Below are 56486 nucleotides of genomic sequence, written 5' to 3'. Positions count from 1 at the left end.
GGCGAGGCGGGGGGCGGGGGTTCGGGTGTCCAGGGGAGGCATGCACAGGAGACGCGCGAGGTCCCTGTTCGTGACGCGGAGGCGCGGAATGCGTTCGGGTGGCGCAGTGATCGGTGTCAGACCGGCTCGACCGGCAGGGGCTGTGCCATCGTCGGGAGGGGGCGGAGTCCCCGACGATCCGGAACGACACCCAGGAGGGGACCGCATGGCGCACGCCGCGCTGATCATCCACAGCGCACGGAAGGTCGACGCGGCCGGGACGGTGGAGGACCACTGGCTCCGCGCGCGGGACGGCGCGATCACGGCGACCGGCACCGGCACCGGCTGGCAGGCGCAGGCGGAGGGGGCGGAGCTGCACGACGCGCGGGGCCTCACCGCTGTCCCGGGCTTCCTCGACCTCCACGTGCACGGAGGGGGCGGTCACGCCTTCGACGGAGGAGCGGAGGCGATCCGCGCGGGCCTCGCGCTGCACCGCTCCCGCGGCACCACGCGCTCGCTGGTCAGCCTGGTGTCGGCACCGCTGGAGCAGCTGGAGGCCTCTCTGGACGCGGTCTCGGCTCTCGCGGCCGCCGACCCGCTCGTGCTCGGCGCGCACCTGGAGGGCCCGTTCCTCGCGCCCTCGCGCAGGGGAGCGCACGACCCCGCGGCTCTCGTGCACCCCTCCTCCGGCGCGGTCAGCCGGCTGCTGGACGCCGCCCGCGGACGCCTCGCGCAGATCACGCTCGCGCCCGAACTGCCGGGAGCCCTCGCCGCGGTGGAGCGGCTCGCCGGCGCCGGCACGGTGGTCGCGGTGGGCCACACCGAGGCGGACGCCGACCAGGCGCGGGCCGCGTTCGACCGCGGAGCCCGGCTGGTCACGCACGCGTTCAACGCCATGCGCGGGATCGGCCACCGCTCCCCGGGCCCGATCCCGGTGGCCCTGGGGGACGAGCGGGTCGCGCTCGAGCTGATCCTCGACGGCCGGCACGTGGACGTCGAGGTGGTGCGGCTCGCGTTCGCGGCGGCTCCCGGGCGGATCGCGCTCGTCACCGACGCGATGGCGGCGGCCGGGGCGGGTGACGGAGTGCACCGCCTCGGCCCGCTCGACGTCGAGGTGCTCGGCGGAGTCGCCCGGCTCGCGGGCACCGCTGTGCTCGCCGGATCCACGCTCACGCAGGAGGAGGCCCTGCGGCGGGCCGTCGGGCCCGGCCGGCTCGGGCTGCAGGCGTCCGTCGCCGCCCTCACCGCCGTTCCCGCCCGCGTGCTCGGCCGTGGCGACCTCGGCCTGCTGGCGCCCGGGTATCGCGCCGACGTCGTCCTGCTCGACGCGTCGCTCCGCGTGCAGCGGGTCTGGGCCGAGGGGCGCCCGTTCCCCGACTCCGCGGACGGCGCGTCGCGACCCCGGGTCAGGGCGTCGGCGTCACGGTCCAGGTCCCCTCGGTCTGGACGGCCATGACGCCGGGCAGGTCGGCCTCGAACACCTCGGAGAAGGCGACGGAGTCGCCGAACAGCTGCGGCTGATCGGAGGTCGTGAACACGCGGCCGGAGAACGAGTCGTCCGGACCCGCGGGCGTGTAGTCGACCGTCACGCGCGGGACGTCGTCGGAGAAGAACAGGACGGCCGGGCCGGTGCCGGACTGCGCACCGCTCACCGTCGCGAGGTCGTTCCAGCTCTGCAGGCCGAGCGTCCACGGCCCGTCGGCTCGGACGATCACCTGCTGCTCGACGGGCTCGTCGCGGAAGATCCCGGTCAGGAACGACCCCGTCATCGGGGCGGCGGCCTCGCCGAAGGGCGTCATCCGGCCCGCGGCGGTGACGATCGCCGTGCCGGTGCAGGCCGAGCAGTCCAGGCTCAGGACGACCGCGAACTCGCCCTGCCGCTGGAACGACACGTCGGCCGGGCCGGTGCCCGAGACGGTGGCGGGGACTCCCTCGCCGACCGGCCCGGCGTCGACGACGGTTCCGACCGGCTCGGCGGTCGCCGGAGCGGAGGGGGTCGGGCTCGGAGTGATCAGGTCGGTGATGGCGGGTCTCGGCGTCCGCGAGGCGGGCGCGGACGCCGTGGCGCCCGCCTCGGCCCCGCCGCCGGCGGTGCACCCGCCCAGCAGCAGGAGCCCCGCCGCTGCCGTCGTCGCCACTGCCGCTGTCGTCCCCCGAGCCCTCATGCGTCCAGACTGCCAGGGCTGGTCCGGATCGTCGTCCCCGGAGGGAGTCAGAGGAGCAGGGCGCCGAGGCCCGCGGCGGCGAGGACGACGATCCACGGGGGCACGGTCCAGCGCGTCAGCGCCACGAAGGCGCCGATCGCGAGCGTCAGAGCGCCGGTCGAGCCGATGCCCTCGGTCAGCACCGGGTCGTAGAGGGCGGCGCCGAGCAGTCCCACCACGCCGGCGTTCACGCCGGCCAGCGCCCGCTGCGCGACCGGCAGGTGCCGCAGCCGCTGCCAGAACGGGAGCACGCCGACCACGAGCAGAGCGCCCGGCAGGAAGATCGCGACCAGCGCGATCGCCGCCCCCGCGACACCGTCCGGCGTCCCCGCGCCCACCGCGCCGAGGAACGCGGAGAAGGTGAAGAGCGGGCCGGGCACCGCCTGCGCCGCCCCGTATCCGGCCAGGAACTCGCTCTGCCCGACCGTGCCGGCGCCGACCGTCTGCGCCTCCAGCAGAGGCAGCACGACGTGGCCGCCCCCGAACACCAGAGCGCCCGACCGGTAGAAGACGGAGGCGAGACCCGCCGCTCCCTCGCCGGTGAGCGCGGCGAGCAGGGGGAGGCCGACCAGGAGGAGCCCCCAGAGGGCGAGGGCCGAGACCGCGAGCGCCGTCGGGATCCGGACCGCGAACCCCGGGCCGTCGTCCGGAGCCCCCTCCTCGCGGCGGAGCCAGAGAACGCCGGCCAGGCCCGCAGCCGCGATCACCGCCACCTGCAGCGCGGGCTCCGGGGCGAGGAGGACGGCGACAGCCGCTGCGCCGGCGATCGTCGCGCGGCGGCGGTCCGGTGCGAGCGAGCGCGCCATCCCGAGCACGGCCTGTGCGACGACCGCGGCCGCCGCCGCCTGGAGGCCCAGGAGCCAGCCGGCGGAGGCGACGTCGCCCGCACCGGCGACGAGCCCGGCGACGATGACCAGGGCGATCGCCGAGGGGAGCGTGAATCCGCACCACGCGGCGACCAGTCCGGCGAGTCCCGCGCGCTGCAGGCCGACCGCCATCCCGACCTGGCTGGACGCGGGTCCCGGGAGGAACTGGCACAGCGCGACGAGGTCGGCGTACGCGCGATCGGTCAGCCAGCCGCGGCGGACCACGAACTCCTCGCGGAAGTAGCCGAGGTGCGCGATCGGCCCGCCGAACGAGGTCAGCCCGAGGCGGAGGAACACGAGGAGCACGGGGAGGGCGCCGCCCCGCTGCAGCCGACCCGTCTCCGACACGGGGGCATCCTGCCAGACGGCGGTGTCCAGTACGCGTCGTGTCACCGGAAAAGGGACGATAAGCGGCCGGATAAGCGATTCCTTCTTCTCCGGTTGATGAAACGGTGGGTAGAAATACTGAACCCCTTCTCATCCCCTCTGTTAGCCTGATCCGGCTTCCCTTTCCTTCTTGAGGAGAAGGCGATCCGCATCAGTAGCGCGAGCGCTGCCGCTCGTTCACTGAACGCCTTCCCCTCCTCTTTCGATCGGTGTACCCGGAACGGTGACGATCGGAAAGGCTCTCTCTTCCGTGACTCCTCAGGACACTGCCGTCGGCGACTCCGCCGACTCCTCCCGCACCGGCTCCCGATCGGGCGTCAAGGCCCTCTCCGCTCTCTCCCGCCGCACGATCCTCGCCGGATCCGTCGCCGGCGCGGGCGCGATCGCCTTCGCGACGCCGGCCCTCGCGGCCGGCGACCTCACCGCGGTGCCCCGACTGCCCGGCGAGGTCTCGCGCCTGTCCACCGCCACGTCGAAGACGGGCGGGAAGCGCTACGAGATCATCGACGTCGTCGTCGCGGGGGACCGGGCGCGCCTGTTCGTGCCGCACGCGACGCCTCCGTCGCAGACCAGGGGCGCATCGATGCTCTGGTACTACCACGCCCGCAACGGCACCCACACGGCGCTCTCGAGCGCCTTCGCGTACTCGGCCGACCTCGCCGTGGACCGCGGCATCGTCAGCATCTGCCCGACCTACGGCGGCAGCATCTGGTCGAGCCCGCGGGCGATCGAGATCCAGGCCGCTGTCGTCGCCTGGGCCTCGTCGGTATGGCGGATCGACGCGAGCCTCCTGCGCTCCGACTCCGGGGGCGGGCCGCTTCTGACCTGGGCCTACGGGAAGCGGATGGTGCCGAACATCCGGGGCGCGTACCTCTGCAACAGCTCCTACGACATGGAGGAGCGGGCGGCGAGCGAACCGGACCGGATCGGCCCGGAGTACGCCGACGCCGCGGCCATCGCCGCCACCAACCCGGCGCGGCTGCCCGCGTCGGTGTGGCGCGGTGCGCGGCTGAGGATCACCGGATCGCCCGACGACAAGGTCGTGCCGTTCGCCCTGCACGGCGCCGCCCTCCACGCCGCGGCCCTGCCCCTGGCGAAGGAGGCGACGGTCCGCACCCACCCGGGGGAGGGCACCGACGGGCACAAGGTCCCGAGCTTCACCAACAAGGAGATGCTCGACACCTTCCAGCGCTGGATCGCCGAGGGCCCCGTGCCGCAGACGGAGCCCGAGCCCGAGACGCCGCCCGTGTCCACGCTGCCCGGCGCGGGCACCTACGAGAACGGCGCCGCGCAGATCTTCACCACCGGCACCTGGACGACGCTGAAGGCCACCGCGGACAGCGGCGGGAGCATCGCCTACTCGACCAGCTCCGGCGCCTCCGCGACGCTCGCCTTCACCGGCACGAGCATCGCCTGGATCAGCCGACTCACGTCGTCCTCCGGGATCAACGACGTCGAGCTCGACGGTGTGAAGGTCGCCTCCGTCGACCGCTACAGCGCGTCCACCCGCTCGAAGCAGACGGTGTGGAGCAGCGGACAGCTCGCTGCCGGGCCGCACACGCTGACGATCCGCCGGGGGAGCGGCCGCAATCCGGCCTCGACCGGGACCAACCTGCTGCTCGACTCCTTCGTGGTCGGCGACGCGACGCCTCCGCCGGCGACGACGCTGCCCGGAGCGGGCACCTACGAGAACGGCGCCGCCCCGATCGTCACGACCGGCACCTGGTCGACGCTGAAGGCGAGCACGGACAGCGGCGGCAGCATCGCCTACTCGACCACCGCGGGCGCCTCCGCCACCCTCGCCTTCACCGGTACCAGTGTGAGCTGGATCAGCCGCCTCACCGGCTCGTCCGGCATCAACGACGTCGAGCTCGACGGAGTCAAGGTCGCGTCCGTCGACCGATACAGCGCCGCGACGCGGTCGAAGCAGACGGTCTGGAGCAGCGGACAGCTCGCGGCCGGGCCGCACACGGTGACCATCCGCCGCGGAAGCGGCCGCAATCCCTCCTCGAGCGGCACCAACCTGATCCTCGACGCGTTCGTGGTCGGCGACGCCGCTCCGGTCCCCACGGTCACCGTGCCCACGCCGATCGCGGAGTGGTCCTTCGCCGAGAGCGCCGCCCCCTTCGCCTCGGCCGTCGCGGGCGCTCCGGCGCTCCGGCAGGGTGCGGGCTCCTCCGCCCGCGCCGTAGCCACGCCGTTCGGCACCGGAGTCGCCCTCAACGGGACGACGGACCACCTGGTCGTCCCCAAGGGCGAGGTCGGCCCGCTCAACCTGGGCGCCTCGACCGGCCAGGTGACGATCGCGGTGTGGGTGCTCAACTCCGACGCGGACGGCGCCTGCATCGCGGGCGTCTGGGAGGAGTCGACGGTCGGGCCGCTGCGCTCCTACGCGCTGTTCAACAACCTCCCCGAGTACGGCGGCTGGGAGCGCGTGTGCATGCACGTCTCGAAGCTCGGCGGGCCGACCCCCGGCTACCCGTACTCGCGCGACTACTCGGTGGAGCCCCGCCGGATCACGCGCGGCGTGTGGCAGCTGCACGTCGGGACGTATGACGGCGCAGTCGCGGTCTCGTACCTCGACGGCGCCGCCACCGCGTACCCGGAGTACACCGACAAGCTCGGCGCGACCTACGCCAAGAACCCCTACGTCTACCCCGACGGCCTCAACGCGGCTCCGGGCGACTTCGTGGTCGGAGCGGTCGGCCGGGACGGCACGATGATCAACCGCTTCGCCGGCTCCCTCGCCCGACTGCGGGTGTGGGACCGGGCGCTGACCGCGGAGCAGGTGAAGCAGCTCTACTCGGCCGAGAAGGGCGCTCTCGGGTGACGACCCGAGGGCGGTGACACGAGTCCGAGAAGCGGATGATCCGCTTCTCGGACAAGGCCGTTCGGGCGATAGCGAGCGTCCCTCTTTCGAGGGTGGTGTTATCGGCTGAATACAGATCGGCGGGCGGCCGCTTCACGGCTGCTCCGCCGTTCTCCGCCGCCTGTATCCGCTGCGCGGAATTCCGTACTCAGGCGGACGTGCGCTCCCGGAGGGCCGTACGGCGGGGGATCATCGCCCGGCGGCCGCGCAGCCCTGTCCCGGATCTCGGAGTGCGGCCCCGCGCCAGATGCGCACCGGCGCGACCACCTCCCAGCCGAGGGTGAGGTAGAGGGCGCGGCCGTCCGTGCTGGCGACGAGGAGACCGCTCCGTGCACCCTCGGACCGGGCCCAGGCGGTGAGGGCGTCGACGACCCGCCGTCCCAGCCCGCGTCGGCGGAACCGCGCATCGGTCTCGATCCGGTCCAGGACCGCGACCGTCCCGTGCACGGCGGCGGTGCCCTGAGCGGCGACGACTCCGTCGACCAGCAGCCGGACGCTCGCCACTCCGTCGGCGGCCTCGAGCACGGCTCCCTCGAGCAGGGCACCCTCGGCGGTGCGGCCCGGGCCGAGGAGCGCCGCCATCAGGCTCTCGTCGCCCGCGACGAGCTCCAGTCCGGCGGCGGGCGCGAGGCAGGCGTCGTCGCCCCGGCCGATGACCGTCAGCCACTCCTGGGGCCCGGCCATCCGCTCGGCGCCCGCCTGCAGCGCGGAGGGCGACGGATCGACCAGGATCCGCTCCCGCGTGCGCGACTCCGCTCCGACCTCGACCAGCCAGGCCCCGTCCTCGCGGACGCGCTGCACGCCGCGTGCACGGCACCAGCCCTCGATCCAGTCGTCCACCCGCTCCGTCGTCGTGATCACGCCCCGAGAGCAGCCGCGACCGGACGGGCGCGATCGTGGGAAGCGGGCTCTCCCGGCGGTGGCCGTCGATCCCCAGCAGGACCGCCCTCGCCCGGATCGCACCCCGCACACCGCGATCCGCCGGGTCCTCCCGTTGTCAACCTCAGTGCCACGGGGCCGTCCCCGGCCCTACCGTCGGCGCGAGACATCCGCTGCACCGCCGGGACCCTGACGGCCGTGCCGAGAGTGAGGGGCCGATCCGATGCCCAGGCAGGACGGCGACCCGCGGAGCACCACCCGAGTGCTGCGCGAGCTGGTCTCCGCGTTCGAGGATCCGGGGGCCGTGCACCCGGCGCTCGCCCGGCAGGTGCGGAGCGCCGCCCGCGAGCTGCTCGGCGCGTCGGAGCGGGAACCGCTGCGCCTGCGCGTGCGGATGCCGACCCTGATGGTCCCGCGCTCGGTCGTGGACGAGGTGCCCGATCCGCCCCCGGTGCCGCCCGCCGCGCTCTGACCCGACGGCGCTCGTACACTCGGACGATGCGACACGGCATCGTCATCCTCCCGCAGGACCCGTGGGCCGAGGCCCGCCGGAAGTGGCAGTCGGCCGAGGGCCTGGGCTTCGACCACGCGTGGACCTACGACCACCTCTCCTGGCGCTCCCTCGCCGACCAGCCGTGGCACGCGACCGTCCCCACCCTCACCGCTGCCGCGATGGTGACCGAGACGCTCCGCCTGGGCACGTTCGTGGCCTCCCCGAACTTCCGCCACCCGGTGCCGTTCGCGAAGGAGATCGCGACGCTGGACGAGATCTCGGGCGGTCGGACGATCCTCGGGGTCGGCTCGGGCGGCACGGGCTTCGACGCGCGCGTGCTCGGGCAGCCCGACTACTCACCCCGGCAGCGGCACGAGCGCTTCACCGAGTTCGTCACGGCCCTCGACGCGCTGCTGCGCTTCGAGGAGCCCGGCTCGAGCGGCGTGGACCTCGAGGGGGAGTGGTTCACCGCCCGCTCGGCGCGGATGGTGGGCGAGCCGGTGCAGCGCCCCCGCGTCCCGTTCGTCCTCGCCGCGAACGGGCCGAAGGGCCTCGCGCTCGTCGCCGAGCGCGGGCAGGGCTGGGTCACCACCGGCCCGGAGGGAGTGTCGAGCGAGGAGTGGTGGCGGGCGGTCGCGTCCCTCTCCCGGCGGCTCGACGCGGCGCTCGACGCGGCCGGGCGCGACCCGCGCACCGTCGAGCGCCACCTCTCGCTCGACTCCGGGGGCGACTACTCCCTCGAGAGCGTCGCCCGATTCGAGGACATGGCCGGCCGGGCGGAGGAGCTCGGCTTCACGGACGTGATCGCGCACTGGCCGCGGCGCGACGGCGTCTACGCGGGCGACGACGAGGTCCTCTACGAGGTCGCCTCGCGATTCTGACCGGGCCTCGGGGGCTCCGGAGCGGTCCTCAGACCGCGCGGGCGCTCCCGCGGTCGACGAGACGCGCGGGCAGGAGGCGGATCGACGGCTCCTCGCCGCGGGACGGCTGCTCGATCCGCTCGACGAGCGTGTCGACCAGGTGCGCGCCGAGCTCGGCGGCACCCGTCTCGACGTAGCTGTAGGGGAGCGAGAAGTCGCGGGCGAACTCGGCCGAGTACAGGCTCACGACGGACAGCTGCCCGGGCACGGCGACAACGCGTCGGCCCAGGATCGCGGGAAGCATCGCGATGGTCCGGTCGCTGTGGACGACCAGCGCGGTGACACCGGGGTTGTCGTCGAGGAACGCCGTGACCATCGGCTCGACGGCGTCGGCGGCGGTGGCGGCCGGGCGCAGCACCAGCTCGATCCCGAGCCGACCGGCGGTCTCGAGAGCCGACTCGCGGAACCGGAGCCCGTAGGTCCCTCCGCGGTCGAAGACGCGCTCAGGAGGGGTGACGAGACCGATGCTCCGATGCCCGAGGGCGCCCAGGTGCTCGATCAGCAGGCGGGCCGCGTCGCCGAAGTCGAGGTCGAAGACGTCCACCCCGGAGGCGTCCGCGGGCACGCCGAGGGCGGCACCGGGCCGCCGCGAGGCGCGCAGGACGGGCAGCCGGTCGTCGTCGTCCGCGACGCTCAGGAGGATCAGTCCGTCGACCTGGCCGGAGCGCGTGAGCCGGCGGACGGCAGCCGCCCCGTCGGCCTCGGTGGCCAGCAGCACGTCGTAGCCGAGCTCGCGGGCGCGGGCCGTGATGGGGAGGACGTACTCGACCATCGCGGGCGCGAACTCGTCCGGGTCGAAGTGGACGAGCAGGCCCAGCGCCATGGTGCGGCGCGTCGCGAGCGCCCGTGCTCCGGCGTTGACCGTGAAGTCGAGCTCGGCGATCGCGTCCTCGATGCGCTTGCGCGTCTCGGGGGAGATGCTGCGCTTGCCGGAGAGGACGTACGACACCGTGCTGCGAGAGACCCCTGCCGCTTTCGCGACGTCTCCGATCGTGGCCATCTCCACCCCCGCTCGAACCGTGTCGAGAGTGGCAGTGCGGCGCGGCGCACGCAACTCGGGCGCCGCGTCCCCGGAGCGAGGACCGGACGCTGCGGCTCCGGCGCTCTGCTCGTCCACGGCGCGCTCGTCCCCGTCGGGGAACCTCCGGTCCCGACGACACGCCGACGCGGCCGGGCGCACGAGGTGCCCGGCCGCGTCAGGGCGTTCTGGACGGATCAGCCGCAGCGGGCCGCACCGTAGGCCGGTGCCGTGGATCCGCTCGCCGCAGCGCCGTCGACCGTCCCCGCGATCCGCACGTCGAGAGCGCCGGCTCCGACACTCGCAGCGCGGGTGCTGAAGGCGGCTGAGACCGTCTTGCCGGGAGCGACCCCGGTGAAGGTCTTCGTGCCCCAGGCCGAGCCGATCGTGATGTCAGCGGCGACCGCGCTTGTGTTGGTCGCCGTCCCCGTGATCGTGACCTTCCCCGCGGTGCAGCGCGAGGCCGCCGTGCCGCTCACCGTCAGGCCCGTGGTCCGCCCGACGAAGGGCGTGACCGAGATCCTGTCGATGTTGGGCGCGTACTGCGAGGTGAGCAGGACGCCGGGGAAGGTGTCGGAGAGGTAGGTCGTCCCGTCGAAGCCCGGGAGCTCCTTCGAGGTGATCGCGATGGTGTTCGAGCCCTTCCTGAGCGTGACCGGCACGCTCAGGTCCCACAGCTGGTTCTGGTGGAACGTGTGCGGGAAGAGCACGCGCTGCGTCACTCCGTTGACCGTGATGTCCGCGTGGCGGGCGAGCGGGTCGGGGTTGTAGTGCGTCGCGGGGGACTGCTCCTCGTTGGAGTAGCGCAGCGTGAGCGCGTACGTCCCGTCCTGCTCAGCCTTCACGTCGCCGAAGGTGAGGGTCGAGTCGCCGTCGCGTCCGCCCCCGATGTTCCCGACGGCCTTGCCGCCCGACGCGAAGGACAGGTCGCGGACCGTGGCGGGGCCGGTGATCGTGGCCGCCTCCGCCTCGTAGCTCGTCGTCGCGGGCGGGTTCGCGCTCGCTCCGATGACGATCCGATCGACGAGGAGCGTGCCGCTCGTGCCGACGACCTCGATCTTGTTCACGCCGCCCGAGAGGAAGACCTGACGGGTCGAGCTCGCGCCCACCGGCCCGACCTTCACATCGTTCACGTAGAGGTCGCCGGTGCCGCCGCCCAGGGTGTCCACGGTCACGGAGGACGGCGCGTCCTTCGCGGAGTAGCCCCAGACGGTGGTGGAGGCGCCGCTGGTGAGCGTCGCCGTGCCCGAGCCGGAGACGCCGGCGCGGGAGTAGTCGGCCGTCGCTCCGTTGTCGAGCGTGCCGGTCTCGGCCTCGTGGATCGAGGTCGCGGCGGCCGCGCTGGGGAGGGAGAGCTCGATCTTGTCGACGATCGCGTCGCCCACGGTCGACTTCGTGCCGGCGAGGTTCTTCGCGGCGAGCGAGATCGTGTGGGTGCCGGCGGTCAGCTTCACCTTGGTGTCCGCGTGGTCCCAGACCACGAACTTGTAGGCCAGCGGAAGGAGGATCTCCTGCTCCGCAGCGCCGTCGACGCTCAGGAACGCGTTGATCGGACCCTGCTGGGCGTTGGCGGCGTAGGTGTTGAGGGAGTTGGCGAAGACGCTGAGGTCGTACTCGCCGTCCTTCGGGACGGTGACCGCGAAGTCGAGCTTCAGGTCGCCGCCGGTGCGGATCCCGCCGACGTTGCGTCCGCCCGAGGTGTAGAAGCCACCGACGTTGGTCGGCGAGCCCTCGGGTCCGTTGAGGTTCCGCGATCCGGTGTAGCGGGCGTCCTCGGCCTCGTACTTCTGGCGGAAGTCGACGGGCGAGGCGGACGGCGACGACGCGTTGGCGCCCGGGGTCAGGACGACCTCGTAGGCGGAGTCGACGTCGAGCGCGGGGAGGGATCCGCCGAAGTCGAGCGAGAGGGCGCCGTCCACGACGGACGCGTCGAACTCCTTCACCGTCTGCGGGGCTCCCGAGTCGCCGACCTGGCCGGTCCAGCGGATCTCGCTGACCTCCACGTGGACCTTCGAGCCGAAGGTGGCGGCCGGGATGCGCTCGAACGCGACCTTCTGCGAGCCGCCGACGCCACCGAAGAGGGCTCTCGCCTGCTTGGCCGCGGTGTCGAGGGTCGCGACGCCCTGGAGGGTGTAGCTCTGGCCGGGCTTGGGCGGCGTGACCGCGACGGTGTCGCCGGTCATCGAGGCGTAGGCGTTGAGGAGCCACCACTGGCCGTTGGCGCGGTTGGCCTGCACCGCGGAGTCGGAGAGGTTGCCGTCGATGTTCCAGTAGGCGATGTCGCCGTCGACCTTCTTGTCCTCGAGCGCGCTGATCCACTGGACCATCTGGCCGGGCACGGAGGTGTGGTAGTTGAAGGCGTACTCGTTGAGGTTCACCGGCAGGTGCTTCCCGGCGTAGGACGTGCCCGCGTACAGCTCGTCCTCCCAGGCCCGGAAGCGGTCGACGTTGGTGCGGATCTCACCCGGGGCGCTCAGCTCGTGCCAGGTCATCACGTCGGGGACGGTGTCCTGCTCGAGCGTGTGGGTCATGAACCCGCGGACCTGGTCGTAGAGGACGCTGGTGTTCGGTCCGGCGATGCGGGCGTCGGGCATCCTGTCGCGGATCAGCGCGTAGGTGCTGTCCCAGGCCGCGAAGAACGCGGTCGGGTCCTCCAGCCAGCTCTTCCCGTCGTAGCTCCACTTCCCGTTGCCGAACATGTTGCCCTCGGGCTCGTTGAACGGCACGAACACGATGTTGTCCTGGTACTCCTCGGGGAGCGCGAGCACCTGGTCGACCTGCGTGGCGATCTTCGCCTGGTAGTCGGCCAGCTTCTCCTGGGGAGTACTGCCCGGCCACTCGTAGGGGAAGCCGCGGTAGATGTCCGTCATGTAGATGTAGGTGTCGCCGTCCGAGGTGTCGGCGACGGCCTTCGCGACGCTCAACGCGTCCGCGCCCGGATGCTGCGGCCCGTCCTGCGCCTTGGTCGAGACCGTGCGCAGGTCGATCCCCTCGAGGAGGTTGTCGGAGGGGAGGCCCTCGCCGTAGACCCCGTAGAGGGTGCCGGACGCGCCGCCCATGAACTCCCCGGTGCTCGTGCCGAGGTCGATGGTCATCTCGTCGAGTGCGCGCACCGTGACGGTCGCCGTGACCGCGGTGCCGAGGCCGGTGACGGTGCCCTTCACGGTGAAGGTGCCGCGCTTCCCGTACGCGGAGGCGGGGACGCTCTCCCAGGTGACCGGGGCGTCACGGTTCACGCCGTCGGAGTAGGTGGCGGGGACCCCCGGCAGGGCCGGCGCGACGCCGATGCCGGTGGTGACCGCGACGCTCGTCGAGAGAACGCCGGTGACGGCCGGCGCGGCGTCGCCCGCCAGACCCCGGACCTGAGCGGCGGTCAGAGCCCGGTTGTAGACGCGGAAGTCGTCGATCGCTCCGTCGAAGTAGGGGTGCACGTTCCAGAGCGCCCGGCCGATGTTGCCGCTCTTGGAGGCGGAGGCGGAGTAGAGCTGCTTCGCGAGGTCGACGGAGGCGGGAGCCGTCGCGACCTGCAGACCGTTGAGGTACAGGGTCACGGTCGTGCCGTCCATCGTCGCGGTGACGTTGACCCACTGGTCCTTCTGCAGCGGCGAGGAGCTGGAGACTCCGGTCTCGCCGCCGTCCTTCAGCTGCTTGATGATCGCGCGGGCGCTGCCGCCGTCGAACGACGGAGCGAAGGCCGACGCGGCGTCGGGGCTGATGCCCAGGCACCACAGCCACTGGAAGCCTCCGGTGCCGGACCACTTCGTCCAGGCGGAGACGGTGGTCTGCGTCACGCCCTGGAAGAGCCCGTTCGGCACGGTCAGGTACGGCGCGGAGGTCGAGTCCGCCGCGCCCCCGGGAAGGTCGATCGCGGTCGTACCGGCCTTCCGACCCGCGACGTACGTCGCTCTCGCGCTGTTGACGACGGTGCCGTCGAGCTTCTTCGACGAGAGGTCGGCGACCGTGGATCCGGACACCTGCCCCTGCTCGAAGTCGTACTGGAGGATGAGCGCGTCGGCGGGGACGGAGGTGTCGGCCGCGGAGGCGGACTCGGCGCTCGGGAGAGCGACGGCGAGGGCGGCGAGTGTCGCGGCACTCAGCGCGAGGGCGAGGGAGCGGGTGCCGCGCCTCGGGGAGGACATCGTTGTCACGCTGGTCACTTTCTGTGGGGACAGCCGGCCGGACGACGGCGGGCGTCGGTCCGGGGTCGGAGCAACAGTGCTTCGAACCGGTTCGACAAAACTAGGTTCCGCGCCTGCGACACGCAAGAGGACCTGAGAAGTTCCTCGTCCGGCTCGCAGGTGACGGCAGTCGCTCCGGGCTCTCGCCGGGACCCGTCAGCCCGCCGGAGCGGCCATCGCCGCGACGCTCGACGGTGAGCGGACGGGTCCGAGGGGGCGCGCGTCGCCGGGGGAGAGCTGCTGATCGGGACGCTCGCCGGATGCACGGCGGGTCACTCCGCTCCCGTCGACGACCAGATCCTCGTCGCCGCCGAGAACAGCGACCCTCACGCAGGAGGACGTCCTGGACGCGGTCGAGGGGAGCCGCCCGGACTGGCTGAGCCCGGACGGCGTCCTTCCGCGGTGACCCGCGGGACCGCGGCGGCCTGTGCCGCGTGCGGGAGGATGAGGGCATGACGCTCCCTCGGCCGACGCTCCTCTCCCCGCCGCTCCAGGACCGGCTGGCCCGGTGGTTCGACGAGGAGGCGCCGCCGGCCCCCTCGCTGAGCTGGGCCCTGTTCGACCGCAGCGGGCTGCTCGTCCACCACGGCCGCGGCGAGCACCGCCTCGACGGCGCCGCTCCCGGGCCCGGGACCGTGCACCGCATCGCCTCCATGTCGAAGAGCTTCGAGGCGGCGGCGGTGCTGATCCTGCGCGACCGCGGGCTGCTCCGCCTCGACGACCGCGTCGCCGACCACGTGCCGGAGTTCACCGACCCGCTCGACTCCGCGGGCCGGCCGCTGCCCGTGACGGTCAGGATGCTCCTCAGCAACTGCTCGGGGCTCCCGGAGGACAACGGCTGGGCCGACGACGTCATGGCTCTGACGCGGGAGGAGTTCCTCGAGGTCGTCCGCCGCGGGCTGACCTTCACGGAGCGGCCGGGTGAGGTCTACCAGTACTCCAACATCGGCTTCTGGCTGCTCGGCGTGCTCGTCGAGAACGTGACCGGGGAGGACTTCCCGTCCTTCGCGACGCGGACGATCCTCGAGCCGCTCGGCCTCCACGACACCCGCTACGACAGCGGCGACTACCCTGACGGCACCGACCTCGCGGCCGGCTTCAGCACCTTCGACGACGGAGCGACCTGGGTGCCCCGCCCAGTCACCGACACCGGAGCGGGCGCCTGCGCCGCGAGCATGTTCAGCACGGTCGGCGACATCGCCCGCTGGAGCGGCTGGCTCTCCTCCGCGTTCGAGGGCGAGGACGGCGCGGACGACGACCCGGTGCTGAGCCGCGCGTCCCGCCGCGAGATGCAGCGCGGCTGGACGCCGGTCCCCGCGCTGAGCCCTCGCGCCGTCGAGAGCACGCTCGACGGCTCCGCCTACGGGTTCGGCCTCGTCGTCGAGCACGACGTCCGCTTCGGCGGGATCGCCCACCACTCCGGCGGCCTGCCGGGCTGGTCGTCGAACATGCGGTGGCATCTGGAGTCGGGCCTGGGGGCCGTGGTCTTCGCGACCGCGAACGGGGCGAAGCTCGCCGCCGCCGCGACGGGACTCCTCCGCGCCGCCCTCGAGGACACCGCTCCTCCGGCGCGGACCATCACCCTCCTCCCGTCGACGCTCGCCGCGGCCGCCGCCGTCGAGGCCGCGATCGTCGCGGGAGACCTCACCCGGGCGGAGGAGCCGGGCAGCGGCGCCCTGTTCAGCCCCAACCTGCTGAGCGATGTGCCGGCCGACGTGCGCGCCCGCCGCCTCGCCGCGGCGATCGCGGAGATCGGCGGGCTCGCCGAGGACCCGACCGCGAGGCCGCTGGTGGAGCGGCTGCTCTGGAGCGCCTCCGCGGCGCAGGCGGCCTTCCTCCTGCCGGGCCGCGACGGAGAGCTCGAGTGCCGGCTCGAGACCACGCCGACCGTCCCGGCCCTGATCCAGCGCCTCGAGATCGTCGTGCGCGAGGCTCCGACGGCTGCCCTCCCGGTCGTGCGCTTCTACCGCCCTCGGGCCGGCTAGCGGTCGAAGACGAGGCGCGGACGCGGCGGACCTCGACGCTCCCGCACCGAGAACGGCGGGCGGCCCGCGAGGGACCGCCCGCCGTCACGCTCCCGCGGTCAGCGGATCGTCGTGCTCGCCGTGTCCGCGTTGCTGCGGATGGACGGGTCGGGCGTCTTCGTCGAGAACGCCGCCGCCAGCGCGGTCGCCGTGCCCGAGACGGCCGCCCTCACCGTGATCTTCTCCGACACGGTCCGCCCGTCCGCCAGGCCGGCCCGCTGGAACACCACGACGTTCCCGACCCTGGTGTACGAGCCGGTCGCAGAGACGAACTGCACACCCGCGGGCAGGACGACCTGCGAGACGACCGACCCAGACGCAGCCGGACCGGCGTTCGTCGTGATGAGGGTGTAGGAGAGCGTCCTCCCCTTCACCGCAGAGGCCGGCCCGGAGAGGTCGACGCGCAGATCGGCCTTCGTCGCGACCTGCTTCGGCGAGACCGTCAGCGTGCTCGTCGCCCGAGCCGTGCCCGCCGAGTTCGCGGCCTGGATGCTGAAGGTGGTGGTCCCGGCCGTGGTCGGCGTCCCGGAGAGGCGCCCGGTCGCGTCGAGGGTGAGCCCGGCGGGCAGTGCGCCGGAGACCAGGGAGACCGACGGAGCGGGCGTACCGCTCACCGCGTAGCGGAAGTCGTAGGCCGAGCCGACGACGCCGGCCGCGACCGTCCCGGAGAGGGTCGGCGCGACCGTCGGCGACGAGACGGTGACGGTGCTGGTGGTCTCCGCGGAGGCGGTGCCGGCGCGGGCCGCCAGCGTGAACGTGAAGGTGCCCGGCGCGGACGGAGTCCCGGTCAGGCGCCCGGCCGGAGTCAGGGTGAGGCCGGACGGGAGCGCACCGGAGGAGATGGCCACCGACGGCGCGGGGAAGCCCGAGACGGTGTAGCCGAAGTCGTAGGCGGTGCCGACGACGCCCGGCCCGGGGGTGCCGGAGATCGCCGGTGCAGCGGCGGCGGGGGAGACGACGACGGTGCTGGTGGTCTCCGCGCTCCCCGCAGCGTTCGAGGCCCGCAGGGTGAAGGTGGAGCGTCCGTCGGCGGTCGGCGTCCCGGTCAGGCCGCCACGATCATCGAGGCTCAGGCCGGCGGGGAGCGTTCCGGAGACGAGCGAGACCGTCGGCGCCGGTGTGCCCGTCACGCTGTAGTCGAAGTCGTACGGGGTGCCCACCGTCGCGGCGGGCGGGTCGCCGGCCAGGGTCGGCGCGACCGTCGTCTCCGCCACGGCGAACGTGTGCGGGGCCCCGACGGTGGCGCCGAAGGGGTTCCGCGCGGAGACGGCGAAGGTGGACGTGCCCGCGGTCGTCGGCGTGCCGGAGAGGAGCCCGGACGCGCTGAGGGTCAGGCCGTCGGGGAGTGAGCCGGAGGCGATCGCGAACGAGGCGGGGCGGTCGGCCGCGAAGGTGTACGAGGCCGCCGCTCCGAGCGGCCCGGACGCGGGAGGAGCATCCGCCGTCAGGACCGGACGCGGGCCCCGGGCGAGCACGTGATCGGGTCCGGCTGCGAGAGCCGTCGTGCCGGCGAGGCCGGCGGGGGACTGCAGCTGCCCGGCCGAGCTCCGGCCCCAGCCGACGATCGTGCCGTCGCCCTTCAGCGCGAGGCTGTAGTCGGACGCGGCGGCGATCGCCACGACCCCGGACAGGCCTTCCGGCACCGTGGTCTGGCCGTAGTCGACGACGACCGAGTCGGAGCTCGCGCCCCAGGCGACGACGGTGCCGTCCTCCTTCAGCGCGAGGCTGTGGGTCTCTCCCGCCGCGACGGCCACCACGCCCTCGAGCCCCGCGGGGACGTCGGTCTGCCCGTAGAGGTCCCAGCCCCAGGCGACCACCCTCCCGCCGGACACGGCGAGGCTGTGGCGCTGGCCCGCGGCGATGGCCGTGACGCCTCCGAGGCCGGCCGGGACCAGGCCCTCGCCCAGCCCGTTGCTGCCCCACGACGTGACGGTGCCGTCGTTGCCGAGCGCGAGGCTGTTGTCGCGGGAGGACGAGATCGCGACGATCCCGGTCAGCGCGGCACTCCTCGACACCTGCCCGTCGCCGTCGTAGCCCCAGGAGACGACGGTCCCGTCGCTCTTCAGCGCATGGCTGCTGTAGTCGCCGGCGGAGACCGCGACGACCCCCGTGAGACCGTCGGGGACGCTGGTCTGCCCGTACGACCCGCGGCCCCAGGCGACGACCCCGCCGTCGCCGTTCGCGGCGAGGCTGTGGGTCCGGCCCGCGGCGAGGGAGAGGACGCCCTCGACCCCGGCCGGGACCGTGGTCTTCCCGTCGGTGCCGCTTCCCCAGGCCGCCACCCCGAGGACAGGGGCGGACGGAGCGGCGACCGCCGCGAGAGGAACGGCGGTGCCGACGAGGAGCGCGACGGCCGCGGTCAACCCGAGCAGACCCCGCCGGAGCCGCCGCGCCGCTCCTGGATCCCGCGGCTGCGACGTGCCGTCCTGGACGGCGGGCGGACGAGGGACGGTGCTGGAGCGCATGTGCTGCCTTCGATCGGGACGGCCCTCATCGGCCGTCCTCGAACCGTGGCACGGCCGTCCCGCCGCTGACAATGTCCTCTAGCGGCCCTGTCCGGAAGAGGGCGCCGCGGAGCTCCGCGGAGGGGACGTAGGCCCGGTCTCACTGCGGCCGAGCGCTCCCGCCGCGGGCCCGTGACGGTCAGCGCATCCCGAGGGACGCCGTCGCGTCCGGACCGCTCAGCGGGGTCGGAACGGGGACCCCGGCTCTCCCGCGTACGGGGCGTCCGCCTGGTCGAAGTCCCAGCGGCCCGCGGTGGACGGGCGGACGACGGGGGTCTTCGTCGGGGTCGGCGTCGCCGACGGCGCCGGCGCGGCGGCCAGCCCGGCGTGCCAGCGGAAGATCGCGTCGATGCCGTCCTGGTTCACCCACGACGGTGCGTTGTGGCCGAGCGCGTGCGTCCGGACGGTCGCCTCCCTGGCCGTGGCCGTCGCCTTCTTCACGAGGGCGAGCCCGTGCAGTGCCGGCGGCACGCTCGGGTCCGGGTGGGCCGTGTCGGACACCACCGCGCGGATGTTCGCGCCGGCCCAGGCGGAGGCGGGCAGCCGCTTCGGGTTGTGGGAGTCGATCTGAGCGGTGCTGCCGCCGAAGGCACCGCCGATCGAGATGCGGCCCCGCGTCGTGCGGTCGTGGGTGTCGCGGAGGTCGTAGACGCCGTTGACCAGGTAGACGCCGTTGATGCCGGGGAAGACCCGCGCGCCGTAGTCCTCGCAGGCGAGCGCGCCGCCGGCCGACATCGCCCAGAGGTAGCTGGCGGCGATCGGGAACTGGCCGGAGAGGTAGGCGTAGCCGTTCCGCTGGTGCTTCTGCGCGGTGTCGTTGGTCCAGATCGTTCCGCCGAGTGTCTGGCAGATCGCGATGGCGCCCCGCTCGACGGCGAGCTCGGCCGGGTACGCGAAGACGCTGGACAGCGAGGTGTGGTCGGCCTGCGCGGAGTGGATGAACCAGATCACCGGTACCGCCGCGGCCTGCCGCGGCTTCACCGTCTGCGGCACGAAGATCCGCGCGAGGTCGCCCGCGATCGAGACCGTGAGGACGTCGTAGAGCACGCCGCGGTTCCTCGTCCTCACGTTGATCGTGCGGGTCCTCTCCCCGGGCAGGCCGGGCACGGGGGAGGCGGAGGCGGAGGCGGCCGGGAGCGTCGCCGCGCCCAGAGCGAGAGCACCCGTGAGGGCGCCGCCGATGACGGCGCGCCGCCGGAGGCCGGGAGTTCGAGAGGGGGGTACTGCTGAATCGTCGGGGGACACGGGGGCTCCTCGTGCAGGGACCGCGAACCGACGAGGTCGGCGGAGCGGTCCGGGTCGGCGGGGGGGGTGTGCCTGCAACGCTAGCCGGAGGACCGGCCGGACGACCCGTCGATGCGCGCCAGTCGCGAGACGGCGGAGGGACGACGCCGCAGGGGCGGAACGATCCACGGCTCGGCGACCGCATCGGCGGCGGATCGAGGCGCTCAGGAAGCGAAGGAGAGGCCCGTTCCTGATCGCCCGCCCCACCGGTTCCGACCCTTTCGCTCCGTTCGGGAGCACTTCCCCGCACCGGTCTGGCCCCCCGGTGTGAAGGCTCCCAGGTTCCTCGCGCTCGTCGGCGGACCGGTGCCAGCGTGAAGGGACCGAGAAGCAGAAGGAGAAACGACCATGACTCTTCGACGAACTCTTGCCACCCTCGCCCTCACGGGCGCCATCGCCTCCGTCGGCGTCGTCGCTGTCGCGACGCCCGCCTCCGCGGCCGAGGTCGCGAACGGACAGTACGTGAGCGCCGGGAACTACGCGTGCGGAGCCCAGGAGGTGGCCACCGGCGCCACCCTCGGACCCGAGGGCGTCCTGCGCCAGCGCGCTCTCGTCTTCCGCAACTGCGGGTCGAGCACGGTCGAGCGCAAGGCCGACATCATCGCCGACTTCGACGGCAGCTGCTACTCCGTGGCGCCGGGCAAGGCCCGAGTCCTCGACGCGCTGTTCGTGGCGGCGGGACGCAACACCTACCGCGCGTCTAAGGCCTGCTGAGGTCGCGTGCTCCGCCGGAGGGGCGGGTCGGAGACATCCCCGGCCCGCCCCTCCGGCTGTCCGGAACGACCACGCCTTCCGAGCCGTCCTCCCGCCGACCCGCCCGCGGATCACTCCAGCACCGGCCCCAGCTCCGCCAGGACCTCCGCGACCCGGGCCCGCGCCCGTGCACCGAGCCCGCGGACCGGACGCGGGAGGCAGCGCGCCTCGGCGAGACCGAGCTGCTCCGCCATCGCCGCGACCACGCGGTAGCTGCCGCCGTGCTCCGCGAAGAGGTCCCAGACGGGCTGCAGGCGTGCCGATCCCGCGATCGCGGCCGCCTCATCGCCCGACTGCGCCGCCCGGGCGATCGACAGCGCCGTCCGCGGGAAGATGCCGCCGATCACCGAGTACCAGGCGTCGCAGCCGCCGAGCAGCCCGCGCGCACCCGCGGCGTCCCCCGAGACCCCGACGGTGACCCCCTCCGGCACCCGCGCCCGGATCTCGCTGACGCGCGCCGCCGCGGCGCCCGGTCCCTCCGGCACGCCGGGGATCTTGAGGGAGGCGACCTGCGGCAGCCGGGCGACGGCCCCGTAGAGGTCGTCGGAGAAGGAGAAGCGCGTCGTCCCGGGGTTGTCGTACACGACGAGCGGCACCGAGAGCTGAGCCGTCACGTCTTCGTAGAGCCCCAGCACGTCCTCGTCCGTCAGCGGCTGGTAGCCGAGCGGCGCCAGGAGCACCGCGCTCGCTCCGGCGCTCTGCGCGTCCTCGGCGAGCGCCAGCACCTGCGAGGTGCGCAGCGCCCCGATCCCGACCACGACCGGCACCGGGCCGGCGCTGCGGACGGCGATCTCGGCGGCGCGCCGGCGCTCGCCGCGGTCCAGGTACGGAGCCGAGCCGGTCGAGCCCAGGGCGCCGATCGAGTCGACTCCCGCCCGCGCGAGCCGCTCGACGAGAGCGGCGAACGACCGCTCGTCGATGCTGTCGTCGCGGAGCGGAGTGAGGGGGAAGGCGCTGAGTCCGGTGAGCACGTCGGTCCGTTCGCTGGGGGCGGGAGGGGCCCGGCCAGTCTCCCCGGCGGCAGGGGCACGGTCGAGGCCAGAACCGCCGGGGGCCGGGGGACCAGCCGTCACTCCGCGTCGAGCACCACTCGGGAGTGGAGTCCGAGCCGGTCGAGGAACGCCTCGTCGTGGCTGACGACGACTAGGCCGCCCCGCCAGGCGGCGAGAACGTCGACGAGGTGGTCGGTCGTGGCGAGATCGAGATCGTTCGTCGGCTCGTCGAGCACGAGCAGCTGCGGAGCGGGCTGCGCCAGCACGAGCCCGGCGAGCGCGACGCGGAACCGCTCGCCGCCCGAGAGCGACGCGATCCTCCGATCGACCACGTTGCCGCGCACCAGGAGCCGCGCGAGGGCGTTCCGCAGCTCGACCGCCGGACGATCCGGCGCGGCCCGGGAGACGTGCTCCCGCACGGTGGCCTCCTCGTCGAGGAGTCCCTCGCGGCGCTGGGGGAGCCAGCCGACCCGCTCCGTCAGCGCTCGGGCCGTGGTGCCGGCGAGCGGATGCTCCCGCGCACCCGGCGCCCCGACGAGGTGCTCGAGCAGGGTGGTCTTCCCCGTCCCGTTCGCGCCGACCACGGCGATCCGCTCCGGCCCCTGGAGCACCGTCGTCCGGCCGCGCACCGTCACCTCCGCCAGACGGCGCCCGGCCGCGACCCCGGGGTCCGGCAGGTCGAGGCGGACCCGGTCGTCGTCCCGGACTGCTCGCGACGCGGCGTCGACCTGCTCGCGCGCCCGCGCCTCCGCGGCCCCGTGCCCGGAGCGCAGCCGTCCCGCGGTCGCCTCGGCTCGTCCTCTCCGCGCGTTCGCGAGGATCGCGGGCATCGACTCCGCCGATCGCGCCCCCGCCCGCGCCCGGCGGGCGATGGTCGTCTCGGCCTCGATGCGCTGCCGCCGCTCGGCGCGGAGAAGCCGGTCGGCGTCGCGCAGATCGCGCTCCGCGGCCGCCTGCTCGAGGGCGAGCCGCTCCTCGAACGCCGAGAACGTCCCGCCGGAGGTGCGGACCGCCCCGTCGCGCAGCTCCGCGACCTCGTCGACGTGCTCGAGCAGCTCCCGGTCGTGGCTGACGAGCACGAGCGTCCCGCGCCACCGGTCGACCAGGTCGAGCAGAAGCCCTCGGGAGCGCCGGTCGAGGTCGTTCGTCGGCTCGTCGAGCACGGCGATCGGCCGACCGCGCAGCCGGACGCCGGTCACGGCCGTGAGGACGGCCTGCCCTCCGGAGAGGGTCGCGACCGGCCGCAGCAGGTCCGCCTCCCCCAGGTCGAGACCGGCGTCGCCGAGTGCGGCGAGCGCTCGGGCCTCGAGGTCCCAGTCGTCCGCGAGCACCTCGAAGTGCCGCGGATCCGCGTCGCCGCGGAGGATCGCGTGCAGAGCGTCCAGGCGATGCCGGATCCCGAGGAGATCGGCGACGGTGTCGTCGGGCCCTCGCCGGAGGCGCTGGGGCAGCAGGTCGACGGGTCCCGTCGTCGAGACGCTCCCGGCGGTGGGGGAGAGGCCGCCGGTGACGAGGCGGACGAGGGTCGACTTGCCGGCGCCGTTCGCGCCGACGAGACCGGTGCGCCCGCGTCCGAACGCAGCGGTGACGCGGTCGAGGACGACGGAGCCGTCGGGCCAGGCGAACGTGCAGTCGTGGAGGACGACGGCGGGCGGGGTGGTGCGGGAAGTGGAGGGCACGGTGCTCCAGGGGTCGGTGTCGGCGCACGACGACCACCGGACTCCGAAGGAGCAACGGCTCGCCCCTGAGGGGCGGGCACGGGGGACGTCAGTGCGAGAGCAGCTGCTGCGTCGTGGACGCAGTACCGGTGCTGGAGCGCAAGAGTCCGTCTTCCGTGCGGGGAGCCCCCGTGACCGCGAGCCGCTGGATCGGCCGGTATAGCGGCCGCACCGACGTCGCGGCTCGCGACGAGGTACGGGTCGACCGTACGTGCCCGTCGGACCCGCGCGCAACCGTGACCGACTGCTCGTCCGCGGCCTGCGTCCGTCGGCGCCGTCGCGCGGCTCGCGGCGGACGGCTCTCCACCCACGGCGGGACGGCCGGACCGCCCTTGTATGCACGCTGCTGCCCACCGGTCGAGGGGGTCGCCGGCGGGCCCTCCCGTCGCCGCGCCCTCACTACGCTGAGCCCATGGTGACCATTCGCGACGTCGCGGCCGATGCGGGGGTGGCCCGCAGCACGGTGTCCTACGTGCTCTCCGGCAACAAGAAGCTCCCGGAGGCGACCCGCCTGCGCGTGCTCGCGAGCGTGGAGCGGCTCGGCTACCGGCCCGACCCGATGGCGCGGGCCCTGGCGCTGCGGCGCACGAACATCCTCGGCTTCTTCGCCTCCGTCGATCCGGAGTCGCGGCAGACCGATGTCGACGTCTTCATGCGCTTCGTGCGGGCGGCGATGTACGCGGCCCGCGCCCGCGGCTTCGACCTGCTGATGATGGGCACGGGCGAGGGGGAGCTCGCGCGCGACGTCCTCGCCGATGCGCTCGTCGTGATGGACATCCGCCGGGACGACCCCCGGCTGCCGGTCCTCGCGAGCATCGGCCTGCCGACCGCGCTGGTCGGCTACCCGGGCGAGGGCAGCCCGTTCAGCGCGATCGACCTCGACTTCGACGGCGCGGCGCGGGTCGCCGTCGACCACCTCGCCGACCTCGGGCACGTCGAGATCGCGGTCCTCGGGATGGGCCCCGACGCCTACGAGAGCGGCTACGCCTTCGCCCTGCGGTTCCGCGAGGGCTTCCTCGACCAGTGCCGCCTGCGCGGCGTGCGGGGCGCCGTCATCCCCAGCACCGACGACGTCGACGACTGGTTCGAGCAGGCGCAGGAGCAGCTCCCCGGCCTGAGCGCCGTGGTCACTCACGGGCCGGGCGTGCTCGAGCCGTTCCTGCAGCGCCTCAGTGGCCTGGGCCTGCGCGTCCCGGAGGACTGCTCGATCATGACCATCGCCCCGGAGGCGGTGATGCGGCACGCCGACCAGCCGGTCACCGTGGTGGACCTGCCCGGCGACGAGATGGTCTCGCGGGCGGTCGACCTGGTGCTCGACGAGCTCGCCGGCACCGCGACTCCGGGAGTGACGGAGCTGCTGCCCGCGGTGGTCGTGGACCTCGGCACCACCGCGCCCTTCTCGCCGGGCACCAGCCGGGGCGTCGTCCCCTCGTGGCGGCGGGCGCGCGGCTGACGTCGACCGGGTCGCCGGGGGCGTTCCCCGGGCGGTCGGTGAACCGGTTCTCCGAAATCTATTGAACCGGTTCTCCGACTCGGTTAGGCTCGCCACGACTTCCGAACGGACCGCCCCAGCGGGCGCCCCCGGAGGGTCTTCCCGGCGCGAGCGCTCCGCTCGTTCCGACCGTATTCAGAGAGGAATACCGTGAAGAACAGCATCCGACGAGCCGCAGGCGCCGCCTCCCTCGTCCTCATCGCCGGAGTCGCCCTCAGCGCGTGCAGCGCACAGGGAGCGGGCGACGACTCGTCGAAGTCGCTCACCCTCTGGGACAGCTTCACCCAGTACGACGCGTCCTCCCCCTACGGCCAGCTCCTGGCCGGCTGCGAGGCCTCGACCGGGATCACCCTCGAGCGCACCTCCGACCCCGACCTCACCACCAAGCTCCTGCAGTCGGCCGCGTCGAAGACCACGCCGAACCTGGTCGTCCTCGACAACCCCAACGTCGCGAAGTTCGCCGACACCGGCCTGCTCGTCGACAACGCCGCCTCCGGGCTCGACACCAGCGACGTCCTCCCGAACGTGCTCGCCGCCGGCCAGCTGGACGGGAAGACCTACGGCTCGTCGATCGGCTCGAACACCCTCGCGCTCTTCTACAACAAGGCGCTCTTCGAGGCAGCCGGCGTCACTCCGCCGACGACCTGGGACGAGCTGACCACCGCCGCGAAGGCCCTCACCGCGGGCGACGTCACCGGGCTCGGCTTCTCCGCGGTCGGCACCGAGGAGGGCACCTTCCAGTTCCTGCCCTTCTTCTGGGGCTCCGGTGCGACCCTCGAGGACATCTCCTCCGACGACGCCGTCTCGGCGCTCGCGCTCTGGACCGACCTGGTGAAGAGCGGCTCGGCCTCGCAGGCGAACGTCAACGCCAACCAGCAGGACGTCCGCGACCAGTTCCTCGCGGGCAAGCTCGGGATGATGGTCAACGGCACCTGGCAGCTCTCCGCCCTCGACGAGGCGGGCATCGACTACGGCGTCGTGCCGATCCCGGCGAAGGACGGGGGAGCGGCACCGAGCCCGCTCGGCGGCGAGTTCGTCGAGGTGGTCGCCTCCGACGCCGCGAAGCAGACCCTCGCCACGGAGTTCGCGCAGTGCGTCATCCAGCCCGACAGCCTGAAGGCCTGGGCGGCCGGCCAGTCGTACATCATGCCGTACGCCGACGCGGCCGCCGAACAGGCGACCGAGGACCCCGCGCTCCAGCCGTGGGTGGAGGCCATCTCGGTCGCGCAGGGACGCACCAGCGACCTCGGCGTCGCCTACCCCGACACCTCGAAGGCGCTCTGGACCGCGATCCAGGAGTCGCTGACCGGCTCGAAGACGCCGCAGGCGGCCCTCGACGACGCCGCGGCGAGCCTGAAGTAGCGGCCGCATGACCGACCCCGCCGTGCTCACGGCGCCGGTCGCGGGCGGGGCGGCCACCAGGCCGCCCGCCCGCCGCCGACCCCGCTCCCACCTCCGCCTCGCCGCCGCCGCCTTCATGGCGCCCGTGGTGATCTTCCTCGCCGTCTTCTTCGTCTACCCGATCATCCGCGGCGTCGTCCTCAGCCTCCAGGACTTCGGACCGTCGTCCTTCGTGACCGGGATCGCCCCCTTCGTCGGCTTCGACAACTACGTCACGGTCGTCACCGATCCGATCTTCGCGAGCATCGCCTGGCACACCGTGGTCTTCACCGTGGTCTCGCTGGTGGGCCAGTTCACGATCGGCATGGCCCTGGCGCTGTTCTTCAGCCGCCGGTTCCCGCTCTCGGCGACGTTCCGCTCCCTCATCCTGCTGCCGTGGCTCCTGCCGCTGATCGTCTCGGCGACGGCCTGGCGCTGGATCTTCGACCAGCAGTTCGGCATCCTGAACGCCGCGATCGGCACGCCGGTCGGCTGGCTGACCGATCCGTCCGTCTCGCTGTGGGCGGTCATTATCGCCAACATCTGGCTGGGCATCCCGTTCAACATGGTGCTGCTGCACGGAGGCCTGCAGGGCATCCCCGAGAGCCTCTACGAGGCCGCGGCACTGGACGGCGCCTCGCGCTGGCGGTCCTTCTGGAGCATCACCTGGCCGCTGCTGCGACCGGTGACCTCCGTCACGCTCCTCCTCGGCCTCGTCTACACGATCAAGGTGTTCGACGTCATCTGGATCCTCACCAAGGGAGGCCCGGCCAACAGCTCGCACACCCTCGCGACCTGGGCCTACGAGCAGTCCTTCACCGACCTGCAGTTCGGAGTCGGAGCGGCGGCCGGCCAGATCCTCGTGATCGTCGCCCTCGTCTTCGGCGTGATCTACATCCGCGCCCAGCGCAAGGAGGACCTCGGATGAACCGGCACACCACAGGGCTGCGCCGCGGGATCGACGTGGTCATCGCGATCGTGCTCTGCGGCTTCCTCCTCTTCCCGCTCTACTGGATGGTCAACGTCTCGCTGACCAAGCCGCAGAACCTGATCCAGACCCCGCCGAGCCTGTTCCCCGGCGACCCGACCCTCGACGGGTACGTGCAGGCGTTCTCGACGCAGCTGCCGAACCTGATCACGAGCCTCGTGATCTCGATCGGCTGCGTGATCCTGACCCTGGCGATCGCTCTGCCCGCCGCTTTCGCGATGGCGAAGTTCCGGGTGCGGGGGACCGGCGTCGTGATGTTCGTGTTCCTCCTCGCCCAGATGATCCCCGGGATCGTCCTGGTCACCGCGCTCTTCGCGATCTACAACGCGCTGGGGCTGCTCAACACCTATCCGGGCCTCATCCTCGCCGACGCGACCGCCTCCGTGCCGTTCGCGGTGATCATCCTCCGGGCCTTCATGCTCGGCATCCCCGACGAGCTGATCGAGGCCGCGCGGATCGACGGTGCGAGCAACTGGCGCTCCTTCGTCTCGATCGTCATCCCGCTGAGCCGGAACTCGATCGTGACCGCGGGCCTGTTCTCGTTCCTGTTCGCCTGGGCCGACTTCCTCAACGCGAACTCGCTCACCTCGGGCAACAGCATCGTGCCGTTCACCCTCGGCCTCTACCGCTACATCGGATCGACCACCACCAACTGGAACGGGATCATGGCGACCGCCGTGATCGCCTCCATCCCGGCCGCCGTGCTGCTGATCGTGGCCCAGCGCTACGTCGCCGCCGGGGTCACCGCCGGCGCGGTCAAGGACTGAGCGCCGTGCCCGACTCGAGGAAGCAGGAGCACATGGACACCGACGCGTTCGCGCTCGAGGGGGACCGCCTCGTCTGGCGCGGCGACGGCGAGACCGTCGTCGTCGAGCCGTGGGGGAGGGACAGTGTCCGGGTCCGCGCCCGCCGGTCCGGGGAGGTCCTCGACACCGACTGGGCGCTGATCGCCCCCGAGCGCCGCGCGCCGGAGGTCTCGATCGAGGGACCGCGGGCGACGCTGCGCGCCGGCGGCATCACCGTCGTCCTCGAGCAGCAGGAGGGCTACGGGTACCAGACCGGCTACCACGAGCTCTCCTGCTCCCTCTCCTTCTACGACCGTCGGGGGGAGCTGCTCTTCCGAGAGCTCGGGAGCGGGGGAGCGCTCAAGCTGCGCGCCCGCGAGCAGCGTCCGCACCTGGGCGGCGACTTCCGGCTGACCGCGCTGTTCGAGACGTCCCCCGACGAGAAGCTGTACGGGATGGGGCAGTACCAGCAGGACATCCTCGATCTGAAGGGCTGCACGCTCGAGCTCGCGCACCGCAACTCCCAGTCGAGCGTCCCGTTCGTGCTGTCGAGCCGCGGCTACGGGTTCCTCTGGCACAACCCCGCGATCGGCCGCGCGACTTTCGCAGCCAACCGCACGGAGTGGTCCGCCGAGTCCTCCCAGCAGCTCGACTACTGGGTGACCGCGGGGGAGACCCCGGCCGACATCACCCGGGCCTACGCCGACGCGACCGGGCACGTCCCGATGATGCCCGAGCACGGCCTCGGCTTCTGGCAGTGCAAGCTGCGCTACTGGAACCAGGAGCAGCTGCTCGAGGTCGCCCGCGAGCACCGGCGCCGCGGCCTGCCGATGGACGTGATCGTGGCCGACTTCTTCCACTGGCCGCACATGGGCGACTTCCGCTTCGAGGAGGAGTTCTGGCCGGATCCGTCCGCCATGGTCGCCGAGCTGCGCGAGCTCGGGATCGAGCTGATGGTCTCGGTCTGGCCGCAGGTGTCGGTCGAGTCCGAGAACTACATCGCGATGAAGAAGGGGAACCTCCTCGTCAAGGCTGAGCGGGGCCTGGACCTGCACATGCAGTTCGAGGGTCCGAGCGCGTTCTACGACGCGACGAGCCCCGCCGCCCGGAGGTTCGTCTGGGAGGCGTGCCGGCGCAACTACGGCGAGCACGGGATCCGGCTCTTCTGGCTCGACGAGGCCGAGCCCGAGTACGGCGTCTACGACTTCGACAACTACCGCTACGCCGCCGGCCCCGCCGTCCAGGTCGGCAACCTCTACCCGCAGGCGTTCTCCCGCGGCTTCTTCGAGGGGCAGAGCGAGGGCGGGGAGACCGCGATCGTCAACCTCGTCCGCACCGCGTGGGCGGGCAGCCAGCGCTACGGCGCGCTCGTGTGGTCGGGCGACATCCACTCGACCTTCGCGGACCTGCGCCACCAGATCACGGCCGGCATCCACATGGGCGTCGCGGGGATTCCGTGGTTCACGACCGACATCGGAGGATTCGCCGGGGGAGACCCGTCCGATCCGGCCTTCCGAGAGCTCGTCGTGCGCTGGTTCCAGTTCGGCGCGTTCAGCCCGGTGATGCGCCTCCACGGCGACCGCGCGCCGTCGGCCCCGGTCACGGCCGCCGACGGGAGCCGCCGCGCCGCGACCGGAGCCGCGAACGAGGTGTGGAGCTTCGGCGAGGAGGCCACGCCGATCCTCACCCGCCTGCTGCATCTGCGCGAGACCCTGCGCCCGTACACGCGGGAGGCGATGCGGGAGGCGCACGAGCTGGGCCAGCCGGTGCTGCGCGCGGTGTTCCACGAGTTCCCGGGGGACCCGGAGGCCTGGGATCTGGCCGACCAGTACCTCTTCGGCTCGGACCTGCTGGTGGCTCCGGTCACGCACGCCGGAGCCGTCTCCCGACGGGTCTACCTGCCCGCCGGGGCGCGCTGGACGGAGCTCTCGACGGGCGCCGAGCGCGAGGGCGGGCAGTGGATCGTCGCCGACGCGCCGCTGGCCGTCATCCCGGTCTTCGCGCGCGACGGCCGGCAGGCGCACCTCGTCGGGCAGCTCTGAGCGGAGGCTCCCCGCTGACCGGAGGGTTCCGCCGCGAGGAGCGCCCCCGCGTCAGCCCGTCCCCGCGAGCCAGAAGTCGACCGCGTCGGGGGACGGGCGCCCGGCGACCCGGACGACGTCGCCGAACTCGAGCACGCTGTCCGGATCCTCCTGGACGGCCGGCCACCGCTCGCGGCCGGCGGCGTCCGGATCGCCGTGGGAGACGAACGCGAGCCAGCGCGCGGTCATCTCCTGCTCGAGCCGGCGGTCGACGTCCGTGTAGTCGGCGTCGCCGTCCGCCCCGAGGTTCCCGTACGCGTACATCACCTCGGCGCCGTGGTACGCGCCGAACCGCTCGAGTCCGCTCTCCGGGGGAGTGCGCGTGAAGATGTAGGCGTGGACGCCCGCCCGCCCGGTCCGGGCGGCCGTCAGCGCCCAGAGCCGCATCGGGGCGGTCATCGTCCGGTCGCTGCCGGCGCGCAGCCGGGAGTCGACGACCTGGTCCTCGACGGCACCCGGGTACAGCGCGAGGAATCGGTCTGCGTCGTCTCCGTGCTCCCGGCGCACCTCCTGCTCGTAGGCGTTCGGATCCGGGTCGACGCCTCCCAGCAGATCGAGCGAGGTCTCGTCGGAGTTGCTGCCGAGCAGGAGGGGGACGTCGTTCTGCCGACCGGCCTCGTAGACGGCGAGCGGCGTGTCGGGGAGGACGACGCCGTCGATCGAGGGCCACCAGTGCTGCGAGAGGCCAGCGGCGGCCGTGACGATGCGCTCGGCCGGCAGGGCCCTCATCTCGGCGAGGCTCGCCCCGCCGAGCGCCTCGCTCAGGCGCGCAGCCGCCTCCCGTGCGGTGGCGGCGTCGTCGTAGAGGTCGCCGGCCTCGCGGTCTCCCGCCGACCCCAGGCATCCTCCGCTCTCCCCGATGATCCCGTGGAGGAGGCCGGCCGCCAGGGGCGAGGCCCCGAGGATGCAGGCGCTGCCGGAGCCGGCGGACTGGCCGGCGACCGTCACCCGCCCCGGGTCCCCGCCGAAAGCGGCGATGTTGTCCTGCACCCATTGCAGAGCGGCGACCTGGTCGAGCAGTCCCTGGTTCCCCGGGGTGCCGCCGCCGAGCACATCACCGGCGAGGAATCCGAGGACGCCCAGACGGTAGGCGACGGTGACGACCACCGCGCCCCGGGAGGCGAGTGCCGCGCCGTCGTAGGCGGGGAGGGCGCCGGACCCCGAGACGAACGCGCCGCCGTGGAGGTAGACGAGGACCGGGCGGGAGTCGCCCGCTCCGCCGGCCAGCGTCCAGATGTTCAGGCGGAGGCTGTCCTCGTCCGTCGCGTACCCGCCGAGGAGCGTCTCCTCCAGCGGCAGGTCGAGCACGCGGGTCGCCGCTCGGGAGAGGAACGTCGGCTCCGGCTGAACGGCGGAGGGGCCGAAGTCGTCGGCCACGAGGGTCGCCGACCGCTGCGGGGCCGGGCGGGGCGCCTCCCAGCGCAGCGGGCCGACCGGGGGAGCGGCGTAGGGGATCCCCGCGAAGGCGTCGACCCCGGCCGCGGCGTCGTGCACACCGACGACGTCGCCCTGCCGGGTCATGACCGGGGCGCTGTGCGGACCGGCGAGCGTCCGCGTCGCCGGGAGAGGACCCGCGGCGAGGGCGACGGCTCCGACGAGCCCTGCGGACGCGACCCAGGCCGCCGTACGCAGCATCCAGTGCCGGTGCCGCCATCTCCGCGAGACGGCCGCGATCAGGACCGCGGCCGCCGCGACGACGAGCCACCCCCACCACTCCACCCGGTTCAGCCAGGCGAGGACCGCCCCGATGAGCACGACGGTCGCGGTCGGCAGCCACCGGGACCGTCGCCGTCGAGGTTCGGGCGTTCCAGTTCTCGATACGGTATGCATTGGAAACGAAACGTACTGAAAAGGCCCATCCAGCGCAAGGATCCGAATAGGCTGGGGGCGTGGTCACAGGCGAGCAGGCTCCGGTCCGGCGGAGGAGCGAGACGCGACGACGTCTCCTCGCCGCGGCCGCCGAGCTCTTCGAGAGCACGGGCACCATCGGCCAGCGCGTCGAGGACATCTGCGCGCAGGCGGGCTTCACCCGCGGCGCGTTCTACTCGAACTTCGCCGGTGTCGACCAGCTCTTCCTCGCACTCCACGAGGAGCAGGCCGCGAGAGTGTGGGGGAGCCTGCAGGAGGCCCTCGACGTCCAGCTGCAGGAGGAGCACCGCGCGGCGACCCTCGACGGCGCCGTACGCTCCCTCCTCGACGCGCTCCCGTCCAGCCGCGAGTGGTTCTCCCTGCGGTCGGTGCTCCTGGCACGCGCTGCCGCGGACCCGGAGTTCGCCGAGCGGATGATGATCGACGACGACCGCGTCTCGCGCGAGCTGGGCGAGCGCTTCGCCGCCCTCGCCGCCGTGCACGGCCGCGTCCCCGCCGTCGAGTCCGCCGTCCTGGCGAAGGCCGTCGTCGCGGCGCACGTCGGGTCGGTGAGCCAGTGGCCCGTGGACACCAGCGCCGAACTCACGCAGCGCCTGGTCGTCGCCGCGGTGATCCGAGGCCTCACCGTCGAAGCGCCCGGTCTGCCATCGGAGCGCGGCGGCGATCGATGACGTCCTGTCGCAGGAGCGTTGAGGGGAGCCGATCGCCATCCTGCCGACCGGGGCTTCGGTCGAACTGACATAATGTGCATTATCGGATAACGGCGGAGGGGCCGGACGGACCGGGACTGAGGCCGCCCGACGGTCCGGAACGTCATCAGCGGATCGGCGAATGCTCCACCCACGCCTCGACGTCCTCGTACCAGCACGTCTCGGTCGGAGTGTCGAAGCGCGTGACCAGCCGCAACCGCGGATCGACGGTCATCGTGCCGCGGACACCGTCGTCGGCCTGGTTCCGAAGACGGATCACGGTGAGCGCGCCGTCGATCGACGCGCCGGTCATCCGATACCCGTCGCTCGGCCGTCCCCAGACCGGCAGGTTCAGCGGGAAGGCCAGGCGGGCCGCCAGCGGCTCCGGCAGTAGGTCTCGGTCCTCTCGGGCGTCCGCCGGAAGGCGCGGCACCGGAAGGGCGAGCGCCTCCTCCAGTTCGCCATCACCGCGACGGCGTCGAGGAGGATGCTCGTCTCGCCGTCCCTGTCGAAGTCGCCACGCCGCCCGGAGGCTGCCGATGTGCGGAACCCGTCGGCGCGGACGGACTCCCCCGATGCCGGTCCGCTGCCGTCCATCGGAGTCATCCGTCGAGGATCGCAGACCCGCGCGCCGGGGTCATTCCGCGAAGGCGATCAGGCGAAGTCGGAGATGTCGCCGACGAGGCGGGTGTTGTCCGCGGGGATCGGCTCGACGGCCGCCAGAGCGACCTCGGCCGCGAACTCCTGCACGTTGTAGAGCTTGCCGGCCGACTCGCGACGCGAGCTGATCGCGCCCGGGTTCGCGCGCTCCAGCAGGGTCGCGGTGATGGTGCCCTCGATCATGTCGCCCGAGACGACGACGAACTCGATCCCGCGCTCGGCGAGCTCACCGATCCGCTCGCGCAGGGCGTCCTCGCCGGCGCGCTTGGAGAGCGCGACGGGCTCGTACTCGGGCATCGTGGGCGTGGTCCGGATGAAGTGCGCCTGGTGGCTCGTGACGAACACGACACGAGATCCCTCGGAGAGCAGCGGCAGCGCCGCGTCGAGCACGGCGACCTGCGAGTCGCGGTTGAGGACCATCGCGTAGTCCTCCCCCATGTTGCTCTCCATGCCGCCGGAGGCGTTCAGGACGAGCACGTCCAGTCCTCCGTACTCCTTCTCGATGCGGGAGAAGAGCTCGGCGCGCGAGTCGGCGTCGGTGAGATCGGCGCCGACGGCGATGGCGGTGCCGCCGGCCTCGACGATCTGCGCGACGAGCTTGTCGGCGCGCGGCGCCTTCGAGCGGTAGTTGACGACGACGCGGGCTCCGGCCTCGGCCAGGTAGCGGACCGTGTCGGCGCCGATGCCGCGGGACGACCCGGTGACGAGAGCGCGCTTGCCGTCGAAGGAGCCGGGGGCGAGGGGATTGGACACGGGTATTCCTCCAGAACGCCGGCTCGGAGACCGGATCGGGCACGATGACGGGCCACGGCCCGACGGAGGAGTCTACCAAGGGCCTCGAGACCGTCGGCGCACCCCCTCTCCCAGCCCTCGTCCGGGGGGCGTTGATAGCCTGGGAATGCTCGTCGAGGGGAAGGAGCACACAGCATGGACGCTGTCACCCAGTACGCGTGGATCCTCTGGCTCGCGCTGATCCTCATCTTCGTGATCGTCGAGATGATCACTCTCGAGTTCACGTTCCTGATGCTCGCCGTCGGCAGCATCGGCGGACTGCTGACCGGGCTGGTCGGGGCTCCCTTCTGGGTCCAGGTCCCCGTCGCGGCCGTCCTCGCCGCCCTCCTGCTGTTCACCGTCCGGCCGCCGCTGCTGCGGCTGCTGAAACGGGGCGGCGATCCCACCCCCAGCGGAGCGGACGCTCTCCTCGGGCTCTCCGGCAGCGTCGTCCTCGCCGGCCCCGGAGCCGGCCAGGTCAAGCTCGCCAACGGCGAGACCTGGACCGTCCGCCTGTCCCCGCTCGTCGAGGACCGCACACTCGGAGTCGGCGAGAGAGTCGTCGTCACCGCCATCGAGGGCGCGACCGCGGTCGTCGTCCCCGCCGAAAGGAGCACACCGTGACACCGTCCTCCGTCGTGACGATCGTCGTCGTCGCCGCCGTCGTCCTCTTCGCCCTGGTCGTCCTCTTCCGAGCGGTCCGCATCATCCCCCAGGCCACCGCCGGGGTCGTGGAGCGCCTCGGCAAGTACCACAAGACCCTGCTGCCGGGCCTCAATCTCGTCGTGCCGTTCATCGACCGGGTCCGCCCGCTGATCGATCTGCGCGAGCAGGTCGTCTCGTTCCCGCCCCAGCCCGTGATCACTGAGGACAACCTCGTCGTCTCGATCGACACGGTCGTCTACTTCCAGGTGACGGACGCCCGGGCGGCGACCTACGAGATCGCCAACTACCTCGGCGCGGTCGAGCAGCTGACCACCACCACGCTCCGCAACGTCGTCGGCGGCCTGAACCTCGAGGAGGCGCTGACCTCCCGCGACAACATCAACGGGCAGCTGCGCATCGTCCTCGACGAGGCCACCGGCAAGTGGGGCATCCGCGTCGGACGCGTGGAGCTCAAGGCCATCGACCCGCCCCTCTCCATCCAGGACTCGATGGAGAAGCAGATGCGCGCCGAGCGCGACCGTCGAGCCGTGATCCTCACCGCCGAGGGCACCAAGCAGTCCCAGATCCTGAACGCCGAGGGTCAGCGCCAGGCCGCGATCCTCGCTGCGGAGGGCCAGGCGAAGGCGGCGGTCCTGCGGGCCGAGGGTGAGGCCAAGGCGATCACCACCGTCTTCCACGCCATCCACGAGGGCCGCCCCGACAGCGAGCTCCTCGCGTACCAGTACCTCCAGACACTCCCCAAGATCGCCGAGGGCAGCGCGAACAAGCTCTGGGTCATCCCGAGCGAGCTCACCGAGGCGCTGAAGGGCATCGGAGGCGCGCTCGGCCAGCGCGGCCAGTCCGCCCCGGCGGTCCGCCCGCAGGACGCGGCACCCCCGTCGGCGCCTGCGGCGTCCGCGCCTGCCGCATCCGGGTCCGTCGGCTCCACTCCTGTCGAGCCCGGATCCGACACGTCCGCCCCCGTGGCGCCCGCGACGACCGACGGAGCCCCCGGCTCGGCGCCCACTCCCCCGCCGCCGGCCGTCTAGCCACGGACCCGGTCCGCGATGCGCACCCCTGAGCGACCCCTCGCCCTGAGCGGGCCGACCCCCCGGGTGATCGCGCATCGCGGGTTCGGCCCGCAGGCCGAGGGCAACACGCTCGCCGCCTTAAAACGCGCCTTCGCCGCGGGTGCGGACCTCCTCGAGACGGACGCGCGCGCCTCCCTCGACGGGGTCGCCGTGCTCGTCCACGACGCCGAGGTGATCGACCGCTCCGGCCGCCGCCACGTCGTCGCCGCCACCCGGTGGGAGGAGCTCGCCGACCTCCGACTGGCGGGCGGCGCCCGGCTCGCCTCTCTCGAGCAGGCCCTCGCCGCACTCCCCCGCGCGCGCTTCAACATCGACGTGAAGTCGCGGGACGCGATCGACCCGGTCGTCGCGGCGGTGTCCGGCGCCGCCGCCGCGGAGCGCGTCCTGATCACCTCGTTCTCCGAGATCCGTCGAGCAGCGGCCCTCCGCCGTCTTCCCGGCGCCGCGACCTCGGCGTCGGCGGTCCGCTTCGTCGTCGCCCTGGTCGCCGCCCACCTCGGCGCCGCCCAACCCGTGCGTCTCGCTCTCCGCGGCATCGACGCGCTCCAGGTGCCCGAGCGCGCGCTCGGCCTCCGCGTCGCCGAGCCGCGGATCCTCGCCCGGCTGCGGGTGACCGGCTGCGAGATCCACCTCTGGACCATCGACGATCCGGAGCGGATGGAGCAGCTCCTCGCGCTCGGGATCGACGGGCTCGTGACCGACCGCACCGACCTCGCCCGAGCGGCCGTCCACGCCTTCCTCAGCGCCCGTCGGCCACGCCCTCAGGAACCGCGGAATACGCCTCCGACCTGAGGATTCTCTGGCAATGGCAGGGACGGGAAGACCACCTCCAGGTACGACGTTGACACTGGGGAAGCACAGCGAGAGGAGACCACACAATGGCAGATCGAAGCTTGCGAGGAATGCGGCTCGGATCCCAGAGCCTGCAGAGCGAAGAAGGCGTCGTCTTCTCCCCGCGATCGACGTACGAGTACCACTGCGCGAACTGCGGCCACGACACCGACATGGTGTTCTCGGCCGATGCGGAAGCGCCGGAGACCTGGGAGTGCCGCTCCTGCGGTCACGAGGCCACTCTGATGGTGGACTCGAAGCCGGTCGTCGTGGACAAGGGCGAGCAGAAGGCTCCGCGCACCCACTGGGACATGTTGCTCGAGCGCCGGACCCGCGCGGAGCTGGAGGAGCTGCTCGAGGAGCGGCTCGCCTATCTGCGCGCCAGGCGCGGCGAGCACAAGATCGGCGCGTAGCGCCGGTCAGCGGGAACGGCGTCGCGGCTTGCGCGTCCTGAGGACGAACGAGACCATGCCGATGAGACCGGCGGCCAGGAAGTACCAGCCGAGGTCTCGCGCCCACACCAGAGCCGGGGTCGTGGTGGAGCTGAGGGGGACCTCGTCCACCATGGCACCCGGCTCGAACCATGTCAGGGAGTCGATCGTCGCGCCGTCCGGCCCGATGATCGCACTCGTCCCGACGGTCGAGATGTTGACCACGCTGCGCCCGGTCTCGATGGCCCGCAGGCGAGCGATGGCGAGCTGCTGGACGCTCTCGTCCGTCCGGCCGAAGTCGGCGTTGTTGGTCTGCCCGAGGATGACCTGGGCTCCCCCGTCGACCATCGCGTTCGTCAGCGCGTCGTCCGAGATGTCGAAGCAGATCGCGATGCCTGCGAGGACGCCGTTCACGTCGAAGACGTTGGGACGGGTGCCGATCGAGTAGTCCCGGCTCACCAGGTCGACCAGGTCCGGAGCGAACATCCGCCAGAACGCGCGGTCCGGCATGTACTCGGCGAACGGGACGGGATGCACCTTGTCGTAGACCTGCGTCGCCCCCTCCCCCGCCTTCCAGAGCAGCGAGCTGTTGTAGAAGACGTCGTCCGAGGGGTTCGTGATCGTGCCCACGACGAACGGCGCGTCCATCGTCCGGCTGAGGTAGTCGAGGACGGCGGCCGACTGGGCGTTCCGGGTCGGATCGATGTCGACGCCGTTCTCGGGCCACACCACCATGTCGACGTCCTGATCGAGGATCGGCAGCGTCGCCGAGGTGTGGTCCTCGAGGATCTGCCCACGGTAGCTCTGCGAGAACAGGCCCGCATCGGAGTCGCCCTGGACGGCGGCGATCCGGGTCGTGCCCTCCGTGGGTGCCGGCCAGGCGGGGAACATCAGCGCCACAATCGCGAAGCCGGCGAGAGCGCTGACGCGAGAGGAGGCCGGGACGGACATCTCGCGGACGGCCTGCGCGAGCACGGCCGCGAGGAACGCCACCACGAAGCCGAGGCCGGCGAAGCCGATCCACGCCGCGAGACCGGCGAGCGGGCCGAGGGACTGCGAGATCGCGAGGCGGCCCCAGGCGAAACCGCCGTAGGGCCAGACGCTGGTGATCGACTCGCGCCCGATCCAGAGCGCCGCCAGGAGGGCGGGGAGGCCGACCATCCGGCCGAGCGGTCCCGTCCAGACGCGGTGGCCGCGCGTGGAGACGACCGCCATCAGCCCCGCGGAGACCGCGAAGAAGATCGCCTGCAGGCCGGCGAGGGCCGCCCACGGGACCGGGCCGAGGTAGAGGGTCAGCCACTCGATGTGGACACCCCAGAAGACCGCTCCACCGACGAGGCCGACGAGGGCCCCGCTCCAGAAGCCGCGCCCCGCCAGCGCGAACAGGATCGCCGCGGCGCCCACGATCGCCAGCGGCCAGACATCGGAGTCGGGGAAGCCGCGGTCGAGCACGGCGCCGCCGAGGGCGGCGAGGGGCAGCGCCACCCACAGCGGAACGGTCCGCCCGTCGGGCGGAGGAGCGATCGGCGTCATGCGACCGTCGAGTACGCGACGATGCCGCGGCGGACCAGGTCGAGGGCGGTCCGGGCCGCGCGGCCGACCTTGCCCTCGGCGACGACGGAGAGCTGGTCGAGGAGGTCGATGGTCTGCTTCGCCCAACGCACGAAGTCGCCGGCGGCCATGTCGGACTCGCGGAGCACCATGTCGAGCGGCATGCCCTTGGCCCACATGTTCATCGACAGCGCCAGGCTCGTCGAGATCGGGTTGCTGCCCGGCAGGCGGTGCTCCCGCTCGACGTCGTCGAGCCGGGCCCACAGAAGCTGGGTCCTCTCCAGCGCCTCGGGGAACGCGCCGCGGGGCAGGAACTGCTCGCCGAGCGTCCCCTCCTCGCGTCGCGGCTCGAAGACCAGGCAGCACGCCATCGCCGCGAGGCCGGCCGGATCGAGCTCCGTCCACGCCTGCTTCCGGAGGCACTCGGCGACGAGCAGGTCCCGCTCCCCGTAGATCCGGCGGAGCGTGCGACCGTTGGGCGTCAGCGAGAGCTCGCCGACCTCGTCCCGGCGGAAGTAGCCGAGCTCGAGCAGCACGTCCGTGATGTGGTCGAAGATGCGGGCGACGGCGCCGGTGCGCGAGCGGATCTGGCGCTCGATCTCGTCGGTCTCGCGGCGCAGCTTCCACCAGCGCTCGGCCCAGCGCGCGTGCTGCTCGCGGTCGGAGCAGGCGTGGCACGGGTGCGCCTTCATCCGACGCCGCAGGCTCGTGAGCTGTCCCTGGCGCTTCTCGCGCTCGGCGTGGGAGGCCGACTCGCCGCGCACCGCGCCCCGGCGCTCGAGGTCGCCGATCTCACGGCGGATCGCCGCGTACTGCTCGAAGTCGCCCAGGTGGCACTGCATCGCCGTGACGTAGCCCGCCATCGACTCCTCCTGCTGGCGGACCCGGCGGGCGAGATCGACGACGGACCGGTCGGCCTGGAACTGCGCGAACGACGACTCGAGGATCTCGCGCGTGCGCACCCGCCCGAACTGCTCGATCAGGTTCGCGGCCATGTTGTAGCTGGGGCGGAAGCTGGAGTTGAGCGGGTAGGTCCGCCGGGAGGCGAGGGACGCGACCGCCTGGGGGTCCATCCCGCCGCGCCACTGGATCACCGAGTGGCCCTCGACGTCGATGCCGCGTCGGCCCGCCCGGCCGGTGAGCTGGGTGTACTCCCCCGGTGTGATCGGGACGCGCGCCTCGCCGTTGAACTTCTCGAGCTTCTCGAGGACGACCGTGCGGGCCGGCATGTTGATGCCGAGCGCGAGCGTCTCGGTCGCGAAGACCACGCGCACGAGCCGGCGCAGGAACAGCTCCTCGACGACCTCCTTGAAGGCGGGGAGCATCCCGGCGTGGTGCGCGGCGACGCCCCGCTGGAGTCCGTCGAGCCACTCCCAGTAGCCGAGCACCGCGAGGTCCTCGTCGCGGATCGTCCGGCACCGCTCCTCGACGATCGCGCGGATCTCGTCGCGCTCGTGGCGCTCGGTGAGGCGCACGCCCGACCGCAGCACCTGGCGCACGGCCTGGTCGCAGCCCGCACGGCTGAAGACGAAGAAGATCGCGGGGAGGAGGTTCTTGCCGCGGAGGATCTCGACGACCTCCGAGCGCAGCACGAGCTCCTCGGTGCGCTGCTCCGGGTAGCGGCCGCGACCGCCTCGGCCGTTGCGGCCGCCCCTGCCGCCGCGCTCGACCCGGGAGCCGCCCTGGGCCATGCGGGCGAGCTCGGGGTTCACCCGGTTCGTCGCCGCCCGACCGGAGGAGTCGAAGAGGTCGACCAGCTTGCCGCCCACCAGGACGTGCTGGTCGAGCGGGACGGGGCGCTCCTCGGAGACGATGACCTCGGTCTCGCCCCGGACGGTCTGGAGCCAGTCGCCGAACTCCTCGGCGTTCGACACGGTCGCGCTGAGCGAGACCAGCCGCACGCGCTGCGGGAGGTGGATGATGACCTCCTCCCAGACGGCGCCGCGGAAGCGGTCGGCGAGGTAGTGCACCTCGTCCATCACGACGTAGGCGAGGTCGCGCAGGAGGTCCGAGTCGGCGTACAGCATGTTGCGCAGCACCTCGGTCGTCATCACGACGATGCGGGCGCGCGCGTTGACGTTGGAGTCGCCGGTCAGCAGACCGACCTCGGAGGCTCCGTAGTCCTCGACGAACTCCTGGAACTTCTGGTTGCTCAGCGCCTTCATCGGCGTCGTGTAGAAGACCTTGGCCGTCGGGTCCTGCATGGCCAGGTGGATCGCGAACTCGGCCACCGCCGTCTTGCCGGCGCCGGTGGGCGCGGCGACGAGGACGCTGTGGCCGTCGTCGAGAGCGCTGCAGGCCTCGTACTGGAAGGGGTCGAGGTCGAACGCGAGGGTCGAGCGGAACGCCTCGACCCTCGCGTGGCCCTGGCGCGTCCGGAACGCGGCGAACCGCTCGGCGGGAGACGGTCCGGTCACGCGGGCAGGTCGGAGGGGCTGCCGTCGAACACCAGCTGGCGCTTGGCGGCGCGCCGGTCGTGCAGGATCGCGATCCCGCAGGCGAGGAAGAACAGGAAGATGATCGGGATGGCCAGGAGGAACATCGAGATCGGGTCGGCCGCGGGGGTCGCGATCGCCGTGAAGAGCACGATCGCCATGATCGCGATGCGCCACGACTTGAGGATCAGCATTCCGGGGAGGATGCCGAGGAAGTTGAGGAGCACCAGGAAGACGGGCAGCACGAAGGCGATGCCGACGACCAGCACGAGCTTGAGAACGAACTCGTAGTAGATCTTGGCGTCGAGGAAGCTCGCCGCGTTGCTGCCGGTGAAGCTCGTCAGGAGCTCCACGATGTGCGGGAACACGAACCAGCCGGCCGCACAGCCCGCGAAGAACAGCGGGATGGCGGTGAGGATGAAGCCGAGGCCGTACCGCATCTCCTTGCGGGTCAGGCCCGGGACGAGGAACGCCCAGATCTGGTAGAGCCAGACCGGGCTCGCCAGGACGATGCCCACCGTGATGGCGATCTGCAGCCGCAGGTCGAAGGCACCGGCGATCGTCGGGAAGTTGAGGATCGCCTCCTTGCCCTGGGTGGAGGCCACCTCGGAGATCGGAGCCTTGAGGGCCTCGAAGACCCACTCCGAGACGAACCACCCCGCGACGCACGCGATGACGATCGCGATCGCCGACTTGAAGAGCCTGTTGCGAAGCTCGACGAGGTGCGCCCCGAGCGACATGCGCCCGTCGGGGTTCTTCGTCCGCTTCGTCCGTGGCTTCTTCGGTGCCACGGACGTCATTACTTGAGCGGGGACTCGGGCGGCGTGGTGGTGCCGGTGCCGGTGGTCGTGCCGGTGGATCCGGCGACGGTGCCGGTGGTCCCCTCGGTCGACTCACGGCGCTCGGTGCCGTCCTCGTCCTTCATGGTCTTGACCTCGCTCTTGAAGATCCGCATCGACTGCCCGACACTGCGGGCCAGCTGCGGGAGCTTGGGCGCACCGAACAGGAGGAGGATCACGGCGAGGATGATGAGGAGGTGCCACCCCTGGAGGCCAGCGAACATTGCAGACTCACTTCACTTGTCGGTTGCGGTGTACGAGGAGCTTACCCCGTTCGACCCGTTCTGACCGGCGGAGATCGATCCTGTCGCGACGTGCGTCACGCCGGCCCTCGTGCGCACGCCTCACGTCGTCGCGATCGGCGAACAGCGACGAGGACGGCCGGGGCGGCAGGTCGTCCGTCACTCCAGGTCTCAGTGTCTCGAGTTTCGCGGTGACCTCGGACAGCTGTCCGAGGAGCACCTTCCCCTTGCGCCAGTAGGAGAGGGCGAAGAGGACCAGCATCGCCAGAGCGCCCAGCGCGAGGCCGAGCCAGATCAGGATCCACGACCACCAGGTCACGACGGCTCCCCCTCGTTCGCGGCGAGCGCGGAGGCCGCCCAGTGCGCGACCGCGCTGCGCGCCTCGGGGGGTGCCACCACGGTGACGAGACCCGCCAACGACGCCACCAGGCGCGTCAATCCCTCCAGATGGGCGACGCGGAGACGGACGAGGACACCGTGGTCCTCCTCCCCCGGCACGGGATCGGGGAACTCGGCGTCGGCCGCGTAGTCGCCCAGCAGCACGACGGCGCTGGGGGCGACGCGCAGGTCCACGACGAGATCGGAGGCGGAGGCCTCGAAGAGCCGTTCCGAGAGGGTCACCTCGTTGCGGCGCCGGACGATCGGCGTCCCCGTGTCGCGGAGGGAGCGCATCCTGTCGACCCGGAACGTCCTGACGCCCTCGCGGAGGTGGTCCCATCCGCGCAGGTACCAGTCCCGGTCGACCGATTCGAGCACGAAGGGGTCGACGAGCCGGGACTCGGTCTCGCCGCGGGCGCTGCGGTAGTCGAAAGCGACCTGCGTCGCCGAGCCCATCGCTGTCCGCAGGAGCGCCACAGCGCTGTCCGCGCCCGTGCCGCGCGAGACCGCGACCGCGCTCGGGGCCGAGGAGGCGCCGCGTGCGAGCTTCCCCATCAGCGAGGCGATCCGGTCGTTGCCCTGGTTCTCGGGCAGCGCTGCGAGGTACTGCATGCCGGCGATGAGGGCGGCGGCCTCCCGCGCCGAGAACCTCGGCGAGTCGTCGATCGCGACCTGGTGGGTGAGGACGACGTGGTCGTTCTCCTCGAAGTCGTCCCAGCCGATGTCGAAGAGGTCGTTCGCCTGGTACTGCGCGGTCTCGCCGGGGATGCCCGAGACGGCGATGAGGCGCACCGCGCGGCGCACCTCCTCCTCCGGGATCTCGAAGTGCGCGGCGACCTCGGCGACGGAGACGCGGCCCCGGTCGAGCAGGTAGGGAACGAGGGAGAGGAGGACGGCCAGGCGGTCGCGCGCCTGCAGGGAGCGGGGTCTAGCCACGGGGATCCCCTCCATGGTCGTCCAGGGTGCGGCGGAGGCGGTCGAGGACGCGGCGGCGGAGCTCCTCCGGCTCGAGCACCCGCACCTCGGGACCGTGACCGGCGAGCTCGTCCGCGAGCACGTCCGGGTCGGTGTAGTGCAGGCGCAGCAGGCCCTGGCCCTCGCCCTCGGCCTCGGCACGCCCGCCGAGACGGAGGGCGGCGTCGGAGTCGGGGGCGACGCGCAGGAGCGCGCTGTTGCGCTGCAGGATCTCGTCGAGCTGGGCGAGAGCGGTCGCCGCGTGGTCCCCCTCCACGAGAGGCGCGGTGCGGCCGGTGGACGCGACCGGCCCGACGATCCGCGACAGGAGGAAGGTCCGCGTGCCTTCGGCGCCCTCGTCCCAGCCGTGGAGGTGCCAGCGCCCCTGGTGGTTCACCAGGGCGCGGGGCTGCACGGTGCGCACGCGCGGCTCCTCGCCGCCGGGCTTCAGATAGGGGAAGCGGACGACCTGGCCGCGGTCGAGCGCAGCGTTGAGCGGCTCGAACGAGGCCTCGCGGACCCGGATCGAGGGGCTGATGCCGATGACGGGGTCGACGGACTCGACCCCGATCGAGCGCAGCTTGATCAGCGCGCGCCGCGACTCCGCCGAGAGCGTCCCCTCGCGCCAGACCGCCCCGGCCAGGCGGAGCAGCGCGAGCTCCTCCGGGTCGAAGGTCAGGTCGGCCGGGAGGTCGTAGCTGCGCTTCGCGATGCGGTACCGGACGGTCTGGGTGTTGCCCGGGTCGCCCGGGGCGTCGACCGTCTCGATCGGGATGCCCAGCTCGCGCAGGTCGTCCTTGTCGCGCTCGAACTGGCGCTCGAGCGAGGTCCGGTCGCCCCGGCCCACCCGCTGCCGGTAGCCCTGCACCGTGGAGAGGACGTCGGCCTTCGTCAGTCCGTTCTCGGCCGCGACGAGCGCGAGCACGAGGTTGAACAGACGCTCCTCGGCCGGGACGCGGCTCGAGGACGGGGCGTCGGAAGGCACGCCCTCCAGTCTAGGGCCGGGCCCGGTCAGACCTTTCCGAGGATGTCGGCGACGAAGATCAGCGTCGCGCCGCCGGGGATCCCGCCCTGAGGAGAGCCCTGGTCGCCGTAGCCCTGGTCCGGCGGGATGACCGCTATGACCTGGGATCCGACGGGCTGGCCGATGAGGGCGTCGGCGAATCCGGCGATGACTCCGCCCTGGGTGGTCGAGCCGTCGGCGGCCGTGAAGACGGCGGGAGCGCCCTTCTCCCAGCTGGAGTCGAACACCTTCCCGTCGCTCCACTGCCAGCCGGTGTAGGCCACGACGACCTGGTCGCCCTCGGCGACGACGTCGCCGTCGCCCTTCTTGAGCTGGGCGATGCGGAGGTCGGTCGGTGCGTCGCCCGAGGGCTTCGCGAGCCCCGGGCGTCCGTCGTCGCCGAGCGTCACCGTCGGGAAGCCGTCGGGCGCGGGCTGGGCGGCGCCGTTCGCGCGGGCCAGCGAGGCCTCGCGGACGTCCGCGACGAGCACGAGCGTGTCGTCCTCCGAGATGCCGAGCTGCGACGAGGACTGGCCGAAGCCGTCCTCGGGGGCGATCGCGATGGCGACGCGCGAGCCGACCTGCGTGCAGAGGAGGCCCTCGTTCAGGCCGACGAGCCCGGCTCCGCCGACGCCGAAGCGGGCGGTGCTCGACCCGTCGTAGGGCGAGGTCTCGAGGACCGTGCCGTCCGCGCCGTTGACCAGGGTGTAGTCGATGGTGACGAGCTGGCCCTTCTCGAGCGGTGCGCCCGAGCCCTCGATGAGGGTGCTGACCTGCGTGCCGTCCGCCTTCAGCGGCGTCGGGACGCTGACGTCCGGCTTCGCTCCGAAGTCGCCCGTGGCGCTGACCGCCGCCGAGGAGTCGCCGGAGGAGAACGGAGCGTCGCAGTCCGCCTGCGAGGAGGACGCGGTGCATCCGGTGAGAGCGGCGACGATGCCGATGCCGGCGATGAGCGCGGTGGTCCTGCGCACGGGTCCTCGATTCGAGAGAAGGGGAGCGGTGACGCCCGGGGTGGAGACGGCCCGGAGGCCGGGAACAGCTTAGAGGATGCCCTCGTCGTCGGGCTCCGCGGTCTCCTCGCCGAACCCGCGGGCCCGGGAGAGCTCGGCGCTGGTGGCGGACTCGCGGACCCGCTTGCGGAGGCTCTTGGGGCTCACGGCGCGCTCGCCGAGCGCGCCGGGGGTCCAGGCCTCCACGTCCTCGTCGCTGAAGTCCGTCTTCGACGGGCGACGCTTGAGCTCGGGGAGCACGGTGTCCGGAGCGAGCCGGCGAGCGGTGATGAGGAAGCCGGTGTGGCCGATCATCCGGTGGTCCGGCCGGACCGCGAGGCCCTCGACGTGCCAGCCGCGGACCATGGTCTCGTTCGACGACGGGTTCGTGAACAGGCCCGAGGCGCGGATCGCCTCCGCCGTCCGCGAGAGCTGCGTGACGGTGGCCACGTAGCAGAGGAGCACTCCCCCGGGCGTGAGAGCCTCGGCGGCGACGTCGAGGCACTCCCAGGGCGCGAGCATGTCGAGCACGACGCGGTCGGCCTCGCCGGACGGGACCGTGCCGGGCAGCGCCTCGACGAGGTCGCCGACGGTGACGCTCCAGTTGTCGGGCGTGTAGCCGAGGAAGGTCTCGATGTTCGCCCGTGCGACATCCGCGAACTCCTCGCGCCGCTCGAACGACGACAGCCGGCCGGTCGGACCGACCGCCCGCAGCAGCCAGAGCGACAGCGCGCCGGAGCCGACACCGGCCTCGACCACGCGGGCGCCGGGGAAGACGTCGGCGAGGGCGAGGATCTGGGCCGCGTCCTTCGGGTACACGATCGCCGCGCCGCGGGGCATCGACATCACGAAGTCGGCGAGGAGGGGTCGCAGCGCGAGGTGCTCGACGCCAACGGTGTTGGTCACCACCGAGCCGTCGGGCAGCCCGATCACCGTGTCGTGCTCGATGCCGCCCCGGTGCGTGTGGAACACCTTGCCGGGAACGAGCGTGATGGTGTTCATCCGCCCCTTGGGTCCCGTCAGCTGGACGCGGTCCCCTGCGCGGAAGGGTCCGGAATGCTGCAGTGCCTCACCGGTCATCGGCGGGCCTCCGTCTCGGTCGTGGCCGGGCCGGAGCCGCGGTGCTCGGAGGACACCGTCGCGAGGTCCGCGACGGTGCGGCCCGCGAGAGTGGGCCAGAGGGCGTAGGGGGCGGCGGGGTCCAGCTCCAGCTGGTGCGGGACGCCGATCGCCGCGGCTCCGGAGGCGACGGCCGCGCCGAGGCCCGTGAGGGAGTCCTCGATCGCGACGCAGGCGGCGATGTCGACGCGGAGGGTGCTCGCGGCGAGGAGGTACGCCTCGGGGTGGGGCTTGCTGCGCTCGACCATGTCGCCGCTGACGACGGCGGCGAAGGCGGGGAACGGGATCCGGTCCACGACGGCCGCGGCCATCCGCGAGATCGACATCGTGACCAGCGCCTGCGGCACTCCCGCCTCGGACACCGCGCGCAGCAGCTCGAGCGCGCCCGGTCGCCACGGGATGCTCACGGCCAGCTGGTCGACGACCTCGTCGGTCATCCGGTCGATGATCGCGTCGACGGAGAGGTCGACGCCCTTGCCCTGCAGGATGCGGGCGGCGGCGGGCAGGCCCGAGCCGACGAGTCCCATCGCGTCCTCGTGGGTCCACACTCCGCCGAAGGAGGAGACGAGCGCGTGCTCCGACGCCATCCAGTACGGCTCGGTGTCGACGAGCGTCCCGTCCATGTCCCAGAGGACGGCGGCGGGGGCGGACGCTCCTCCGAGCGGCTCGGAGGACAGCGGCCGGGCGGAGGTCTCGGGAGTCACGAGCGACCATGGTACCGGCAGGGCCGCGCCCTTCCCCGGCCGCGGGCCGAGAGCGAACAGCGCGGCCGATCCCGCCGGACGGGACGGGCGGGGCCGGGGGCGGTCCTATCCTGGTCGGAGGGACAGGCGCGGTGTGCGCTCCCCGCACATCGAGCCGAACGCGGAGATCCTGCCTATGAACGTGATCACGGGGAACGTCCTGGTCGTGGCCTTCGAGGGCTGGAACGACGCCGGGGACGCCGCCAGCGGCGCGCTGCGGCTGGTCAAGGACGCCGGGGAGTACGTGCCCCTCTTCGCCGTCGATGCCGAGCAGTACTACGACTTCCAGTACACCCGCCCCATGCTCTCGATCGGCGAGGACGGCCGCCGCAGCCTCGCCTGGCCCGGCACCCAGATCTTCGGCCCGGCCGACACCTCGGTCGACGCCGAGAGCGCGCTGTACCTCATGATCGGCACCGAGCCCTCGCGCAGCTGGAAGAGCTTCGCCGCCGAGGTCGTCGACGCCATGCTCGCGATCGACATCTCCGCCGTCGTCTTCCTCGGCGCGATGCTCGCCGACGTCCCGCACACCCGGCCGATCTCGATCTTCGCGTCGAGCGAGAACGCGGAGCTGCGGAGCTCCTTCGAGCTCGAGCGCTCCAGCTACGAGGGGCCGGTCGGCATCCTCAGCGTGATCGGCGAGGCCGCGCAGAAGGTCGGCATCCCGGCCGTCTCGATCTGGGCCTCCGTCCCGCACTACGTGCACAACGCGCCCTCGCCCAAGGCGATGCTGGCGCTGCTCGAGAAGCTCGAGGAGGTCGTCGGCCTGGCGATCCCCCGCGGCGACCTCGTCGAGGAGGCGGAGGAGTGGGAGCGCGGCATCGACGCCCTCGCCGCCGAGGACGAGGAGATGGCGTCGTACATCGCCCAGCTCGAGCAGGCGCGCGACACCGTCGACTCGCCCGAGGCGAGTGGCGAGGCGATCGCCCAGGAGTTCGAGCGCTACCTGCGCCGCCGCGGCGACGGCCGCTCCGGCGAGGAGCCCTGGCGGCCGTAGCCTCCGCCGGCGCCCGCTCGTCCGAGACGGTCGTCGATCACGGGACCGCTCCCGGCCGCCCTGACGGGACTCGCCCACGACGGGACTCGAGCCTTACGGGACTCGAGCCTGACGGGGTTCAGGCCGGGCGCACCCCGAGCAGGGCGTCGACCGCGTCGCGCAGGAGCGACGGGTCGTCCACGCCCTCGGTCAGTGCGGCGTCGACGACGGCGAGGGCGGCCGGAGTGCCGAGGTCGTCGGCCAGCGCCTCGCGCAGCTGCGCCAGCACCTCGAACGCCGAGCGCGGTCCGACGGCGGCGAGGGCCGACTCCCAGCGCGCCAGGCGCGCCTCGGCCGACGGCAGGTCCTCGGGCAGCCACTCCCAGTCGGAGCGGTAGTGGTGCGCGAGGAGCGCGAGTCGGATCGCCCGCGGGTCCGCGCCCTCGCTCCGCAGACGGGAGACCAGCACCAGGTTCCCGAGCGACTTGCTCATCTTCTCGCCCTGGTAGGCGACCATCCCGGCGTGCGCGTAGGCGCGGGCCAGAGGACGGCCGGACAGCGAAGCGGCGTGGCCGGCGCTGAACTCGTGGTGCGGGAAGACCAGGTCGCTGCCGCCGCCCTGCAGGGTGAACTCGGGTCCGAGCCGGTCGAGGGCGATCACCGAGCACTCGATGTGCCAGCCCGGACGGCCGCGGCCGACCTCGGCGTCCCAGGCGGGCTCGCCGGCGCGCTCGGCCCGCCAGAGCAGCGGATCGAGGGGGTCGCGCTTGCCGGCGCGCTCCGGGTCGCCCCCTCGCAGCGCCGAGAAGCGGGCCATCGACTCCGCGTCGAGCCGGCTCTCGCTGCCCAGGTGCCAGACGGCGCTCTCGGCCGCGGCGATGTCGTAGTAGAGGTCGCTCGCACCCTCCTCCGCCGCGTCCGGAGCAGCGACGCGGTAGGCGACGCCGTCGCGCTCCAGGCGGGCGACCGCCTCCGCGATGGGATCCACGGTCTCGGCGACTCCGACGTAGTGCTGCGGAGGCAGGACGCGCAGGGCGGCCATGTCGCGGCGGAACAGCTCGACCTGCTCCTCGGCGAGGTCGCGCCAGTCGACGCCGGTGGCCGTCGCACGCTCGAGCAGCGGGTCGTCGACGTCGGTCACGTTCTGGGCGTACTCGACCGTGTAGCCCGCGTCGAGCCAGACGCGCTGGACCGTGTCGAAGGCGAGGTAGGTCGACGCGTGCCCGAGGTGGGTGGCGTCGTAGGGCGTGATGCCGCAGACGTAGAGGCTCGCGACTCCGCTGGGCGCGTCGAGCTCGACGGGGCCGGCGGTCGCGGTGTCGTGCAGGCGCGGTGCGCTCCCCCGGCCGGGCAGGGCGGGGACGTCGGCGGCGGTCCAGGCGCGCATCTAGGCGGCGATCAGGCCGGTGGCGAGCGCGACCATGAGGACGACGCCGAGGACGATGCGGTACACGACGAACGGGAGGAAGCTGCGGCGGGAGATGTAGCTCATGAAGAACGCGATCACGACGAAGCCGACCACGAACGCGACGATGGTCGCCACGAGGGTCTCGAGCCCGCCGACCTGGACCTGGTTCGGGAGCACGACCGGGTCGCTGATGCTCTTGTACAGCTGGTAGAGACCGCTGCCGAACACCGCGGGGATCGCGAGGAGGAAGGAGTAGCGCGCCGCCGCCTTGCGCTCGTACCCGAGGAAGAGGCCCGCGGTGATGGTGCCTCCCGAGCGCGAGACGCCGGGGATCAGGGCGAGTGCCTGCGCGCCTCCGAAGATCAGGCCGTCGCGGACGCCCAGGTCGCGCAGGCGGCGCTTCTTCGCGCCGACCGCGTCGGCGATGCCGAGCAGGATGCCGAAGAGGATGAGGGTGGTGGCCACCACCCACAGAGAGCGGAGGGTCGTCTCGATCGCGTCCTGGAAGACGAGGCCGAGGACGATGATCGGAAGGCTGCCCAGGATGATGAGCCAGCCCATGCGGGCGTCCGGGTCCGAGCGCGGGATCCGGCCGACGAGGGAGCGCGCCCAGTGCGACACGATCCGCACGATGTCGCGCCAGAAGTAGATGATGACGGCGGTCTCGGTGCCCAGCTGCGTGATCGCGGTGAACGCGGCTCCGGTGTCGCGGCCGCCGAGACCGGGCAGCAGCTCGCTGACGATCCGGAGGTGGGCGCTGGAGGAGATGGGGAGGAATTCGGTCAGACCCTGGACGAGTCCCAGGATCAGCGCGTCGAGCAGGCCCATGCGTCACTTTCGAGGAGGGCTGGGGCGTCGTCGGCCAGCAGTCGGTCGGGATCGGTCGGTGCTGACCCGGTCCGCGGCGCCGTCAGGAGCTCAGCAGGAGATCGGTCAGGACCTTCCTGCCAAACACTAGTGCGTCCAGTGGAACGCGCTCGTCGACCCCGTGGAACAGCGCCGGGAAGTCCAGGGTCGACGGCAGCTGGAGCGGCGCGAACCCGTATCCGGTGATGCCGAGCGTCGAGAGCGCCTTGTTGTCGGTGCCTCCGGAGAGCAGGTACGGGAGGACCTCGGCGCCCGGATCGAACCGGCGGATCGAGGCGGCCATGCTCTCGACGAGGGGGCCGGCGAAGGGCACCTCGAGTCCGATGTCGCGGTGCTGGACGAGGATGTCGACGTGCTCGCCCGCGAGGACCTTCAGCCGCTCGAGCACGGAATCCTCCTCGCCGGGGAGGACGCGCACGTCGATGGTGGCCTCCGCGGTGTCCGGGATGACGTTGGCCTTGTAGCCGGCCGACAGCATCGACGGATTGGCGGTGGTGCGCAGCGTCGCGGCGATGAAGCGCGAGGCGGTGCCGGTGGCGAGTGCCAGCTCCTCCGGAGTGCTGCGCTGAGGGTCGTGGCCCAGCAGGCGGGCGACCTCGTCGAGCAGCTCGCGCGTGGTGTCGGTGAGGCGGGTGGGCCACTCCTCGCTTCCGATGCGGGCGATCGCCTGCGCCAGCCGGGTGACGGCGTTCTCGGAGTTGATCTGCGAGCCGTGCCCCGCCGTGCCGTGCGCGCGGAGGGTCAGCCACATCAGCGCCTTCTCGCCCGTCTGCACGAGATAGGCCCGCTTGCCGGCCAGCTCGATCGAGTAGCCGCCGACCTCGCTGATCGCCTCGGTCGCTCCGGCGAACAGCTCGGGCCGCTCACGGGCCAGGAATCCCGATCCCCGCACACCGCCCGCCTCCTCGTCGGCGAAGAAGGCGATGACGAGGTCGCGGGAGGGGCGCCTCCCCTCACGGAGGATGTCGCCGAGCGAGGCGAGGATCATCGCGTCCATGTTCTTCATGTCGACCGCGCCGCGGCCCCAGAGCATGCCGTCCTTGATCTCGCCGCCGAACGGGTCGACGCTCCAGTTGTCGGCGATGGCGGGCACCACGTCGAGGTGCCCGTGGACGACGAGGGCGCCGCGCTCGCGGTCCTCCCCGGCGACCCGCGCCACGACGCTCGTGCGTCCCGGGTCGGAGTCGATCAGCTCGGGCTCGAGGCCGAGGTCGCGCAGCTTCGCCGCGACGTACTCCGCGGCCGGGCGCTCCGGCTCCGCCTTCCCGTCGCCGTAGTTGCTGGTGTCGAAGCGGATGAGATCGCGCGCGATGAGCGCCGTCTCGTCGAGGGTGCTGTCGGTCACGGGCGCGCTGTCGATGCTGTCGGACATGCGGGCAACGGTACCGGCGCGGGCTCGACGGCGCGCGGAGGACGGTGGGCCGGGAGGTGGCGTGAGAGGCTCCGGAACCGTGCTAATGTCTTCTTCGGCCGCGGAAACGCAGGTCGAAGGAAACACTCGTCCGGGTGGCGGAAATGGCAGACGCGCTAGCTTGAGGTGCTAGTGCCCGTATAGGGCGTGGGGGTTCAAGTCCCCCCTCGGACACACTGATCGGAACCCCTCGTCTCTCTTCGGAGAGGCGGGGGGTTCCGTCGTTTCCGGCACCTCCCTCCTCGTGCCGGTGGGAGGGATGCGGCGGGCGGAGAGAGCAGACGCCCCGCTCTTTCCCGAAGAGGCGGGGCGTCTCCTGCAGTAAACGGGCGCTCCTGCACCGCACGGGCGCTCCTGCACCGCAGGGCCCTCCTGCACAGACCGTGCCTCGGCGTCAGACGCCTGCTGTCGCCGGCGACCAGCCGAGAGCCGGAGCGATCGATTCCACGACAGTGCGCAGGAGCCGCGCGTTGTACTCGACCCCGAGCTGGTTGGGAACGGTGAGCAGCAGCGTGTCCGCCTCCTGCACGGCGGCGTCCGCAGCGAGCTCGGCGGCGACGGCGTCCGGCTCGCCCGTGTAGCTGCGGCCGAATCGGGCGCGGACGCCCTCGAGGGGGGCGACCTGGTCCTGCTCGCCGCGGCCGCCGAAGTACAGCCGGTCGAGATCGGTCGTGATCGGAAGGACGCTGCGCGACACGGAGACGCGCGGGGTGCGCTCCCAGCCCGCCTCGCTCCACGCGGCGCGGTACTCGCGGATCTGGCGGGCCTGCAGCTCGTCGAAGGGCACGCCCTCCTCCTCCAGGAGCAGGGTCGACGACTGCAGGTTCATGCCCTGCTCGGCCGCCCAGCGCGCGGTCGCGAAGCTGCCGGCACCCCACCAGATCCGGTCCTCGAGGCCGGGCGAGCGCGGCTCGATCGAGAGCGGGAGCGACTGGCGCGTCATCGCAGGATCGGACTGCGCGACCGGCGCCCCGGCGAGCGCTTCCCGGAGGATCCGCACCTTCTGCCGGGCGAGGTCGGCGTCGGTCATCCCCTCCGGGGGGACGAAGCCGAACGCCTCGGACCCGCGCAGGGCCGTCTCGGGCGATCCCCGGCTGACCCCGAGCTCGAGCCGGCCGTCGGAGATCAGGTCGGTGGCGGCCGCCTCCTCCGCCATGTAGAGCGGGTTCTCGTAGCGCATGTCGATGACCCCGGTGCCGATCTCGATGCGGCGGGTGCGCGCGGCGATCGCCGCCAGCAGCGGGAACGGCGAGGCGAGCTGCGGCGCGAAGTGGTGCACGCGGACGTAGGCGCCGTCGATGCCGATCTCCTCCGCCGCCTCCGCGAGCTCGATCGTCTGGAGGAGGACGTCGCGAGCAGAGCGGGTCTGAGACCCCGGGACGGACTGGTAGTGGCCGAAGGAGAGGAAGCCGATGCGCGAGACCATGCCTGCCTCAGCGCCCGGGGGTCCCCCGCTATTCCCGGAGGGTGTGCACGGCGGTCGCCGAACCGCGACAGCGCTCCCGAGGAGTCCTCAATACACGTATGGTGGTCGCATGCCCGCTGATCGGGGCGGAGAGGGGTCGTCGTGGAGCCGATGGTCGGTCGCCTCGGGGCGACTCTCGGGGTCGCCATGCAGACGATCAGCGGGTCGCAGGTGCAGGCAGGCGCTCTCCGTCCGCAGCGGAACCGGTCGCCCGGTCGCGTCTCCGCGTCAGTGCGCCTCGAAGTCGGCGGAGACCGAGGCGGTGACCTCGATGTCCTCCGGCTTGAGGGCCAGCGGCTCCTCAGGAGAGGAGAACGCCTTGGCGCGGCTCATCATCGCCGAGCCGCCCTCGATGCGCGTGTGCGGCCGCAGTCCCGGCTCGAAGAGGGTCAGCACCCGCACCTCGGTCAGGCCGAGGGCCGCCGCATAGGCCTCGGCCCGCTCGCGCGCGTCGCGCACGGCAGCGGTGCGGACCTCGCGCTCGATGCCCGCCCGTCGCGCCGCCGTCACGTCCCAGTCGACCCCCGAGATCTGGATCCCCGGCACCTCCGAGATCGAGCCGACCCAGCGCCCGAGAGCCGCGAAGTCCCGGTACTTCACCCGGACCCCGGCGGCCGCGACATGGAACAGCTGCGTGACGTCCGAGTCCTTGATGTACCGGCGGATCGAGGAGACCGAGATCTGATCGGAGGACCACCAGGTGGCGGCGCCGGACGCCTGCTCGGCGGCCGCCTCCTCACGGACCCGCGCGTGCAGGGCGGTGACCTCGGCGAGCGCCTGGGGTCGGGATCGCGACTCGCGCCGGATCTCGAGGCGGACGGTGCCCCGCTCGGCGGGGTGGAAGTGCTGGGCGAGACCGGCGACGGTGATGGTGACCATGGCCCCATGGTGCCGTACGCACCCCGTCAGCTCCGAGCGGCGAGCATCTCCCGGATGCGGTCGGCGAGGGCCCGCTCCGTCGTCAGGTTGCTGACCAGCTGGGCTCGGTGCCCCCCGCAGGCGCCTGGGAGGGGATCTCCGGTGCTCGGGTCGACCCGGCCCAGCAGTGCCCGCTCCCCCTGGGCGATCGAGGCCTCGAGCAGGGCGAGCCGCCGCTCGAGCCGCTCGATCTCGAAGCTCTCGGGCGTGATGTCGGACTCGCGGAAGTGGCCGGCTGTGGAAGTGGGGACGCTCATCGATGATCCGTTCCGTCGGGGGCGCCCAGGAGCGGCGCCATCACCAGGAAGACACCGGAGAACGGCGATCATGACGCGAAGGCGCGAAATGCACTGAGACGTGGCGCGCCACCGGCGGTCAGGAGCGGAAGACGGCCAGGTTCTCGTTCTCCACGATGGCGAGGGTGCGGACGAGGCGGGTGTAGCGCTCGACGAGCTCGCCCTCCCCCGCGCCCTGTCCCAGCAGGGCCGAGATGCTCTCGGCAGGGAAGAGGGAGACGATCTCCATCGCGACGGCCCGCGCGTGCTCGGAGGAGAGAGTGCGTGCGTACTCCAGAGCGCGGGTCAGCTGCGGCCTCTCCTCCCCCTCCGGACTCGCCGACGGTGCCGTCGTGGCGGCATGCCCGAGGACCGCCACGAAGACGCGAGCGATCTCGTCGACCCGGAGTGCGCGGACCAGGGTCAGCAGACGCGAGGAGACGCGGGAGACGCCGCGCGCGAGGAGCTCTCCGCTGAGGGCGCGCACCTCGATCACGTCGCCGCCGCCGAACTCGCCGGAGACGCGCTTGATGCCCGAGGCGAACAGACTCGAGCCGGCTCCGATGCTCCGCTCGGCCTCGAGGTTGATCTCGACGCGGCCGCGGCCGGTGGCCACTCCGGAGATCCAGCGCTGCTCCACGGGCGGATGCGCGTGCACGGCGCGGACGAGGGTGCCCGGGCCCGGCCCTCCCAGGGCGCCCAGGATGACCTCGGGGGTGCGCGCCCCGGCGATCCTGGTCGAGACGCCGTTGTGCGCGGCGAGCTCGGCGGCCCGCAGCTTGGAGCGGATGCCCCCTCGGCCGGTACCGCCCTTCTGCACGCCGATGCGGCGCAGCTCCGAGATGCCCAGCTCCTCGAGGTGCACGCCCTCGGCGATGCTGCCGGCGAAGACGCCGGGGACGTCGGTGAGCAGCAGCAGCAGGTCCGCGCCGAGGAGCATCGCCAATCCGCCGGCGACGCCGTCGTTGTCCGAGCCGGCGGAGTCGATCGTGTCGTTGCCGTTGACCACGGGCACGACTCCGGCGTCGAGGGCGTGGCGGATCGCCTCGGCGACGTGTGCCATCTGCCGGGGAGAGGCGAGGTCGGACTCGCCGATGAGGATCTGCGCGACCAGGGCGCCCGAGAGCTCGGCCACCGAGCGGTAGAAGCCCATCAGGACGGTCTGGCCCACCGCTGCCGCCAGGCGGGCGCTGATCGGCTCCTCCTGCGAGCGGGCGAAGAGCGCCCGGCCCGAGGAGACGGCGCCGGAGGAGACCAGCACGACGTCCCAGCCCAGCGCGCGGGCGGCGAAGGCGCTCTCGAGCGCGCTGGCCAGGAGAACGGGATCCGGACCCGACTGCTTGGTGACCGAGCTGGACCCCATCTTGACCACGAGGGTCCTTCGGCGCGGCGCGGCCGGGGCGGTGGCGTCGGAGTCGGCGGGGTCGGGCAGGGCGTCGGACATGGCTCCCATGGTAGAGGCGCGGCAGGAGGCCCTTCCTCGCCGAGACCCGGTGGAGAACGCCCCCGGACGGGGATGTCGGAGGCGGATGCGAGACTGCCCGGGACGTCTGGAACCTCCTCCTCAGTGCGCTTCGCCGGGCGGTCGCGGAAGGGTCCGAGCGGCTCGCCGGTGGATGTCGGTGGCGATTGACATACTCGAACACATGTTCGAACATGGGCAGATGAGCCCCCCTTCACCCCTCGTCTCCGCGGAGACGGCCGAGGCCGCAGAGCCCCTTCTGCGGCAGCTCGCGTCGGTGAAGGAGCTGCAGTCCCGCATCCGGGACATGCAGGCGACCACTCTCGAGACCAGGAGCCTCGCCACCCTGCCGGCCTTCTCCTCCGTGCTCCCGGGCGGCTCGCTCAAGCAGGGTGCCGCCTACTCGGTGGAGGGCTCGATGAGTCTGGCGATGGGGCTGCTCGCCGGCCCGTCCGCCGAGGGCTCGTGGTGCGGCGTGGTGGGCGTCCCGGAGTTCGGGGCCGAGGCCGCGGCAGGCATGGGAATCGACCTCGAGCGCCTGGTGCTCGTGCCCGCACCGGCCGAGCACTGGCTCACCGTCACCGCCGCTCTGGTCGATGTGCTGACCGTCGTGCTCACCCGTCCGCCCGCCTCCGTCTCCTCGGCCGACGTCTCGCGTCTGGGAGCACGA

48 protein-coding genes and 1 tRNA gene (1 of these 49 only partly in view) are annotated in these 56486 nt (G+C 72.6%); 19 read left to right on the top strand and 30 right to left on the bottom strand.

The window, feature by feature from the left end; translation table 11 throughout:
* The first annotated feature begins 205 nt into the window (after nt 1–205).
* Nucleotides 206–1435, top strand: a complete 1230-nt coding sequence (locus C5C44_RS07980; RefSeq protein ID WP_104335651.1) for an N-acetylglucosamine-6-phosphate deacetylase — start codon at nt 206–208, stop codon at nt 1433–1435.
* Here C5C44_RS07980 and C5C44_RS07975 read toward each other — a convergent pair.
* The gene (locus C5C44_RS07975; protein WP_104335650.1) at nt 1386–2117 is read right to left on the bottom strand and encodes a hypothetical protein; all 732 of its coding nucleotides are present in this window, start codon (nt 2115–2117) and stop codon (nt 1386–1388) included. The genes C5C44_RS07980 and C5C44_RS07975 overlap by 50 nt on opposite strands.
* 74 nt (nt 2118–2191) lie before the next feature.
* On the bottom strand, nt 2192–3397 hold the full coding sequence (gene chrA / locus C5C44_RS07970; protein WP_258066692.1) for a chromate efflux transporter: 1206 nt from the start codon (nt 3395–3397) through the stop codon (nt 2192–2194).
* Between the two features lie 289 nt (nt 3398–3686).
* Between chrA and C5C44_RS07965 the strand changes: the two genes are divergently transcribed.
* Nucleotides 3687–6266, top strand: a complete 2580-nt coding sequence (locus C5C44_RS07965) for a LamG-like jellyroll fold domain-containing protein (RefSeq protein WP_104335649.1) — start codon at nt 3687–3689, stop codon at nt 6264–6266.
* Nucleotides 6267–6494: 228 nt separating this feature from the next.
* Here the strand turns inward: C5C44_RS07965 and C5C44_RS07960 are convergent, their stop codons facing one another.
* A complete protein-coding gene (locus tag C5C44_RS07960; protein ID WP_219827838.1) occupies nt 6495–7166 on the bottom strand; it encodes a GNAT family N-acetyltransferase in 672 nt (223 codons plus the stop codon).
* A gap of 241 nt (nt 7167–7407) precedes the next feature.
* Here C5C44_RS07960 and C5C44_RS07955 point away from each other — a divergent pair, with 241 nt between their 5' ends.
* Complete coding sequence (locus C5C44_RS07955; protein WP_146076891.1) at nt 7408–7656, top strand: hypothetical protein; 249 nt, start codon at nt 7408–7410, stop codon at nt 7654–7656.
* 26 nt (nt 7657–7682) lie between these two features.
* Entirely contained in the window at nt 7683–8558 is an 876-nt protein-coding gene (locus C5C44_RS07950) for an LLM class flavin-dependent oxidoreductase (protein WP_104246838.1), read from the top strand.
* A gap of 28 nt (nt 8559–8586) precedes the next feature.
* Here C5C44_RS07950 and C5C44_RS07945 read toward each other — a convergent pair whose 3' ends face one another.
* From C5C44_RS07945 to C5C44_RS16990, 3 genes are all read right to left on the bottom strand, one after another.
* Complete coding sequence (locus C5C44_RS07945; protein ID WP_104222146.1) at nt 8587–9597, bottom strand: LacI family DNA-binding transcriptional regulator; 1011 nt, start codon at nt 9595–9597, stop codon at nt 8587–8589.
* Nucleotides 9598–9812: 215 nt separating this feature from the next.
* Nucleotides 9813–13754, bottom strand: coding sequence for a LamG-like jellyroll fold domain-containing protein (locus C5C44_RS07940; protein ID WP_104335648.1), 3942 nt, complete (start codon nt 13752–13754; stop codon nt 9813–9815).
* Nucleotides 13755–13949: 195 nt separating this feature from the next.
* Complete coding sequence (locus tag C5C44_RS16990; protein ID WP_181132766.1) at nt 13950–14123, bottom strand: hypothetical protein; 174 nt, start codon at nt 14121–14123, stop codon at nt 13950–13952.
* A gap of 122 nt (nt 14124–14245) precedes the next feature.
* Here C5C44_RS16990 and C5C44_RS07935 point away from each other — a divergent pair, with 122 nt between their 5' ends.
* Nucleotides 14246–15778, top strand: coding sequence for a serine hydrolase (locus C5C44_RS07935; RefSeq protein ID WP_104335647.1), 1533 nt, complete (start codon nt 14246–14248; stop codon nt 15776–15778).
* Between the two features lie 98 nt (nt 15779–15876).
* On the opposite strand, the gene C5C44_RS07930 is transcribed toward C5C44_RS07935, so the two are convergent.
* Entirely contained in the window at nt 15877–18282 is a 2406-nt protein-coding gene (locus tag C5C44_RS07930) for a putative Ig domain-containing protein (RefSeq protein WP_104335646.1), read from the bottom strand.
* Between the two features lie 216 nt (nt 18283–18498).
* Complete coding sequence (locus tag C5C44_RS07925) at nt 18499–19566, bottom strand: hypothetical protein (RefSeq protein ID WP_146084318.1); 1068 nt, start codon at nt 19564–19566, stop codon at nt 18499–18501.
* A gap of 387 nt (nt 19567–19953) precedes the next feature.
* On the opposite strand from C5C44_RS07925, the gene C5C44_RS07920 reads away from it, so the two are divergent.
* On the top strand, nt 19954–20319 hold the full coding sequence (locus tag C5C44_RS07920) for a hypothetical protein (protein ID WP_104222056.1): 366 nt from the start codon (nt 19954–19956) through the stop codon (nt 20317–20319).
* 110 nt (nt 20320–20429) lie between these two features.
* Here the strand turns inward: C5C44_RS07920 and C5C44_RS07915 are convergent, their stop codons facing one another.
* On the bottom strand, nt 20430–21329 hold the full coding sequence (locus C5C44_RS07915; RefSeq protein ID WP_104268662.1) for a dihydrodipicolinate synthase family protein: 900 nt from the start codon (nt 21327–21329) through the stop codon (nt 20430–20432).
* A 98-nt stretch (nt 21330–21427) separates the two neighbouring features.
* Complete coding sequence (locus C5C44_RS07910) at nt 21428–23029, bottom strand: ABC-F family ATP-binding cassette domain-containing protein (RefSeq protein WP_104335644.1); 1602 nt, start codon at nt 23027–23029, stop codon at nt 21428–21430.
* Nucleotides 23030–23480: 451 nt separating this feature from the next.
* Between C5C44_RS07910 and C5C44_RS07905 the strand changes: the two genes are divergently transcribed.
* The 5 genes from C5C44_RS07905 to C5C44_RS07885 all read left to right on the top strand — a co-directional run bounded on the left by C5C44_RS07905 (nt 23481) and on the right by C5C44_RS07885 (nt 29755).
* Complete coding sequence (locus C5C44_RS07905; RefSeq protein WP_104222050.1) at nt 23481–24521, top strand: LacI family DNA-binding transcriptional regulator; 1041 nt, start codon at nt 23481–23483, stop codon at nt 24519–24521.
* 189 nt (nt 24522–24710) lie between these two features.
* Nucleotides 24711–25922 carry an extracellular solute-binding protein gene (locus C5C44_RS07900; RefSeq protein WP_104232593.1) on the top strand — a complete coding sequence of 404 codons (1212 nt, stop codon included), beginning with the start codon at nt 24711–24713 and terminating at the stop codon, nt 25920–25922.
* Between the two features lie 7 nt (nt 25923–25929).
* Nucleotides 25930–26868 carry a carbohydrate ABC transporter permease gene (locus C5C44_RS07895; RefSeq protein ID WP_104225253.1) on the top strand — a complete coding sequence of 313 codons (939 nt, stop codon included), beginning with the start codon at nt 25930–25932 and terminating at the stop codon, nt 26866–26868.
* Nucleotides 26865–27695 carry a carbohydrate ABC transporter permease gene (locus C5C44_RS07890; protein ID WP_104222044.1) on the top strand — a complete coding sequence of 277 codons (831 nt, stop codon included), beginning with the start codon at nt 26865–26867 and terminating at the stop codon, nt 27693–27695. Before C5C44_RS07895 ends, C5C44_RS07890 begins: the two co-directional genes overlap by 4 nt.
* Nucleotides 27696–27727: 32 nt before the next feature.
* A complete protein-coding gene (locus C5C44_RS07885; protein ID WP_104335643.1) occupies nt 27728–29755 on the top strand; it encodes a TIM-barrel domain-containing protein in 2028 nt (675 codons plus the stop codon).
* Between the two features lie 51 nt (nt 29756–29806).
* On the opposite strand, the gene C5C44_RS07880 is transcribed toward C5C44_RS07885, so the two are convergent.
* Complete coding sequence (locus C5C44_RS07880) at nt 29807–31549, bottom strand: carboxylesterase/lipase family protein (RefSeq protein WP_219827837.1); 1743 nt, start codon at nt 31547–31549, stop codon at nt 29807–29809.
* 134 nt (nt 31550–31683) lie between these two features.
* On the opposite strand from C5C44_RS07880, the gene C5C44_RS07875 reads away from it, so the two are divergent.
* Nucleotides 31684–32334: a TetR/AcrR family transcriptional regulator gene (locus tag C5C44_RS07875; RefSeq protein WP_104250336.1), complete on the top strand. Its 651-nt coding sequence runs from the start codon at nt 31684–31686 to the stop codon at nt 32332–32334.
* 145 nt (nt 32335–32479) lie between these two features.
* Here C5C44_RS07875 and C5C44_RS07870 read toward each other — a convergent pair whose 3' ends face one another.
* Together C5C44_RS07870 and C5C44_RS07860 are read right to left on the bottom strand one after the other, a co-directional pair.
* On the bottom strand, nt 32480–32665 hold the full coding sequence (locus C5C44_RS07870) for a hypothetical protein (protein WP_104335641.1): 186 nt from the start codon (nt 32663–32665) through the stop codon (nt 32480–32482).
* A 341-nt stretch (nt 32666–33006) separates the two neighbouring features.
* The gene (locus C5C44_RS07860) at nt 33007–33765 is read right to left on the bottom strand and encodes an SDR family oxidoreductase (RefSeq protein ID WP_104222036.1); all 759 of its coding nucleotides are present in this window, start codon (nt 33763–33765) and stop codon (nt 33007–33009) included.
* 174 nt (nt 33766–33939) lie between these two features.
* Here C5C44_RS07860 and C5C44_RS07855 point away from each other — a divergent pair, with 174 nt between their 5' ends.
* From C5C44_RS07855 to C5C44_RS07840, 4 genes are all read left to right on the top strand, one after another.
* A complete protein-coding gene (locus tag C5C44_RS07855; RefSeq protein WP_104222034.1) occupies nt 33940–34407 on the top strand; it encodes an NfeD family protein in 468 nt (155 codons plus the stop codon).
* 14 nt (nt 34408–34421) lie between these two features.
* Nucleotides 34422–35477: an SPFH domain-containing protein gene (locus C5C44_RS07850; RefSeq protein WP_374952912.1), complete on the top strand. Its 1056-nt coding sequence runs from the start codon at nt 34422–34424 to the stop codon at nt 35475–35477.
* A gap of 18 nt (nt 35478–35495) precedes the next feature.
* A complete protein-coding gene (locus C5C44_RS07845; RefSeq protein WP_104335639.1) occupies nt 35496–36311 on the top strand; it encodes a glycerophosphodiester phosphodiesterase family protein in 816 nt (271 codons plus the stop codon).
* An 86-nt stretch (nt 36312–36397) separates the two neighbouring features.
* On the top strand, nt 36398–36763 hold the full coding sequence (locus tag C5C44_RS07840; RefSeq protein ID WP_068207052.1) for an RNA polymerase-binding protein RbpA: 366 nt from the start codon (nt 36398–36400) through the stop codon (nt 36761–36763).
* Between the two features lie 6 nt (nt 36764–36769).
* On the opposite strand, the gene lnt is transcribed toward C5C44_RS07840, so the two are convergent.
* The 10 genes from lnt to C5C44_RS07790 form a co-directional block, all read right to left on the bottom strand.
* Nucleotides 36770–38314, bottom strand: a complete 1545-nt coding sequence (lnt, locus tag C5C44_RS07835) for an apolipoprotein N-acyltransferase (RefSeq protein WP_104335638.1) — start codon at nt 38312–38314, stop codon at nt 36770–36772.
* Nucleotides 38311–40749 (bottom strand): RNA helicase, encoded by a 2439-nt coding sequence (locus C5C44_RS07830; protein WP_104222026.1) that lies wholly within the window; start codon nt 40747–40749, stop codon nt 38311–38313. The genes lnt and C5C44_RS07830 overlap by 4 nt, the downstream gene beginning before the upstream one ends.
* Nucleotides 40746–41567: a twin-arginine translocase subunit TatC gene (gene tatC, locus C5C44_RS07825; protein ID WP_374952911.1), complete on the bottom strand. Its 822-nt coding sequence runs from the start codon at nt 41565–41567 to the stop codon at nt 40746–40748. The genes C5C44_RS07830 and tatC overlap by 4 nt, the downstream gene beginning before the upstream one ends.
* Entirely contained in the window at nt 41567–41830 is a 264-nt protein-coding gene (gene tatA / locus C5C44_RS07820; RefSeq protein WP_104222022.1) for a Sec-independent protein translocase subunit TatA, read from the bottom strand. The genes tatC and tatA overlap by 1 nt, the downstream gene beginning before the upstream one ends.
* 7 nt (nt 41831–41837) lie before the next feature.
* Nucleotides 41838–42167, bottom strand: coding sequence for a hypothetical protein (locus C5C44_RS07815; protein ID WP_104335637.1), 330 nt, complete (start codon nt 42165–42167; stop codon nt 41838–41840).
* Nucleotides 42164–43162 carry a YafY family protein gene (locus C5C44_RS07810; RefSeq protein ID WP_244230642.1) on the bottom strand — a complete coding sequence of 333 codons (999 nt, stop codon included), beginning with the start codon at nt 43160–43162 and terminating at the stop codon, nt 42164–42166. Before C5C44_RS07810 ends, C5C44_RS07815 begins: the two co-directional genes overlap by 4 nt.
* Nucleotides 43155–44165 (bottom strand): YafY family protein, encoded by a 1011-nt coding sequence (locus C5C44_RS07805; RefSeq protein ID WP_104222016.1) that lies wholly within the window; start codon nt 44163–44165, stop codon nt 43155–43157. The genes C5C44_RS07810 and C5C44_RS07805 overlap by 8 nt, the downstream gene beginning before the upstream one ends.
* 26 nt (nt 44166–44191) lie before the next feature.
* Nucleotides 44192–45154 carry an FKBP-type peptidyl-prolyl cis-trans isomerase gene (locus C5C44_RS07800; protein ID WP_104222014.1) on the bottom strand — a complete coding sequence of 321 codons (963 nt, stop codon included), beginning with the start codon at nt 45152–45154 and terminating at the stop codon, nt 44192–44194.
* Between the two features lie 69 nt (nt 45155–45223).
* The gene (locus C5C44_RS07795) at nt 45224–46252 is read right to left on the bottom strand and encodes a tRNA (adenine-N1)-methyltransferase (RefSeq protein WP_104222012.1); all 1029 of its coding nucleotides are present in this window, start codon (nt 46250–46252) and stop codon (nt 45224–45226) included.
* Nucleotides 46249–46995: an HAD family phosphatase gene (locus C5C44_RS07790; RefSeq protein ID WP_258066690.1), complete on the bottom strand. Its 747-nt coding sequence runs from the start codon at nt 46993–46995 to the stop codon at nt 46249–46251. Before C5C44_RS07790 ends, C5C44_RS07795 begins: the two co-directional genes overlap by 4 nt.
* 175 nt (nt 46996–47170) lie before the next feature.
* On the opposite strand from C5C44_RS07790, the gene C5C44_RS07785 reads away from it, so the two are divergent.
* The gene (locus C5C44_RS07785; protein WP_104222142.1) at nt 47171–48031 is read left to right on the top strand and encodes a proteasome assembly chaperone family protein; all 861 of its coding nucleotides are present in this window, start codon (nt 47171–47173) and stop codon (nt 48029–48031) included.
* A gap of 118 nt (nt 48032–48149) precedes the next feature.
* Here the strand turns inward: C5C44_RS07785 and mshC are convergent, their stop codons facing one another.
* The 3 genes from mshC to C5C44_RS07770 all read right to left on the bottom strand — a co-directional run bounded on the left by mshC (nt 48150) and on the right by C5C44_RS07770 (nt 51657).
* A complete protein-coding gene (gene mshC, locus C5C44_RS07780; RefSeq protein WP_104335635.1) occupies nt 48150–49397 on the bottom strand; it encodes a cysteine--1-D-myo-inosityl 2-amino-2-deoxy-alpha-D-glucopyranoside ligase in 1248 nt (415 codons plus the stop codon).
* Nucleotides 49398–50246 carry an undecaprenyl-diphosphate phosphatase gene (locus tag C5C44_RS07775; protein ID WP_104222008.1) on the bottom strand — a complete coding sequence of 283 codons (849 nt, stop codon included), beginning with the start codon at nt 50244–50246 and terminating at the stop codon, nt 49398–49400. It abuts the gene before it with no gap.
* An 82-nt stretch (nt 50247–50328) separates the two neighbouring features.
* Nucleotides 50329–51657 carry a M20/M25/M40 family metallo-hydrolase gene (locus tag C5C44_RS07770; protein ID WP_181132764.1) on the bottom strand — a complete coding sequence of 443 codons (1329 nt, stop codon included), beginning with the start codon at nt 51655–51657 and terminating at the stop codon, nt 50329–50331.
* A 128-nt stretch (nt 51658–51785) separates the two neighbouring features.
* Here C5C44_RS07770 and C5C44_RS07765 point away from each other — a divergent pair.
* A tRNA-Leu gene (locus C5C44_RS07765) sits at nt 51786–51870 on the top strand.
* Nucleotides 51871–52090: 220 nt separating this feature from the next.
* Here C5C44_RS07765 and C5C44_RS07760 read toward each other — a convergent pair.
* From C5C44_RS07760 to proB, 4 genes are all read right to left on the bottom strand, one after another.
* Nucleotides 52091–53122 (bottom strand): LLM class flavin-dependent oxidoreductase, encoded by a 1032-nt coding sequence (locus C5C44_RS07760; RefSeq protein WP_104225266.1) that lies wholly within the window; start codon nt 53120–53122, stop codon nt 52091–52093.
* Between the two features lie 267 nt (nt 53123–53389).
* Nucleotides 53390–54040, bottom strand: coding sequence for an SIMPL domain-containing protein (locus C5C44_RS07755; protein ID WP_104225267.1), 651 nt, complete (start codon nt 54038–54040; stop codon nt 53390–53392).
* Nucleotides 54041–54066: 26 nt separating this feature from the next.
* Nucleotides 54067–54336, bottom strand: a complete 270-nt coding sequence (locus tag C5C44_RS07750; RefSeq protein WP_104222002.1) for a hypothetical protein — start codon at nt 54334–54336, stop codon at nt 54067–54069.
* A gap of 118 nt (nt 54337–54454) precedes the next feature.
* Complete coding sequence (proB, locus tag C5C44_RS07745) at nt 54455–55798, bottom strand: glutamate 5-kinase (protein ID WP_160034332.1); 1344 nt, start codon at nt 55796–55798, stop codon at nt 54455–54457.
* Between the two features lie 220 nt (nt 55799–56018).
* Here proB and C5C44_RS07740 point away from each other — a divergent pair, with 220 nt between their 5' ends.
* Nucleotides 56019–56486, top strand: partial view of a hypothetical protein gene (locus tag C5C44_RS07740; protein ID WP_104225270.1) — the 5' portion only. The gene runs 252 nt beyond the window's last position; only the first 468 of its 720 coding nucleotides appear in the window; its start codon is at nt 56019–56021; its stop codon lies off the right edge, out of view.

The sequence above is a fragment of the Rathayibacter sp. AY1F6 genome, from assembly GCF_002932035.1.
GTDB lineage: Bacteria > Actinomycetota > Actinomycetes > Actinomycetales > Microbacteriaceae > Rathayibacter.
This window is presented reverse-complemented; position numbering and strand designations above follow the sequence as displayed.

Coding starts and splice junctions, on each gene's coding strand:
- C5C44_RS07980 (WP_104335651.1), top strand. CDS start 206: ATGGCGCACGCCGCGCTGATCATCCACAGCGCACGGAAGGTCGACGCG.
- C5C44_RS07955 (WP_146076891.1), top strand. CDS start 7,408: ATGCCCAGGCAGGACGGCGACCCGCGGAGCACCACCCGAGTGCTGCGC.
- C5C44_RS07950 (WP_104246838.1), top strand. CDS start 7,683: ATGCGACACGGCATCGTCATCCTCCCGCAGGACCCGTGGGCCGAGGCC.
- C5C44_RS07945 (WP_104222146.1), bottom strand. CDS start 9,597: ATGGCCACGATCGGAGACGTCGCGAAAGCGGCAGGGGTCTCTCGCAGC.
- C5C44_RS07940 (WP_104335648.1), bottom strand. CDS start 13,754: ATGTCCTCCCCGAGGCGCGGCACCCGCTCCCTCGCCCTCGCGCTGAGT.
- C5C44_RS07935 (WP_104335647.1), top strand. CDS start 14,246: ATGACGCTCCCTCGGCCGACGCTCCTCTCCCCGCCGCTCCAGGACCGG.
- C5C44_RS07930 (WP_104335646.1), bottom strand. CDS start 18,282: ATGCGCTCCAGCACCGTCCCTCGTCCGCCCGCCGTCCAGGACGGCACG.
- C5C44_RS07920 (WP_104222056.1), top strand. CDS start 19,954: ATGACTCTTCGACGAACTCTTGCCACCCTCGCCCTCACGGGCGCCATC.
- C5C44_RS07905 (WP_104222050.1), top strand. CDS start 23,481: ATGGTGACCATTCGCGACGTCGCGGCCGATGCGGGGGTGGCCCGCAGC.
- C5C44_RS07895 (WP_104225253.1), top strand. CDS start 25,930: ATGACCGACCCCGCCGTGCTCACGGCGCCGGTCGCGGGCGGGGCGGCC.
- C5C44_RS07890 (WP_104222044.1), top strand. CDS start 26,865: ATGAACCGGCACACCACAGGGCTGCGCCGCGGGATCGACGTGGTCATC.
- C5C44_RS07885 (WP_104335643.1), top strand. CDS start 27,728: ATGGACACCGACGCGTTCGCGCTCGAGGGGGACCGCCTCGTCTGGCGC.
- C5C44_RS07870 (WP_104335641.1), bottom strand. CDS start 32,665: ATGACCGGCGCGTCGATCGACGGCGCGCTCACCGTGATCCGTCTTCGG.
- C5C44_RS07855 (WP_104222034.1), top strand. CDS start 33,940: ATGGACGCTGTCACCCAGTACGCGTGGATCCTCTGGCTCGCGCTGATC.
- C5C44_RS07845 (WP_104335639.1), top strand. CDS start 35,496: ATGCGCACCCCTGAGCGACCCCTCGCCCTGAGCGGGCCGACCCCCCGG.
- C5C44_RS07840 (WP_068207052.1), top strand. CDS start 36,398: ATGGCAGATCGAAGCTTGCGAGGAATGCGGCTCGGATCCCAGAGCCTG.
- lnt (WP_104335638.1), bottom strand. CDS start 38,314: ATGACGCCGATCGCTCCTCCGCCCGACGGGCGGACCGTTCCGCTGTGG.
- tatC (WP_374952911.1), bottom strand. CDS start 41,567: ATGACGTCCGTGGCACCGAAGAAGCCACGGACGAAGCGGACGAAGAAC.
- tatA (WP_104222022.1), bottom strand. CDS start 41,830: ATGTTCGCTGGCCTCCAGGGGTGGCACCTCCTCATCATCCTCGCCGTG.
- C5C44_RS07795 (WP_104222012.1), bottom strand. CDS start 46,252: ATGACCGGTGAGGCACTGCAGCATTCCGGACCCTTCCGCGCAGGGGAC.
- C5C44_RS07785 (WP_104222142.1), top strand. CDS start 47,171: ATGAACGTGATCACGGGGAACGTCCTGGTCGTGGCCTTCGAGGGCTGG.
- mshC (WP_104335635.1), bottom strand. CDS start 49,397: ATGCGCGCCTGGACCGCCGCCGACGTCCCCGCCCTGCCCGGCCGGGGG.
- C5C44_RS07775 (WP_104222008.1), bottom strand. CDS start 50,246: ATGGGCCTGCTCGACGCGCTGATCCTGGGACTCGTCCAGGGTCTGACC.
- C5C44_RS07770 (WP_181132764.1), bottom strand. CDS start 51,657: ATGTCCGACAGCATCGACAGCGCGCCCGTGACCGACAGCACCCTCGAC.
- C5C44_RS07760 (WP_104225266.1), bottom strand. CDS start 53,122: ATGGTCTCGCGCATCGGCTTCCTCTCCTTCGGCCACTACCAGTCCGTC.
- C5C44_RS07755 (WP_104225267.1), bottom strand. CDS start 54,040: ATGGTCACCATCACCGTCGCCGGTCTCGCCCAGCACTTCCACCCCGCC.
- C5C44_RS07750 (WP_104222002.1), bottom strand. CDS start 54,336: ATGAGCGTCCCCACTTCCACAGCCGGCCACTTCCGCGAGTCCGACATC.
- proB (WP_160034332.1), bottom strand. CDS start 55,798: ATGTCCGACGCCCTGCCCGACCCCGCCGACTCCGACGCCACCGCCCCG.